Source organism: Actinopolyspora lacussalsi, from assembly GCA_030803735.1.
Classification (GTDB): domain Bacteria; phylum Actinomycetota; class Actinomycetes; order Mycobacteriales; family Pseudonocardiaceae; genus Actinopolyspora; species Actinopolyspora lacussalsi.
This window is the reverse complement of record JAURUC010000001.1, coordinates 3,796,740-3,854,410: the sequence shown is the minus strand read 5'-3', so window position 1 is coordinate 3,854,410 and position 57,671 is coordinate 3,796,740. Positions and strand designations below refer to the sequence as shown.

At 68.2% G+C, this 57,671-nt stretch carries 53 protein-coding genes, 2 tRNA genes and 1 other RNA gene (2 of these 56 cut by a window edge); 23 read left to right on the top strand and 33 right to left on the bottom strand.

Annotated elements, in window-relative coordinates; genetic code table 11:
* The 5 genes from J2S53_RS17330 to J2S53_RS17310 form a co-directional block, all read left to right on the top strand.
* Positions 1-345 carry the end of an oxidoreductase gene (locus tag J2S53_RS17330; RefSeq protein ID WP_456241841.1) on the top strand. The gene continues 414 nt to the left of window position 1, outside the view, so the window shows 345 of its 759 coding nt (coding positions 415-759); its start codon lies beyond the left edge, outside the window; the stop codon is at positions 343-345.
* A 43-nt stretch (positions 346-388) separates the two neighbouring features.
* Positions 389-1,315, top strand: a complete 927-nt coding sequence (locus J2S53_RS17325; protein WP_456241840.1) for a nucleoside hydrolase — start codon at positions 389-391, stop codon at positions 1,313-1,315.
* Between the two features lie 118 nt (positions 1,316-1,433).
* Positions 1,434-2,495 carry an NADH:flavin oxidoreductase/NADH oxidase gene (locus J2S53_RS17320; RefSeq protein ID WP_456241839.1) on the top strand — a complete coding sequence of 354 codons (1,062 nt, stop codon included), beginning with the start codon at positions 1,434-1,436 and terminating at the stop codon, positions 2,493-2,495.
* Positions 2,496-2,717: 222 nt separating this feature from the next.
* Positions 2,718-4,457: an ATP-binding cassette domain-containing protein gene (locus tag J2S53_RS17315; RefSeq protein ID WP_456242821.1), complete on the top strand. Its 1,740-nt coding sequence runs from the start codon at positions 2,718-2,720 to the stop codon at positions 4,455-4,457.
* The gene (locus J2S53_RS17310; RefSeq protein WP_456241838.1) at positions 4,433-5,089 is read left to right on the top strand and encodes a hypothetical protein; all 657 of its coding nucleotides are present in this window, start codon (positions 4,433-4,435) and stop codon (positions 5,087-5,089) included. The genes J2S53_RS17315 and J2S53_RS17310 overlap by 25 nt, the downstream gene beginning before the upstream one ends.
* Before the next feature lie 189 nt (positions 5,090-5,278).
* Here J2S53_RS17310 and J2S53_RS17305 read toward each other — a convergent pair whose 3' ends face one another.
* The 3 genes from J2S53_RS17305 to J2S53_RS17295 form a co-directional block, all read right to left on the bottom strand.
* The gene (locus J2S53_RS17305) at positions 5,279-5,476 is read right to left on the bottom strand and encodes a DUF1059 domain-containing protein (RefSeq protein ID WP_092980363.1); all 198 of its coding nucleotides are present in this window, start codon (positions 5,474-5,476) and stop codon (positions 5,279-5,281) included.
* Between the two features lie 36 nt (positions 5,477-5,512).
* Complete coding sequence (locus tag J2S53_RS17300) at positions 5,513-5,998, bottom strand: Dps family protein (protein ID WP_456241837.1); 486 nt, start codon at positions 5,996-5,998, stop codon at positions 5,513-5,515.
* A 149-nt stretch (positions 5,999-6,147) separates the two neighbouring features.
* The gene (locus J2S53_RS17295) at positions 6,148-6,702 is read right to left on the bottom strand and encodes an NADPH-dependent FMN reductase (RefSeq protein WP_092980368.1); all 555 of its coding nucleotides are present in this window, start codon (positions 6,700-6,702) and stop codon (positions 6,148-6,150) included.
* A gap of 256 nt (positions 6,703-6,958) precedes the next feature.
* On the opposite strand from J2S53_RS17295, the gene J2S53_RS17290 reads away from it, so the two are divergent.
* A complete protein-coding gene (locus J2S53_RS17290; protein WP_456241836.1) occupies positions 6,959-8,041 on the top strand; it encodes an alpha/beta hydrolase in 1,083 nt (360 codons plus the stop codon).
* Between the two features lie 564 nt (positions 8,042-8,605).
* On the opposite strand, the gene J2S53_RS17285 is transcribed toward J2S53_RS17290, so the two are convergent.
* Both J2S53_RS17285 and J2S53_RS17280 read right to left on the bottom strand, forming a co-directional pair.
* Positions 8,606-11,194, bottom strand: a complete 2,589-nt coding sequence (locus tag J2S53_RS17285; protein ID WP_456241835.1) for a LuxR C-terminal-related transcriptional regulator — start codon at positions 11,192-11,194, stop codon at positions 8,606-8,608.
* Between the two features lie 78 nt (positions 11,195-11,272).
* Entirely contained in the window at positions 11,273-12,745 is a 1,473-nt protein-coding gene (locus J2S53_RS17280; RefSeq protein ID WP_456241834.1) for an Hsp70 family protein, read from the bottom strand.
* 302 nt (positions 12,746-13,047) lie between these two features.
* Between J2S53_RS17280 and J2S53_RS17275 the strand changes: the two genes are divergently transcribed.
* The 3 genes from J2S53_RS17275 (at position 13,048) to J2S53_RS17265 (ending at position 17,539) form a co-directional block, all read left to right on the top strand.
* Entirely contained in the window at positions 13,048-14,019 is a 972-nt protein-coding gene (locus J2S53_RS17275) for an IniB N-terminal domain-containing protein (RefSeq protein WP_456241833.1), read from the top strand.
* Between the two features lie 227 nt (positions 14,020-14,246).
* Positions 14,247-16,058, top strand: coding sequence for a dynamin family protein (locus J2S53_RS17270; protein WP_456241832.1), 1,812 nt, complete (start codon positions 14,247-14,249; stop codon positions 16,056-16,058).
* Complete coding sequence (locus tag J2S53_RS17265; protein ID WP_456241831.1) at positions 16,055-17,539, top strand: dynamin family protein; 1,485 nt, start codon at positions 16,055-16,057, stop codon at positions 17,537-17,539. The genes J2S53_RS17270 and J2S53_RS17265 overlap by 4 nt, the downstream gene beginning before the upstream one ends.
* Before the next feature lie 48 nt (positions 17,540-17,587).
* Here J2S53_RS17265 and J2S53_RS17260 read toward each other — a convergent pair whose 3' ends face one another.
* From J2S53_RS17260 to J2S53_RS17250, 3 genes are all read right to left on the bottom strand, one after another.
* Positions 17,588-18,805, bottom strand: a complete 1,218-nt coding sequence (locus J2S53_RS17260; RefSeq protein ID WP_456241830.1) for a glycosyltransferase family 87 protein — start codon at positions 18,803-18,805, stop codon at positions 17,588-17,590.
* A 294-nt stretch (positions 18,806-19,099) separates the two neighbouring features.
* On the bottom strand, positions 19,100-20,545 hold the full coding sequence (locus J2S53_RS17255) for a catalase (protein WP_130468824.1): 1,446 nt from the start codon (positions 20,543-20,545) through the stop codon (positions 19,100-19,102).
* Between the two features lie 39 nt (positions 20,546-20,584).
* Positions 20,585-21,037, bottom strand: coding sequence for a Fur family transcriptional regulator (locus J2S53_RS17250; protein WP_092925462.1), 453 nt, complete (start codon positions 21,035-21,037; stop codon positions 20,585-20,587).
* A 371-nt stretch (positions 21,038-21,408) separates the two neighbouring features.
* Between J2S53_RS17250 and J2S53_RS17245 the strand changes: the two genes are divergently transcribed.
* Both J2S53_RS17245 and J2S53_RS17240 read left to right on the top strand, forming a co-directional pair.
* Positions 21,409-21,939, top strand: a complete 531-nt coding sequence (locus J2S53_RS17245; protein WP_456241829.1) for a hypothetical protein — start codon at positions 21,409-21,411, stop codon at positions 21,937-21,939.
* Entirely contained in the window at positions 21,932-22,516 is a 585-nt protein-coding gene (locus tag J2S53_RS17240) for a DUF3558 family protein (protein WP_175530172.1), read from the top strand. The genes J2S53_RS17245 and J2S53_RS17240 overlap by 8 nt, the downstream gene beginning before the upstream one ends.
* 87 nt (positions 22,517-22,603) lie before the next feature.
* Here J2S53_RS17240 and J2S53_RS17235 read toward each other — a convergent pair whose 3' ends face one another.
* The gene (locus J2S53_RS17235) at positions 22,604-22,783 is read right to left on the bottom strand and encodes a DUF397 domain-containing protein (RefSeq protein ID WP_092980490.1); all 180 of its coding nucleotides are present in this window, start codon (positions 22,781-22,783) and stop codon (positions 22,604-22,606) included.
* A gap of 10 nt (positions 22,784-22,793) precedes the next feature.
* Positions 22,794-23,651, bottom strand: a complete 858-nt coding sequence (locus J2S53_RS17230; protein ID WP_456241828.1) for a helix-turn-helix domain-containing protein — start codon at positions 23,649-23,651, stop codon at positions 22,794-22,796.
* 182 nt (positions 23,652-23,833) lie between these two features.
* Between J2S53_RS17230 and J2S53_RS17225 the strand changes: the two genes are divergently transcribed.
* Positions 23,834-24,175, top strand: coding sequence for a zinc finger protein (locus tag J2S53_RS17225; RefSeq protein ID WP_456241827.1), 342 nt, complete (start codon positions 23,834-23,836; stop codon positions 24,173-24,175).
* 174 nt (positions 24,176-24,349) lie between these two features.
* On the opposite strand, the gene J2S53_RS17220 is transcribed toward J2S53_RS17225, so the two are convergent.
* The 5 genes from J2S53_RS17220 to J2S53_RS17200 all read right to left on the bottom strand — a co-directional run bounded on the left by J2S53_RS17220 (position 24,350) and on the right by J2S53_RS17200 (position 30,838).
* Positions 24,350-25,759 carry a GntP family permease gene (locus J2S53_RS17220; protein ID WP_092980385.1) on the bottom strand — a complete coding sequence of 470 codons (1,410 nt, stop codon included), beginning with the start codon at positions 25,757-25,759 and terminating at the stop codon, positions 24,350-24,352.
* A 361-nt stretch (positions 25,760-26,120) separates the two neighbouring features.
* Positions 26,121-27,614, bottom strand: coding sequence for a gluconokinase (locus J2S53_RS17215; protein ID WP_456241826.1), 1,494 nt, complete (start codon positions 27,612-27,614; stop codon positions 26,121-26,123).
* 181 nt (positions 27,615-27,795) lie between these two features.
* On the bottom strand, positions 27,796-28,371 hold the full coding sequence (locus tag J2S53_RS17210; RefSeq protein WP_092980389.1) for a Uma2 family endonuclease: 576 nt from the start codon (positions 28,369-28,371) through the stop codon (positions 27,796-27,798).
* 124 nt (positions 28,372-28,495) lie between these two features.
* On the bottom strand, positions 28,496-29,572 hold the full coding sequence (locus J2S53_RS17205; RefSeq protein ID WP_456241825.1) for an aspartate-semialdehyde dehydrogenase: 1,077 nt from the start codon (positions 29,570-29,572) through the stop codon (positions 28,496-28,498).
* Entirely contained in the window at positions 29,573-30,838 is a 1,266-nt protein-coding gene (locus tag J2S53_RS17200) for an aspartate kinase (RefSeq protein ID WP_130468820.1), read from the bottom strand.
* Positions 30,839-31,313: 475 nt separating this feature from the next.
* Between J2S53_RS17200 and J2S53_RS17195 the strand changes: the two genes are divergently transcribed.
* From J2S53_RS17195 to J2S53_RS17185, 3 genes are all read left to right on the top strand, one after another.
* Positions 31,314-32,417, top strand: coding sequence for a hypothetical protein (locus J2S53_RS17195; protein WP_456241824.1), 1,104 nt, complete (start codon positions 31,314-31,316; stop codon positions 32,415-32,417).
* 144 nt (positions 32,418-32,561) lie between these two features.
* Entirely contained in the window at positions 32,562-33,149 is a 588-nt protein-coding gene (locus J2S53_RS17190) for a nitroreductase family protein (protein WP_456241823.1), read from the top strand.
* A 198-nt stretch (positions 33,150-33,347) separates the two neighbouring features.
* Entirely contained in the window at positions 33,348-34,313 is a 966-nt protein-coding gene (locus J2S53_RS17185) for a LysR family transcriptional regulator (RefSeq protein WP_456241822.1), read from the top strand.
* 75 nt (positions 34,314-34,388) lie between these two features.
* Here J2S53_RS17185 and J2S53_RS17180 read toward each other — a convergent pair whose 3' ends face one another.
* A complete protein-coding gene (locus J2S53_RS17180; RefSeq protein ID WP_456241821.1) occupies positions 34,389-34,769 on the bottom strand; it encodes a hypothetical protein in 381 nt (126 codons plus the stop codon).
* Between the two features lie 155 nt (positions 34,770-34,924).
* Positions 34,925-35,212 carry a hypothetical protein gene (locus J2S53_RS17175; RefSeq protein ID WP_092980403.1) on the bottom strand — a complete coding sequence of 96 codons (288 nt, stop codon included), beginning with the start codon at positions 35,210-35,212 and terminating at the stop codon, positions 34,925-34,927.
* 352 nt (positions 35,213-35,564) lie between these two features.
* On the opposite strand from J2S53_RS17175, the gene leuA reads away from it, so the two are divergent.
* Positions 35,565-37,394 (top strand): 2-isopropylmalate synthase, encoded by a 1,830-nt coding sequence (gene leuA / locus J2S53_RS17170; protein ID WP_456241820.1) that lies wholly within the window; start codon positions 35,565-35,567, stop codon positions 37,392-37,394.
* 99 nt (positions 37,395-37,493) lie between these two features.
* Here leuA and J2S53_RS17165 read toward each other — a convergent pair whose 3' ends face one another.
* The 11 genes from J2S53_RS17165 to ffs form a co-directional block, all read right to left on the bottom strand.
* Positions 37,494-37,712: a hypothetical protein gene (locus tag J2S53_RS17165; RefSeq protein ID WP_092980492.1), complete on the bottom strand. Its 219-nt coding sequence runs from the start codon at positions 37,710-37,712 to the stop codon at positions 37,494-37,496.
* Between the two features lie 359 nt (positions 37,713-38,071).
* Positions 38,072-39,187 (bottom strand): ABC transporter ATP-binding protein, encoded by a 1,116-nt coding sequence (locus tag J2S53_RS17160; protein ID WP_456241819.1) that lies wholly within the window; start codon positions 39,185-39,187, stop codon positions 38,072-38,074.
* Complete coding sequence (locus J2S53_RS17155; protein ID WP_456241818.1) at positions 39,180-40,175, bottom strand: ABC transporter ATP-binding protein; 996 nt, start codon at positions 40,173-40,175, stop codon at positions 39,180-39,182. The genes J2S53_RS17160 and J2S53_RS17155 overlap by 8 nt, the downstream gene beginning before the upstream one ends.
* 8 nt (positions 40,176-40,183) lie before the next feature.
* The gene (locus J2S53_RS17150; RefSeq protein WP_456241817.1) at positions 40,184-41,119 is read right to left on the bottom strand and encodes an ABC transporter permease; all 936 of its coding nucleotides are present in this window, start codon (positions 41,117-41,119) and stop codon (positions 40,184-40,186) included.
* A gap of 67 nt (positions 41,120-41,186) precedes the next feature.
* On the bottom strand, positions 41,187-42,197 hold the full coding sequence (locus tag J2S53_RS17145) for an ABC transporter permease (protein WP_456241816.1): 1,011 nt from the start codon (positions 42,195-42,197) through the stop codon (positions 41,187-41,189).
* Between the two features lie 49 nt (positions 42,198-42,246).
* Positions 42,247-43,932 (bottom strand): ABC transporter substrate-binding protein, encoded by a 1,686-nt coding sequence (locus J2S53_RS17140; RefSeq protein WP_456241815.1) that lies wholly within the window; start codon positions 43,930-43,932, stop codon positions 42,247-42,249.
* A 227-nt stretch (positions 43,933-44,159) separates the two neighbouring features.
* Entirely contained in the window at positions 44,160-44,741 is a 582-nt protein-coding gene (locus J2S53_RS17135; RefSeq protein WP_456241814.1) for a uridine kinase family protein, read from the bottom strand.
* A 139-nt stretch (positions 44,742-44,880) separates the two neighbouring features.
* Positions 44,881-45,477, bottom strand: coding sequence for a recombination mediator RecR (recR, locus tag J2S53_RS17130; protein WP_456241813.1), 597 nt, complete (start codon positions 45,475-45,477; stop codon positions 44,881-44,883).
* Positions 45,478-45,487: 10 nt separating this feature from the next.
* Entirely contained in the window at positions 45,488-45,820 is a 333-nt protein-coding gene (locus tag J2S53_RS17125; RefSeq protein WP_092925427.1) for a YbaB/EbfC family nucleoid-associated protein, read from the bottom strand.
* Between the two features lie 146 nt (positions 45,821-45,966).
* Positions 45,967-48,552: a DNA polymerase III subunit gamma and tau gene (locus J2S53_RS17120; RefSeq protein WP_456242820.1), complete on the bottom strand. Its 2,586-nt coding sequence runs from the start codon at positions 48,550-48,552 to the stop codon at positions 45,967-45,969.
* 89 nt (positions 48,553-48,641) lie between these two features.
* Positions 48,642-48,735: signal recognition particle sRNA small type (gene ffs, locus J2S53_RS17115), an RNA gene on the bottom strand.
* Between the two features lie 137 nt (positions 48,736-48,872).
* On the opposite strand from ffs, the gene J2S53_RS17110 reads away from it, so the two are divergent.
* From J2S53_RS17110 to J2S53_RS17100, 3 genes are all read left to right on the top strand, one after another.
* Positions 48,873-48,958, top strand: a tRNA-Ser gene (locus tag J2S53_RS17110).
* A 462-nt stretch (positions 48,959-49,420) separates the two neighbouring features.
* The gene (locus tag J2S53_RS17105) at positions 49,421-49,924 is read left to right on the top strand and encodes a hypothetical protein (RefSeq protein ID WP_456241812.1); all 504 of its coding nucleotides are present in this window, start codon (positions 49,421-49,423) and stop codon (positions 49,922-49,924) included.
* 13 nt (positions 49,925-49,937) lie between these two features.
* On the top strand, positions 49,938-50,531 hold the full coding sequence (locus tag J2S53_RS17100; RefSeq protein WP_207227508.1) for a hypothetical protein: 594 nt from the start codon (positions 49,938-49,940) through the stop codon (positions 50,529-50,531).
* A gap of 102 nt (positions 50,532-50,633) precedes the next feature.
* Here the strand turns inward: J2S53_RS17100 and J2S53_RS17095 are convergent.
* From J2S53_RS17095 to J2S53_RS17080, 4 genes are all read right to left on the bottom strand, one after another.
* Positions 50,634-50,718 (bottom strand) — tRNA-Ser (locus J2S53_RS17095).
* 189 nt (positions 50,719-50,907) lie between these two features.
* On the bottom strand, positions 50,908-51,177 hold the full coding sequence (locus J2S53_RS17090; protein ID WP_456241811.1) for a CsbD family protein: 270 nt from the start codon (positions 51,175-51,177) through the stop codon (positions 50,908-50,910).
* A gap of 73 nt (positions 51,178-51,250) precedes the next feature.
* Positions 51,251-51,718, bottom strand: a complete 468-nt coding sequence (locus J2S53_RS17085) for a nucleoside deaminase (RefSeq protein WP_456241810.1) — start codon at positions 51,716-51,718, stop codon at positions 51,251-51,253.
* Between the two features lie 88 nt (positions 51,719-51,806).
* On the bottom strand, positions 51,807-52,289 hold the full coding sequence (locus J2S53_RS17080) for a tRNA adenosine deaminase-associated protein (protein WP_092925421.1): 483 nt from the start codon (positions 52,287-52,289) through the stop codon (positions 51,807-51,809).
* A 141-nt stretch (positions 52,290-52,430) separates the two neighbouring features.
* Here J2S53_RS17080 and J2S53_RS17075 point away from each other — a divergent pair, with 141 nt between their 5' ends.
* From J2S53_RS17075 to J2S53_RS17060, 4 genes are all read left to right on the top strand, one after another.
* Positions 52,431-53,441, top strand: coding sequence for a prephenate dehydrogenase (locus tag J2S53_RS17075; protein WP_456241809.1), 1,011 nt, complete (start codon positions 52,431-52,433; stop codon positions 53,439-53,441).
* An 87-nt stretch (positions 53,442-53,528) separates the two neighbouring features.
* Positions 53,529-54,740, top strand: coding sequence for a thiolase family protein (locus tag J2S53_RS17070; RefSeq protein WP_456241808.1), 1,212 nt, complete (start codon positions 53,529-53,531; stop codon positions 54,738-54,740).
* Between the two features lie 223 nt (positions 54,741-54,963).
* On the top strand, positions 54,964-55,272 hold the full coding sequence (locus J2S53_RS17065; protein ID WP_456241807.1) for a hypothetical protein: 309 nt from the start codon (positions 54,964-54,966) through the stop codon (positions 55,270-55,272).
* Positions 55,273-55,842: 570 nt separating this feature from the next.
* Positions 55,843-57,432 carry a GMC oxidoreductase gene (locus J2S53_RS17060; RefSeq protein WP_456241806.1) on the top strand — a complete coding sequence of 530 codons (1,590 nt, stop codon included), beginning with the start codon at positions 55,843-55,845 and terminating at the stop codon, positions 57,430-57,432.
* A gap of 159 nt (positions 57,433-57,591) precedes the next feature.
* On the opposite strand, the gene J2S53_RS17055 is transcribed toward J2S53_RS17060, so the two are convergent.
* Positions 57,592-57,671 carry the 3' portion of a DUF1540 domain-containing protein gene (locus J2S53_RS17055; protein ID WP_092925690.1) on the bottom strand. 205 nt of this gene lie beyond the right edge of the window, so 80 of the gene's 285 nt are visible here — the last part of the coding sequence; the start codon falls outside the window, past its right edge — the gene reads right to left on this strand; the stop codon is at positions 57,592-57,594.

The window sequence follows — 57,671 nt, the reverse complement described above, 5'->3', positions numbered from 1 at the left end:
AGGATGGTCACCGAGCTCGGCGGGCAGGCGCAGGGCACGGTCCCCGGCCCGGTGCAGGCCGCCGTGGTGCACGGGGAACTGCTGGCGCTGGCCCCCTTCGGAGAGGTCGACGGGGTGATCGCGCGAGCGGCGGCACGCCTGACCGTGATCGGCAGCGGCCTGGACCCCAAGGGACTCGTCGTTCCGGAAGTGTCCCATTTTCGCAGGCAGCAGGAGTACGCTTCGGCCGCGGCCGGATTCGCCTCGGGCGAGAGCGATGGCGTGGCCGCCTGGATCGTGTACTGCTGCCGCTCGTTGGAGACCGGCTCCAAGGAGGCGAAGTCGATCGCCGACTCCGTCGGGTGAGCCGGGGTGGCGAAGTCGTACCAGGAGACGAAGGGTTGAGAGGTTGAAACGGATCCTGCTGGACTGCGATCCCGGCATCGACGACGCGCTGGCGATAGCCCTGGCGCACGGTTCGCCCGAGCTGGAGGTCGTCGGGATAACCACGGTGGCGGGCAACGTGGGGCTGGAGCACACCACGCCGAACGCGCTGAGCCTGACCGAGTTCTACGGCATGGACGTGCCGGTGGCTCGCGGCGCCGACCGACCGCTGCTGCGCGCACCGGACACCGCCTCCACCGTGCACGGCGCCACCGGCCTGGGCGACGTGGTGCTGCCCACGGCGAAGTCCGAGCCTGACACGCGGCACGCGGTGGACTTCATCATCGACACGGTCGCGGCGTCCCCCGGCGAGATCAGCCTGGTGGCCGTGGGGCCGCTGACCAACGTCGCGCTGGCGCTGCGCAAGGAACCCCGGCTGGCCGAGTGGGTGCGCGAGTTCGTCGTCATGGGTGGTTCCTACACGCGTGGCAACCTCACCCCGGCCGCCGAGTTCAACATCGGGGCCGACCCGGAGGCGGCGAGCGTGGTCTTCGACGCGCCGTGGGAGCCGGTGATGTTCGGGCTCGACCTGACGCACCAGGCGAGGGCGACCTCCGAGGTCAGGCAACGCTTCGTCGGGCTGGGGAAGTTGCAGGAGGAACTGCTCTCCCCCTGCCTGGACTTCTACGGCAGCAATCGGCAGTACCGGGACGAGGGGCCGGCCATCCACGACGCGTGCGCGGTGGCGCACGTGATCGCGCCGGAACTGTTCACCACGGTGCGGGCCCGGGTGGACGTGGAGACCTCCGGTCGGTTCACCTCGGGGATGACGGTCACCGACTTCGCCCCGGAAGCCGACCACAACGCGCTGGTGGCCACCGCGCTCGAGCAGCGTGCCTTCTGGGACCTGCTCACCGAGGCGTTCGGACGCGTGGCGAGCTCGATGCCGTGAGCCCGGAAGGGCCGAACGTGACCCGGGAAGGGCCTGGCTCCGGCGGGGTTCCGGAGTGACGAGGGCGACACGGGCGACGTAGCGGAATACTCCGTTCCGCCGTGGTGTCCCAACAGTCGTGAGCATGCTGTTCGAACCGATCAAGTTCCGCGACATCGAAATCAGGAACCGCGCCTGGGTCGCCCCCATGTGCCAGTACTCGGCCACCGAAGGTGTCCCGGACGACTGGCACCTGGTCCATCTGGGGCAGTTCGCCACCGGAGGGGCCGGGCTGGTGCTGAGCGAGGCCACGGCCGTGGTCCCGGAGGGCAGGATCAGCCCCGCCGACACCGGGCTGTACAACGACGAACAGGTCGCCGCGTGGCGCAGGATCACCGACTTCCTGCGTGCGCAGGGCGCCACGCCGGGCGTGCAGCTGGCCCACGCCGGTCGCAAGGCCTCGGCGAACGCTCCCTGGAACGGCGACGACGCCGTCCCCGAAACCGAGGGTGGCTGGCCGACGGTGAGCTCCACCGGCCGGGCGTTCGGGGAGCTGGCCGCGCCGCGCGCGCTGCGCACCGAGGAGGTCGCGGCGTTGCCCGCCGACTTCGCCGCCGCGGCCCGGCGGGCCGACGAGGCGGGCTTCGACGTGGTCGAGCTGCACTTCGCGCACGGCTACCTGGTGCACCAGTTCTGCTCCCCGCTGGCCAACGACCGCACCGACGAGTACGGCGGCGACTTCGAGGGCAGGACGCGACTGGCGCTGGAGATCGCCGAGGCGGTACGCGCGGTGTGGCCCACGGGCAAGCCACTGTTCGTGCGGCTCTCGGCGACCGACTGGGTCGAGGGCGGCTGGACCGGCGACGACTCGGTGCGGCTGGCCGAGCTGCTGGCCCAGCGCGGCGTGGACCTGATCGACGCGTCCTCGGGCGGAATCGAACCCGGGGTGTCCATCCCGGTCGGGCCCGGCTTCCAGGTGCCGTACGCGCGCCGGATACGGCAGGAGGCGGAGATCTCCACCGGGGCCGTGGGAATGATCACTTCCCCGGAGCAGGCCGAGGAGATCGTGGCCTCGGGGTCGGCCGACGCGGTGCTGCTGGCTCGCGAGCTGCTGCGCGACCCGCACTGGCCGCTGCACGCGGCCGACCGGCTGCGCGCCGACTCCCCCTGGCCGAAGCAGTACGAGCGGGCGGCGCGCTGACCGCCACCCCACCTGCCGGACACCGGCACGATCTCGGAGCGGCGCCTCGTACATTTCGCGTGAAATGTACGAGGCGCCGCTCCGAACATCAGCCGGTAGCGGTGGAGCTCCGTTCGTCCTTGAGCGAACCGCGAATCATCTCGCGGAGGTCCTCGCTTCCCTCGTGACACACTCGGACCGCCGGGGTGATCAACAGATTCAAAGGGGCTGTACCGCTTGGACGTGGAGCTGGACCGGGTGACCTTCCGGTACGGACGGCACACCGCGTTGCACGACGTCTCGTGGACCTTCGGGAAGGGAGTCAACGGCCTACTGGGGCCGAACGGCGCCGGCAAGACGACTCTGCTCTCGCTGCTCACCACTGTTTCCCTTCCCTCCGAGGGACGAATACTGCTGAGCGGGAACGACTTGGGCACCTCGCAGGGCCGCACGGCAGCACGAAAACTGCTCGGTTACGTCCCACAGCGGTTCTCGCTCGCCTCCGAGATGCGGACCCGTGACACGGTCGCCTACGCGGGATGGATCAACGGTCTGCCCGACGCGGAATGTCTACCCGCCGCGGAACGCGCTCTGGAATCGGTATCGCTGTCCGAATACGCACGCCTACGGGTGCGAAAGCTCTCCGGTGGCCAACGGCAACGTCTCGGTCTCGCGGCCGCTTTGGTGCACGATCCATCTGTCCTCGTGCTGGACGAACCCACAGTGGGCCTGGATCCGGGGCAGCGACTACGGCTGCGGGAGCTGCTCGGCGAGCTCGGCGAGCAACGAACCGTCCTGCTGTCCAGCCATCTGCTCGAGGACATCGCGCAACTGTGCGGGACCGTCGCCGTTCTCGCCGCGGGACGTCTGACCGGTCCGGACCGGCTCACCAATCTGGCCAGCTCGCTCCGCAGCGGCGCACCGATCGCGATCCGCCAGCTCGGTTTGCTCGGTGGTGTTTTCACCGGCAGCTACGTATTGGGCATGGTCCCGCTGGTGGTGCTGACGACTCTGACAGCTCATGCGGGAGGTCCTGGCCCGCTCCCAGTACTCACCGGCCTGTTGAGCGTGTTCACCGCCACCGCGGTCGGGTACTTCGCCGGTGTGCTGACGACCACAGCGTGGGTCAGCCCGTTGATATTGGTGCTCGGTTTTCTGGCGATCCAGCTCAACATGGCCAGCTCGGGCAATTTCCGCGCGATCGTCCCGGTCACGTACGACGGCGCCGGGGTGGGACAGACCGCCAATCTGTCCGTTGTCGGCTACCGCCTGGCGTTCCTGTTGCTGGTCACGACCGCGACAAGCCTCATGGCCTCCCGCGCACTGGCACGCTCACGCCGATGGAAGATCCCGTCCTGGAGCACCGGGGGACTAATCGTGCTGGTGCTCGGGATGTTGCTGGCGCCGCTCGGCACTGATCCCCGACTCGCCGAAGCGGCTTCCGAACCACCACGAACCTGCCGGACCGAGGCGGGGGTCCGCTACTGCGTACATCAGGCCCACCAGCCGGAGCTCGGCAAATTGATCGCTGCCGCTGAACCGGTCTATCAGGCCTACGGCAACGTGCCCACGCACGGTGAACAAGTCTGGGACAGTGCGCTGCTGGGCGGATCCCGGGCTGACTCGAGACCCGACGGCATCGTCGGTGTCGGAATCCGAGTCCGCACTGATATGGCCGGCTCTAAGAGGAGCCTGCAACGGCAGATCGCTTACGGGCTGGCCGGTTCTCCCGCCTGCGCGGTTCGGTTCCCCGAGCGTGCCCAACCCGACATGGCTCGTACCGTGCTCGAATCCCGACACCCGGCGGACATCGCCACTGAGCTGTCCTACTGGCTGGCGGGCCGTGCCGAACAGACCAGCGGCTTGCGCCCGAGGATCTCCGACATTCCGGCTTTCGGCACTGCCTCGAAGCAGGAGGTCCGAACCTGGCTCGCCGCTCACGAACGGCGAATCACCGAATGCGCGCTGGACAGCAGACCATGACGACATTACGGCTTGTCCTGCTCGCGCGACGGGTACCTATGCTCCTGCTGCTCGTCGTCGCCGTAACAGGCGTGTCGTATGCGTTCTACCGCACTGCCATCAACGTCGATCTCGGTGTGAATCCGTTCGCCCGCCCGCACAAGATCCCCACTCCTGAACTGATCGCCGTGGTCACAGGCGTACTGGCGAGCGCGATACTGCGGCCACGCTGTTGGGAGTGGGAGCGGCTGGGTGGAATCAGGGTCAGACTGCTCGCTGTCGTGCTGGCCGCGACGGCCATCGCGCTGCCGGTGCTACCCGCACTCGTCGGAAAGCACACGATGCCCGCCGGAGTCGACCTCTGGTGGATACTGCCGAACACGCTCACGATGGGCGGGTTCACGCTGCTGCTGTCGGCGTTGCTGGGCCCCCCGCTCGGCGGGGCTGTGAGTATCGCCGGATACTTCGCCCTGGCGCTCACCGACAATCTGCTCACCAACGTCGAACCATATCTTCCCCTGACGATGTACCCGGCGCAGCACGGAAAGTGGGTTCCCGCCCTGTGTCTGGTGCCCACCGCGTTGGCTGTGCACTTCGTAACTCGAGGACTCAGCTCCTGGGCATACCGGCTCGAACGCAACAGCGGAACGTGAGCGGGCATCAGGAACAGCCAACGGGAAGGCACCGGACCGTTTCCTCCGCTCTCGAAATCGAGAACCGGGCGGTGGCGTCGCGGGCGCGGAAGCTCCGCACGGCGACGCCACCGCCCGTCCCCTACCGGATCCGTACGGGATTCCGGCCCCTCCCCAGGGGTGTTCGCGGGCTCGGCGCCGCTCCGGACGTCAGCCGGTAGCGGTGGAGCTCCGTTCGTCCTTGAGCGAACCGCGAATCATCTCGCGAAGATCCTCGGTGTCCTCGTGGCCGTGCACCGAGACCGCGTGCTCGGCCGCGGCCCGCACCACCTCGTTCTCCTCACCGGTGATCGTCAGCGTGCAGTTCACGACGCTGGGGGTTTCCCTGCAATCGGCGATCTTTCGCACCGTTCTCGCCTCCACGCACGATGTGTGACGGAAAAATCAACTACCCGAGAGCTTGGCCTGCCACATCCAGTGGGCCTCCTCCAACTTGGCGGCGATCGAGATCAGCAGATCCTGGGTCACCAGGTCGGTCTTGTCGGTCTCGTCGATCCGCGCGCGCAACCGCCTGATCAACTTTCCGAGGGCCTCGACGATCGCCGCGATCACGTCGTGGTCCTGGCGCCACCCCGAGTCGAACTCCGGCACGCCCGAGCTCTCGGCCACAGTGCCCGCCCGCGCGTCGGGGGAAACACCGATCGTCGCCGCACGTTCGGCGACGCTGTCGGCGAACTCCCTGGCGTTGCTGACCAGCTCGTCCAGCTGCAGGTGAACACTGCGGAAATCGCTGCCCACCACGTTCCAATGCGCCTGTTTGGCAACCAGATGCAGGTCGACGAGGTCAACCAGGGTGGCCTGGAGAGACTTGGCGGTGATGTCGCGCTCGGCTTCGGCCAACGGACTGGTGATCGGACCCTTTTCGGCCATTTCGTCGTACCTCCTCGCAATCCCCGGTGTGACATCGGATACGGGGGACTGCACGAGGCGTACCCGGAGGTTCCCGTTCCGAAACGGCTCGTGGAGCTTTTCGGCGGGATCGACGAACGGGGCGGAACAGTGTGACGGGAAGAGCGGCGTCAGCTTCCGAGGGCGAACTCCGCCACCTGCTCCCCGATGGTGTGCAGTGTCGAGGCGACCTTGGCATCGGCGCACTCGCCGCCGGGCCCGAGCCCGGTCTCGGCCGAGTTCACGGCAGCCCCCAACGGGGTCGGCCATCCCCGCAGCGCGTGGGCCACCGAACGTAACGCCTGCAACGTGGTCACGGTCGCCTGCCAGCCGTACGCGATACCGACGCAGCCGACGGCACGTCCCTGCAGATACGGACGCTCGTCCTCGCGCAGGTCCTCCGCGTAGTCGAGGGCGTTCTTCACCAGTCCGGAAACGGTGCCGTGGTAACCGGGCGAGGCGAGCACCACCCCGTCGGCATCGCGAAGGGCACGCACCAGCGCCCGGGCGTTGGCGGTCCGCTCGGACACCGACGTGTCGAAGAACGGCATGATCAGCTCTTCACCGGTTATGGCCTGCACCTTGGCGCCGCTGTCCCTGGCGCCCGCCAACACGGCCTGCAGGGCCCGTTCGGATTGCGAGTCGGCTCGGACCGAACCACCGATCCCCACTACGGTCACAGCCATCGACACAATCCTTCCTCACCCACACGGGTGCACAGCCCGCCCCGTGAACCACGCGATCGATTACCTGATGTCACCACATCGGCAAGCACCCTTACACGATCGGCCGCCCTCCCGGGAGCGACCAGCCCCGCAACGGTAAAAGTTGAAGCGCGGTCGAGGTCAATTGTCCACCGCGTGTCTCGCACCACGCACTACCCATCGGTAGCCTCCGCGTAGTGCACATCACACAGTAACGGTCCCGTGGAAAGGTCCAGCCGTGTCCAAGGTTCTCGATGCCATCCCCGCCTCGGTACAACAACGTGCCCAGTCAGCCGTACTGCTGAGCCTGCTCCGGCTCCCGCGCCCGCTGCTGCGGCGCGTCGCCGGGCCGCCCACGCGGGTCGACGGCCAGGAGCTGGCCCTGGAAGTACAAGCACTGCTGCGGTTGCAGGCACTGGCAGGTCAGGAACGCATGGCCGCCGACACCCCGGAGAAGGCCCGCGCGAGCATGGCGCAGGGCATCGAGGTCGTCCGCGGTGCGGGAGTTTCCGGGGTCCAGGTCAGCAAACGCACCGTGTCCGCGGGCTCGGGCGAGCTGCCCGCCAGGCTGTACCGCCCGGAAGGCCGCACCGAGCCGAGCACGTTGCTCGTCTTCTACCACGGCGGCGGTTGGGTCGTGGGTGATCTCGACACCCACGACGAGCTGTGCCGGTTCCTCGCCAAACACGCCGACATCAGGGTGCTCTCGGTGGACTATCGGCTGGCGCCCGAACACCCCTTCCCCGCGGCGGCCGAGGACGCGGTCGACGCGTACCAGTACGTGCTGGAGAACGCCGAGGACCTCGGTTCCAGCGCCGACTCGATCGCGGTGGGCGGAGACAGCGCGGGAGGCAACCTGGCGGCCGTGGTCTCGCAGCACGCCACCGCGAACGGGCTCAAGAGCCCCGTGCTGCAGCTGCTGCTGTATCCGGCCACGGACGCGGGCACCCGGCGCCGCTCCCGCGAGCTGTTCGGGAACGGCTTCCTGCTCACCGACGGGGACATGGACTGGTTCATGGACATGTACCAGCCCGAGGTCTCCGCACGGAGTGACCAGCGGCTCTCGGTACTGCGCAACGAGGACCTCACCGGGCTGGCGCCCACGGTGCTGATCACGGCGGGCTTCGATCCGCTGCGGGACGAGGGCGAGGAGTACGGGAGGCGGCTGTCCGAGGCCGGTGTACCGGTCATCTCCCGCAGGTTCCCCGACCTCATCCACGGTTTCGCGAACCTGTTCGGAGCCAGTGCCAGGCTGCGGGAGGCGATGTTCGAGATCGTGGGAGAACTGCGGGCCGGACTTTCCCTCCACTCCGGAGGTTAGAGCTCCCGGGCGCGGCGTGCGTAGCTGGTCGCTCGGCGGAACCTCTCGTACGGCTCTCGCTGCGGGTGCCCCGACCTCGGGTAGCGACCTACACAACGTCGGGGCCGTCCTCGCGAGAGCCGCACGGGAGAACCCGCGGCGGTGCCGACTGCGAGGGTGGTGGGAGTGCGGCCATTCGTCGGCACCGGTGGTTCCGCGATTTCGCGAGAAATTGACGGAGTCGGGGACACACCGCTGCTCGTGGGCCTCAATTTCTCGCGAAATCGTGCCGCTCCGGAACCCTCGTCGGGAAGCGACTATCCGGGTAAGCAGCGCACGAGTCCCGGTGCGTGAGTCGGATGCATTGCGAGGCCGGGCCGCTCGCCGCGTAGGTCGCTACCCAAGAGCCGGCCCAACGCTCCCAAGGCGCCGACTCACGTGACGGCTACGCAACCAGCTACGCAACCAGCTACGCAACCGGCACCGCCCCCTCATGAAGGTGGCTACCCGATGTCGGGCCTCCCCGCAGCGAGAGCCGTGCCGGAGGTTCCGCCAAGCGTCCGACTACGCCACCCGGGAGACCAATCACCTCAACAAGGAGCGGAGTTTCTCCAGGAGTTGCTGCCTGTCGGCGCAGTCCAGCCGCTGCTTGATCCGGCCGATGTGGTGCTCGACCGTCTTGGCCGAGATGAACAGCCGCTGGCCGACCTGCTTGTAGGTCATCCCGCCGAGCACCAGCTCGGCCACCTCCCGTTCCCTGTCGCTCAGCAGCTGCGCCTCACCGCCCGCCGCGCCGATGTCCCCACCGGTTCCGCTCGACTGCCGCTGCGAACGGTTCCCCTTCCCGCTCAGTCCACGCGCACATTCCAGCAGGGCGGGCATCGCGTTCCGGTCGGTGGTGTGGATCGCCGCCTGTCCGGCCAGTCCGGCACCGTCCCAGGCGAGTCCGACCGCGTGCAGCGTCCGTGCCGCGCTTTCCACCGCTGCCGGGTCCACCTCGTTTTCGAGCACGCGCAGCCACACCGCCCCCGCCGCTGCCAGCGCGGCGGCGAGCTGGTTGTGCCGCGCCGTCCGTTCGAGCACGGCGGCGTGCTCGGCCGCCCGGTCGTACTCCTCGACCACGATGGCGGCCTGCATCTCGCGCCAGCGCAGCGGAGCCGCCCACAGCGGGGGGTCGCCGAGCGCCGCCAGCAGTTCGTGTGCCTGCCGCAGCTGCGGCAGCAGCCACTCGTCGTCCCGCAGCCTCGCGGTGGCCACGGCGAGTTCGCCCAGCGGAAGCAACGCGAACAGGTCCACCGGGTGTTCGGCCATCGCCCGACGTGCCCTGGTGCGTGCCTGCCCCAGCGCCGCCATGTCGTTGTCGCGGCTCGCGATACCCGCCTCGATCGCCACCGCGTGCAGTCGATCACGCGGGGCGAGCTCACCGGTGCTGGACAGCAGTGCGCCGAGCTCCCGCTTGGCCACCGTGGTGTCACCCCGCAACAGCGGTAACCAGGTGGCGAGCAACCGGTGCCTGGTGCGAAACAGCGGACCGCCGCTGTCGGCCGTGACGGCCCGTCGCAGCACCGAATCGGCGACGTCGTGCTCCCCGCAGTGCAGCGCGACCGTGGCCGCGACGGCTGCCGGGGTGTCCGGGGTGAGCAGCGCCCCACCGACGGGCTCGGCCAGCGAGGCGGCTCGGACCAGTGTGTTCAGCGCCTCCGAAGCCGTACCGCCGACCGATTCGTGCAGACCGGAGGCGAGCTGGGTGCTCGCCCCGGACACCGAGGTGGGCGCTTCTTCGGCTTCGGTACGCAGCAGTTCGACGGCCTCGCCGAGCCTGCCGGTGCAGATGAGTCCGAGCACGGCGCAGGAACTGTCCCCCGGCCAGCGGACGTGGCGGGCGGACCAGCGGCACAGCTCCGCGGCTCGTTCGGGCAGCCCGCGGTGTGTCAGCACCGCCGCCGCCACCTGGATGGCGGTGGCACGTTCGGAAGCGGTCTCGTCGGCTATCACCCGGTCGGCAAGGCGCAGCGCCTCGTCGAATCGTCCGGTCAGCGCGACCGCCCACGCCTTGCGGGCGGTGACCGAGGACGCGGGCAGACCGGTGGTCACGGCCGCGTCGAACATCCGAACCGCCACTTCCGGGGACTCGCCCACTTCCGAGGACTGGCTCAGTGCCTGGCCGCCCGCGGTGTCGAAGGCGGCTGCCAGCGTTTCGTCGCACGGCAGGACGGACTCGGATCCCAGCAGCGGCCGCAGCAACGGCAGCACGGGGCCACCGCGGTCCAGCCGGACGCGCAGCAGCACGCGCAGCACCGCCAGTCGTTCTTGCCAGTCCGTCAGTTCCAGCACGGCACGGGCGACCATGGGCGGGGGCGTGTCGGTGTCGTCCAGCAGACCGGCGGAGCGCAGTGCCGCCACGGCGGTGGTGATCTCGGGGGATTCCTCGTCGAGCACAGTGGCCAGCAGCGCGGGATGTGGTTCGGCGCCGACTGCGAGCGCGGTGAGGCAACCGCGCGCGGTTCGGTCCAGTGCGGACAGTTCGTGGTCGAACCTGTCCAGTGCGGACCGCGGCAGGCGCTCCGCCCCACCGGCGGCGAGCTCACGTGGCTCCAGCGTTTCGAACGCGCGTCCCACGAGGGCGGGAACTCCGCCGGTGAACTTCCGCAGCCGCTGCGCCGCCTCGGCGTCGCCCGGCGCCCCGGGGACCGCGCGGAGCACTTCGGCGATCTCGGTGACGCCGAGCTCGGGCAGGTCCACGACCGACCTGCCCGTGGCGAAGCGTGCGCAGAGCCGCGCCAGTTCCTCCGGGAACGGCCAGGGACGGCAGGCCAGGATCACGCGTACCGGGCCGGCGGCGGCCAGGGCCTCCACCTCGCACAGTGTGGCGGGGTGCAGCAGGTGGGCGTCGTCGAGCAGCAGCGCGGCAGCGCCGGAGCGGATCTCCGCCGGGTCGAAGTCGGCCGATTCACGCACCGTGGCGCCCATTTCGCGGTAGGTGCGGGCGAGCAGGTTCAGCAGACTCGTCTTGCCGTACCCGCCGGGACCACGCACCACCGCGGTGAGGGGTTTGTTCGGGTTGGCGGCTATTTCCTTCCGCAGGCGCGTGGCCTCGCGGTGTTGTGCGACCTCCCACAGCCGGGCTGCTGAACCCGCGTCCGGCGCGGGCCGTGTGGCGCTGGGGTGATTCACGAGCGGTCCCAATCGGTGAGCGGTGTTCGGTGGGCGCGGCGGAACGGCTTCGCTCTGGAGAGGTCGGATTTCGACCTGTCACAGCAAGCCGGGTAACGCGGGCTGTTGCCCGCCGAATCCCTGTACGAAGGTCATTACCAACCCGAGAATGATCAAAATTGCCGCGAGCGACAATTTGACGATCTTAAACACTTTTCGTTTCGGGGGAGGTTCGATGTGCATCGGTTCGACTTCCACCGGCGGTCGGAGCGGCCGGGCCGAACGGTCCGGGACGGCCTCGGACTCGTCCCCTTCCCGATCGTCCAGCGGGTCGTAGCCGTACTCGACGGCCTCGTTCTCGATGGAGTCCTCCACTCGCAGCAGCACGCTGGTCTCGGCTCGCGCGGCGGCGCGGTCGGTGGCCGCGGCGAGCACCTCGGCCGCACGGCACGCCGCTCCGCGTGCCGCCACCAGCTCGGGGAAGCCGTCGACACGTACCGGTACCGCCTCGGCGTCCCTGCCCGGGAGTTGCTCGCGAAGACGCTGCCGCACCAGCTCGTGCAGCAGCGGTGTGCGTGCCGGACCACCGGCCAGCACCACCGCTTCCAGCTCACCCGGGCTGAGGGAGGCTGACTGCACCGCCTGCGAGAGCTTCTCGGGAAGCAGTTCCAGGTGCGGCCGGGCGAGTTGCTCGTAGCGAACCCGCGCGAGCAGGATCTCCCGGGAGAACCGGGGCAGCACCACGCTCACCCCGGCAGTGTCCCTGGTGGACAGTTCCTCCCTGGCGCGGGTGCATTCCTCCCGTATTCGGGCGACCGTCGCGCGGTTGCGGGGATCGGTGGGGTCCAGTTCGGACAGCGCTCCGCCCAGTTCGTCGCGTAGTTGTCCGACGATCAGGTCGTCGAGATCACGGCCCGCGGGGCGGGGGCCGTGCACCGTGACGCCGCGAAGTTCCAGTTCGGCACCGTGCTCGCCCACTCCCTCGTCCTGCCGGTGCGACTCGCGTCTGCGCAGCACGGTGGCATCGGCACCGCTGCCGCCCACGTTGCCGACGACTATCGACGCGCCCGCGGAGACCGGCTGTCTGGCGATGTAGTCGGTGGCCACCGCGAGCGGTTCCGGCAGCAGGGTCACATCGGTGAGGCCGAGTTCGGCCAGCGCACGCCGCAGCAGGTGGGTCCGGTGCGTTCCCCACGTGGCGCTGTGCGACACGGCGATGTGCTCGGCGGGGCCACCGTGCCTGCTCGCCACTTGGTCGGCCACCCACTCCACCATGCCCGCGGCCAGGCGATGGGCGGCCACGAGCTCACCTCCGAGCGGCAGCGGGGTGTCCTCACCGAGTTCCGCGACGAAATCGGTACTCACCCATTCGGGAGATTCGGCCGCTCTGCTCGCGGCGGCCTCGCCCGCCAGGCGGGAGCCGTCCGGCAACCGACCCAGCGCGGTGGGAACCACCGCACGGGAGTGGCCCAACGGGAAGGGCGCGGCGGGTGCCCACTGCCCACCGTCACGCGCGACGACCGCCGCCGAAGTACTGGTCGCGCCCAGATGAACCCCGAGAACGTAAGGCATGCCATCCCTTCCGGCCTACCTGGTTGGACTTGCTTTGCCACAGGGCGATCGTGCGGGGTTCGTCCGGTAAGCCCGCCGGTCCAACCTAGCGTGGACTCGATTACGCAAAGATGTGACCCGCTCCATTGATCCCCTAACGAGTGACAGATCAAAGTCCCCCTAACAGGTTCATCAATAACTAGGAGTGGCTCCCGATGGGTAGGGGCCGCCAGCCACGTAGCTTCTTCAATCAGGAGCGGGGACACCGATTCCCTCGCCCGGCTTGAGAAGACCTACGGCTTGAGTTCAGGAGAACGCCAGCGATGCCGAACGCACAGCCGGAGCAGGCCGACGGGCGAGACGGTGCCCGGTTATCCACCTCGGAGACGGACACTCGAACAACGGCCACGCCGGAAGAACCGACACTGCAGGAATTCCTGACACGTCTGGTCGGCAATCCGGAAGCGCGTTCGGCTTTCGACGCCGATCCGCGTGGCGCGCTGGAGAGTGCCGGCCTCGGAGAACTGAACGCGACACAGGTGCTGCACGCCTCGTCGCTGGTGCTGGACTACGCACCCGCCGAGCTCGTGACCGACTACGGACGCACGGTGCAACCCGGCATCGACACGTTCGCCGCGAGCACGCAGCACGTCGCGATCAACCAACTCGATCCCGCACAAGTTCCAGAGCCGCAGGAAGCGACGGATACTGACATGAGCCTGTTGGGCAACCTCTCCTCGACACCGAACTACTCCTCCGACGGCGACGCCGACAGGGAGATGGAGCAGAACAACACGACCGAGACCAACGTCGACGTGGACAACCAGGACTCGCAGAACCTGGTCAACGTGCACGACGTCGTCAGCGGCAACGACGTCGCCAGCGGCAACGAGGTCGCGGGCAACGCTGTCGGCGCCGTGGGCAACACCGTCGGCGCGGTCGGCAACACCGTCGGCGGCGTGGACGACACCGTTGACAACACGGTGAACACGGTCGGCGGCACCGCCAACGGCGCGGTCGGCGAAGCCACCGACACAGTGGACGGCACCGTGGACACCGGTGTCGACGTGGCCGTGGGCGCCGCCGACACCGCGCTGGACACCACGGGCGACCTCCCGGTCGACGACGTGACGAGCACGGTCGAGGGCGTGGCCGGTGACGCCACCGGCGGCATGCCCTCCGAGGACGCGGCGGGCACTCTGGACGGCGCCACCGGTGCCGTCGGCGGCACCGTGGGCCAGGCCGAGGACGTCGTCGGGGGCGTTACCTCGGACCTGCCGCTCGACCTGATGTGAGCCGGCGGCGCTGATGTGAGCCGACGGCACTGCCGTCGAACGTGCTCTTACCTGAGCGGGCGGACACGCCGGGGATCCGTATGCCCCTCTCTCCACGGATCCCCGGTGGCTCGATCGCCGCCGCGTCCGCGCTTCGCGGCGGCGATCCGCTCCCGGGTAACGCACGGACCGACACGACTACGTTGTCCGCCTTCACCTCCGATCGTGTGCACGTGCACAATCCCATCGTGATCGAAACGGCACTCGTGGAACTCCTCGACAGCGCGGAAGCGGAATGCGCCGAAGCCGGAAGAACGGATCTGGGAAACCGACTACGACGGATCCGCAACCGGGTGCTCGATCCCGACCAGCTCGTCCTGGTGGTGGGCGAGCCCGACCAAGGCAAGAGCGAACTGATCAACTCACTGGTCAACGCCCCGGTGTGCGGCAGCGGTGAGAACGTCAGCACGAGCGTGCCCAGCCTGGTGAGGTACTCGGACGAACCGACGGCACAGCTCGTCGAGCAGGAGACGACGCGGAGCCCGGTGGGCGGTAACCGCTCCCGAGTACCCATCGAGTCACTGGGCGAGGAGCTGGAACGCGCGCTGGTGGCCGGGCACCGGGTGGGCCGAACCGAGATCGGAGTTCCCCGGGCCCTGCTGGAGAACGGACTCGCGCTGATGGACACGCCCGCCGTGGGCGGAGTCACCAACTCGTTGGGTTCGGTCACCGAGGAAGCGGTCGCCGAAGCGGACGCGCTGCTCATGGTCTCCGACGCCACCCAGGAACTGACCACCAACGAGTTGAACTTCCTGCGACGCGCGACCGCGTTGTGCCCCAACGTGGCACTGGTCCAACCCAAGACCGACGTGGTGCCGGAGTGGCGGCACATCGTCGAGCTCAACCGCAAGCACCTGTCCAACGCGGGCATCGCGGGCAGGATCTTCCCCGTGTCGGCCCGCATCCGCGCGCTGGCCACCCGTGACAAGAGCAAGGACCTCAACACCGAGTCCGGGTTTCCCGCACTGCTGGACTACCTGCGCAAGGAGATGGCCGGGGCGCACGAACAGCTGACCCGCAAGCTGGTCGCCCACAACGTCACGGACTCGATCGACACGATCACCGGCGAGCTGCGGGAGGAACTCGGCAACCAGAGCCCGCGCACCGCCACCGAGACGCTGCTGGAACTGGAAACGGCACAGCGGCGTGCCGAGGACCTCAAACGACTGTCCGGGCGCTGGCAGAAAACCCTGTCCGACGGGGTGCAGGAGCTCTACTCCGACATCGAGTACGACTTCCGGGAACGAAGCTGGGCGGTACTGCACCAGGCGAACGAGACCCTGGACGAGGCCGACCCGAGCACCAACTGGGACGAGTTCGAGGCATGGCTCCGTGACAGCCTGAACACGGCGATCGCCGAGACCTTCGACTGGCTGGACCGGCGGCGGGAGCGGATCACCGAGCAGGTGGCCGACGAACTGCTGCGGGAACAGGTGCGGACGCTGCCGAGCAGCGACCCCGTCCCCGTTCCGGACCCGCTGTCGCGAGTCCCCGCCCCGAAGGCACCGAAGAACGCGGGCTACCCGCGCAGGGACCAGATGCTGACCGGACTGCGCGGTTCCTACGGCGGGGTGCTGATGTTCGGCCTGATGACGAGCATGGCCGGGCTGCCGCTGATGAACGTGATCTCCATCTCCGCGGGACTGCTGCTGGGCAGCAAGAGCCTCAACGAGGAGAAGGACACGCGACTCAAACGCAGGCAGACCGAGGCACGCGCCGCGGTGCAGCGCTATGTCGAGCACGTGGTCTTCCAGGTGAACAAGGAGGCCCGCGACGCCATCCGGAACACGCACCAGACGCTGCACGACCACTGCAACCGGATCACCGAACAGGCACAGATCCGGATCAGCCGCTCTATCCAGGAGACCAAACGGATGGCCGAACAGAGCGCGGTGGATCGCGACGCCCGGGCGAGGGAGATCAAGAAGAAGCTGGAGGAGCTCGGCGCGCTGCGCAAACGGGCGGGATCGCTGACGTCCAACCGGATAGCGGCCGCATGACCACGGCACACGACACCGGTCCGACCACCGCGCTGCTCTCCCAGGCCAGGGAACTGCTGCTGCGGACCATGACCTTCTACCGGGACGACCCCCGCACCGCGGGTTGGCTGCGGACTCGGCTCGAGCGGCTCTCCGAACCACTGCGCATGGCGGTGACCGGGCGAGTGAAGTCCGGCAAGTCCACGCTGATCAACGCGCTGGTCGGGGCCGAACTCGCCCCCACCGACCCGGAGGAACGCACCCAGGTCAACACGGTGTTCCGCTACGGTCCCGAACCCAGGATCACGGTGCACACCCCGCACGGCGCGCAGCGGAACATGCCGGTGGACGAGCTCGATCCCGCCACCATCCGGGATCTGCAACGCTGGCGTCCGGACGAGGTGGCGCGCCTGGTCATCGAGTCCCCGTCCCCCGGGCTGCAGGCGATCACCCTGATCGAGACGCCGGGAGTGGCCTCCACCGCGGTCAAGGAGACCGGCAGGTCGGCACTGGCGCAGATCCTCTCCGAAGCCGACTCGGTGCTCTACCTGACCAGACAACCGCAGCAGATCGACGTGCAGTTCCTCGAATCGGTGCACGAACTGCGGGTGGCCCGGCGCGCGCCGATCAACACGATCCTCGCGTTGTCGCGGGCGGACGAGGTGGCCGGCGGTGACCACGAATCCGTCGAAGCGGCCGGAAGAGTGGCGAACGCGTACCGGGACGACCCCAAGCTCCGCACTTTCGTGCAGTACGTGCTGCCGGTGTCCGGGCTGCTGGCGCAGGGCGGCAGCACTCTCGGACAGTCCGAGTTCGAGGCGCTGTCCCGGCTGGCCGCGCTGCCCCGCGAGCAACTGGACGAACTGCTGCTGTCCGCCGACCGGTTCGCGAGTTCAGCGACCCCGGAGTCCGTCGAGCCCGGCACGCGGCGGGAGCTGCTGCGCCGCTTCGGACTGTTCGGGCTGCACAGCGCGCTGACCGCTCTCGCGGCGGGTGGAATCGACCACGGCAGACTGCGGCGTCAGCTGCTCACCGAGAGCAGGATCGGCGAGCTGCAGGAGGCGGTTCACCTGCAGTTCGTCGAACGCCAGGAGGCGCTGCGGGCGCGCTCGACCCTGCTCGCGGTGGACATGGCGCTGCGGGCCAATCCCCGTTCCGGGGACAGGCAGTTGCAGGGCGAGCTGGATCGTCTGCTGAGCAACGCGCACGAGTGGGACGAGCTGCGGGTGTTGTCCGGACTGTGGTCCGGGCAGTTGTCGCTGCCCGGCAGGTTCCGCGAGGAGGCGGAACGACTGCTCGGCGCGCATGGCGACCAGCCGGTGGCGAGGCTGGGAGCTCCGCCCCAGGCGGGGGCGCGGGATCTGGCCGAACGCGCGGGCGAGGCCGCACGGCGATGGCGGGTGCTGGCCGCCGATCCACTGCGCGACCGGGACCATCGGGAGGCGGTGTGGACGGTGTTGCGCAGTTGTGAGCGGTTGCTGGCGGCGAACATCGGGCAGTAGCCCGGACGTCGCAGGAGTCAAGCGATCCCGGCGTCACCCGATCCGGCGTCAGCCGGATCGTTCTCCGGTACGAACCAGCGAAGCGAGATAACGAGCGCTCGGTTCGCGTTCCGGCACGCCACGGGAGGACCGCAGCAACGAGAACGTCGTCAGCACGACCAACGACACACCCAGGATCACGAACGAGGCGGCGCGGACCTGGTCCACCGGTGAGAGATGCAGCATCAGGTACCGGTTCAGCGGCAGCCACACGAACGGCGCCCAGTGGGTCACGCCGATCGAGACCACCGCCGTGACCAACCAGAGCTTGCTACGGCTGCGCAGCCCGTACAGCACCATGAACAGCAGTGCGGGTGCGAGCCACACCCAGTGGTTGGACCAGGAAGTGGGTGAGACCAACAACGCCACCAGCCCGGTGATCGCCAAGGCCAGTGCGTCGGACGCGTTCCGGACGCAGTAGACGGTCGCCGCCCCCAGCACCGCGCAAATCAGTACCCACAGCGACACCTGCGCGACCCCGGAGAGATCGGTCCGGCTCAGCACCGCCAGTACGGTCTGGTTGCTGCGCAGTGGTGAACCGAAGGCCGCGGCGGCCGGCCCCTGGGTGAACCAGTACTTGACCGAGGCCTCGAAGTCCACCAGGAAACCGAGCAGCGTCGCCAGGAACGCGGTGAGCACCACCGTGCCCGCCGCCCTGAAATTCTTGCGCAGCAGAAAGAATAATAAGAAAGCGCCCGGGACGAGTTTGATCGCGGCGGCGATTCCCACCAGCATTCCCCGCGGCCAACGCGGATTAAGCACGAGACAATCCGCCGCGACAATCCCCATCAGCAGGATATTGATCTGCCCCTGCGCGAAACACCCGAAAACCGGTTCGAGAAGAAGTGAGAGCCTGGCCAGTGCCACGGAGAAGGCGAAGCACAGCAGCGGATCACCGCGGGGCCAGGTCCGCCGGAACACGAGGTAGAAGGTGGTGACCAGGGCGGCCGCGTTCAGCACGTAGAGCAGCGCGATATCGACCTTGAGCGGAAGCACGGCCAGCGGAGTCAGCGGCAACAGCGCGAACGGGGGGTACACCCAGGGCAGGGGGTCCTCGTTGGTCACGGTGGCTCCGGAGGGCATCACGTCCCAGCCGTTGAGCCAGGACTCGACGGCCCAGCGATAGACCCCGTGATCCGGCCAGTAGTCCTGGGCCGAGACCCACGCCCAGATTTCCCAACCGAGGGCGATGACGGACAACGCGATGATCCCGAGCGAGACAATCACTCGAGAATTTTCCCGTTTCGTGTTCGTTCTCACATTTTCCGGAGAAGTCGGGACGCCCCGGGAGCCGCGCTCGACAACCGTACGATCACTCCGCATCGAACGACAATCTACCCCAAACGCGGTCCGTGCCAGGGGCGCATCCGAGAGGACCTGGTGTGAGAACGGTTTCCACGCGAGAACCGGGCCCGGCGACGGTGGTCGCCGGGCCCGGTTCGGTGGTGGTAGCAGCGGTCAGCGGTCGGGGTGGACGCCGCCCCTCGGACGGGCGGCGTCACCGGACTGTCGAGGAGTAGCTCAGCCCTGGACCTTCTCCGCGATCTTGTCGCCGGTGTCCTTGTCGACGTTGCGCCAGTACTGCAGCGCACGCTCGAGGATCGGCTGGCTGACGCCCTTGGACAGGTGGCCCGCGACGTTGTTCACGAAGCGCTGCCGCTCCTCGTCGCTGAAGACCTCGCGGACCATGGTCCCGGCCTGGCCGAAGTCGTCGTCCTCGGAGTGCAGCTGGTACGCCGAGCGGACGACCTCCTGCTCGATTCCGCTGGCGGTGTCCTCGCTGCCGTTGCGGGTGTCGGCGTGCGGGCCGCCGTAGGAGTTCGGCGCGTACACCGGGTCCTGCCCGTAGCCGAACCGCATCGGGCCGTCCTTGGAGTAGGAGTTCACCTCCGAGACCGGACGGTTGACCGGCAGCTCCATGTAGTTCGGGCCGATCCGGTACCGGTGGGCGTCCGGGTAGGCGAACGACCGGCCCTGCAGCATCTTGTCCGGGGAAAGACCGATGCCCGGCACCGTGTTCGCCGGCTCGAAGGCGGACTGCTCGATCTGCGCGAAGTAGTTGTCCGGGTTGCGATCGAGCACGAACCGGCCGACCTTGATCAGCGGGTAGTCGCCGTGCGGCCACACCTTGGTCAGGTCGAACGGGTTGAACCGGTAGTCAGCGGCCTCCTCGTACGGCATGACCTGCACGTACAGCGTCCAGCTCGGGTTGTTGCCCGACTTGATGCTGGTCCACAGGTCACGGATGTGGGCGTCACTGTCCTCACCGGCCAGCCGGTCGGCCTCCTCCTGGGTGAGGAAGTCGTGGCCCTGGTCGGTCTTGAAGTGGTACTTGACCCAGAACTTCTCGCCCTTGGCGTTCTCCCACAGGTAGGTGTGCGAACCGTAGAGGTTCATGTTCCGCCAGGTCTTCGGGATGCCCCGGTCACCCATCAGCCAGGTCACCTGGTGTGCCGACTCGGGGCACTGGCTCCAGAAGTCCCACTGCATGTCGTGGTCACGCAGGTGGTTGTCGGCCCGGCGCTTCTGGGAGTGGATGAAGTCCGGGAACTTGATGGCGTCCCTGATGAAGAACACCGGGGTGTTGTTGCCGACGAGGTCGTAGTTGCCCTCGGAGGTGTAGAACTTGATCGCGGTACCGCGCGGGTCACGCCAGGTGTCGGGGGACCCCAGCTCGCCCGCGACCGAGGAGAACCGGATCAGGGTCTCGGTCTTCACGCCCGGCTGGAACAGCGCGGCCTTGGTGTACTGGCTGACGTCCTCGGTGGTCTCGAAGAAACCGAAGGCGCCGCCGCCCTTGGCGTGCACCACGCGCTCGGGCACCCGCTCACGGTTGAACTGGGCGTTCTTCTCGATCAGGTAGTGGTCCTGCAGCAGCGCGGGACCGTTGGTGCCCGCCGTCAGCGAGTGGTCGTCGCTTGCCACCGGGATACCGGCGTTGGTCGTCGTGGGCCGTGGCGAACTCACGAGCGTCCCTCCTTGTGTGGTGATTTCGGTGTCCGTCGACTAATCGGTCGCGGACGCGCAGTCGGGGCACAGACCCCAGAAGACGATCTCCGCCTCGTCGATGCTGTAACCAGCCGTCGACGACGGGACCAGGCACGGAGCCGAACCGTGGACGCAGTCCACATCCTCGGCACGGCCGCATGCCCGACACACCAGATGATGATGGTTGTCGGCGGTACGGCATTCGAACCTGGCCGGATGCCCGGCGGGTTCGATCCTGCGTAACAGCCCGGCCGAAGTACACGCGTGCAACACGTCGTAGACGGCCTGGGTGGAAACTGATCCGAGAGTCCGCCGTACGGCACCCGCCACCTGGTCCGCGGTGGAATGCGGATTGTCGGACAGCCAACCGAGCACGGCCACACGCGGGCCCGTCGCGCGCAGCCCCGCCGCGCGCAGCCGTTCCCGCGTACTGTCCGCCGCCTGACCGCCGGATGTCGTACTGGATGTCATAGCAACGTCAGTATGCCACGCACAGATTGGAATAAGTCAAGAAAACACTCGGAGAACGACCACCGATCGTGCGAAAACCGTGACGGACGCGACATCCGCCACGGTTCGCGGGGTACTCGGGGCACGGCCGGGGCAGCGTCGATTTCTCGCGAAATCGCCGGGGCGAGTGGGGGCGGCACGGTACCGAGCCCCATCACTCCAGCGGCCGGAACGGGTACGGACGAGTCCCGCACCACCGTGCTTTCGGATCAAGTGTTCCCGACCTCGTGGAGTGATGATCGCGGTAAACTCACCTCGAATGTGATCACACTCGCGAGTGAGCTGAATCCGAGCCGGCAATCCAGCGTCCCGGCAAGGTTCGAGGAGAGACCGTGGCCGAGAACAATGACACACCGACGGATGAAGCCGAGCCCATCGAGATGGACGCCGCGGACCAGGCGGCGATGGAGAGTACCGCCAGCGAGCTACCCGCTTCGTTCCTGACCGGAACCACGGCACAGAAGCTGGTCGAGATCGCACGGATCCAGGAGCGGGCCAACGACAAGGCCCGGCTCGCCGAAGCACGCGGTGACGACACCCGCATGATCGTCGACCCCGAGGAGGTCGACGGCCTCGCGAGCTTCTTCGAGGACAAGGCGGAGGAGCTACAGCAACGAGTTCAGAGAGTGCAAGAGCTCGGCAGTGTTCCCGCGCCGGGTACCGATCCGGTGAGCGCGGGTGCCACCGAGCAGCACAGCCGCGTGGGCGCGGGCGACGATCGGGCCTACCTGGAGAACTACCTCGAACTCATCAAGGTGTTCCAGGACACCGCCGCCAGCCTGCGCTCCAGCGCGAAACAGACCCGCACCGACGACGCCGAGGCCGCCGACAGCCTCGAACGAGGAGGGAACGACCTTGCGTAACACCGCCGCCTGCGGGATCGCCGTGCTGACGAGCCTGCTGCTGGCGGGCTGCGGCGGACCCGCCGCCGAGGAACCCCAGGCATCCGAGACCACCACCAAGACCGGGCAACCCACCTCGGAGAACACGGGCAGCCCCCTCCCCGAGCGCACCGCACCGGCCAAGGACTTCCAACTCGCCGACGTCTGCGACATCGTCCCCGAGAACCGCTGGCGCGCGCTCGGAGCGGATCAGGAACCCGAGCCAAACGACGGGAACGGCAACCATCTGTGCGAGTACCAAAAAGGAAAAGCCGGTGAGACAGGAAGCTGGTCGGTTTCCCTCGGCAAGAACCAAGCACGCGGTTTGCACGAATCCATCCAGGCACACCCGGATGGAGAAGAAGTCAGCGTCGCGGGGTATCCGGCCTACAAGTCCGAGACCAGTGTCGGCTGCCTCTACTACGTCGACGTATCCGACGAGGCTTCGCTACTGGTGAGCGGCGTTTCCAGCATCGGCGAAGACGGAAGCATCCCCACCAAGTGCGACCTGTTCAAGAAGTTCGCCACGGCCGCCGTCGAGAATCTGCCCGACACGTAAAGCGCGCGATGCCCCACCCGGCCGCGCCGCGAACGACGAACACCGCTTCACGTGCGGCGCGGTTGGAAGACTCCGACCACGAGCGGTTCAGCTCCGCCCGAGCATCCCGAGGAAGTCGCTCCACCGCCGAGGATCGAACGTCAGCGCGCCACCCTCGCGGTCCTTGGTGTCCCGCACCCCCACCGACTGGGAGGTCACCGCCACCTCCACACAGGCGTTGGAAGTGGCACTGTAGCTGGATTTGGACCATACGTCCTGCTCACGCATGATTTTCACATTACCCTCCCAGCGCCTCTCTGATGAACCGCAGGGACACCGATCGGTCGTACGCATGTTTGACCACCTCCTCGTAGGTAAGGCTGTACTGATGGACACGGATCGGGTTGTCGATCACATCGGTCGATGTGACCGTTTCCTGCCAAACGAGGTTCGGCAGTTTCGGACTCGGAAAACTGACGATGTGGAACGTGGAGGCTCCGAGTGCGCCGTGAGCACCGGCATCGAATGGCACCACCAGGAGTTTCAGCGACTCGGGAAGCTGCTCGATCACCTCGATGAGGTGCTCGAGCTGCTCCGCGTGCACCTCGGGACCACCTACCTGCTGCCGTAGAGCGGCTTCGCTGATCGCGACGGTCAATCGCAGCGGCTCTTCCCCGAAAAGTCGTTGTTGACGAATCGCCCGAGCTTCCACACGTCTTTCCACTTCGGAAACGGGTATGTTCGGGGTGTCGGAAGAGATGACAGCTCGTGCGTACGAATTCGTCTGGAGCAGTCCGGGGATCAGCAGGCTCTCGTAGGTTCGCACGGCCTCGGCACCGTGTTCGTAACCGAAGTACCGCAGCACATCCTGGTCGAACAAGCCGGAGAACTTGCTCCACCATCCCCTGAGAACGGCGTCGGACCGCAGCTCGACGAGTTCCCGGTACTCCTCGGCATCCAGACCGTACACGTCGATCAGCTCATCGAGCTTGGCTTCCGATATCTTGCGTTTACCTCGCTCGATGTCGCTGAGGTAGTTCTGTGCTATCCCGATCCGTCCCGCTGCTTCCACCGCTGTGAAGTCCAGCGCCTCGCGCTCTTCGCGCAAGCGAAGTCCCAGCTCCCATGCTGCGACCGTCGATGATGGTGGCGCCATGCGGCTCCTTTCGGCATTCCGTTTTTGCAAAGCCTACGGGAGATCGACAATCACTCTAACGTGTTCTATCTGTAGCGATATCGCTACTTATAGAATAAGAACAAGGCGGCTTCGAGTCATCCCCCGACCGAGGACTCGAAGCCGCCGCTCGTCCCGAACGTGAATCAGCCAGGAGGCACGACATGCTCGACAGCTTGGAGTGGCAAGGCCCGGTGGTGTGGTGGAACCCGGTGGACGGGTGGCGGCACGCCTTCACCCCGGACCAACGCCCACGACCCGGACAGGAGCGCGAAACCCTGTGTGAACGGACGGTCACCCTCATCGATCCGTCCGATGCGGACTGGCTGATGCCGACCTGCGACACCTGCATGACCGCTGCGATCCGCAGACGCGACGACCGCAGCGAACGCGACCGGCACACGCACACCGGACCACGGGCGAGCCCTGTGTTCGGCCATCCGAACCCGACCGGACCACGTGGTGCCACAGAGACCGACGACGACTTCCCACCCCGGTCACGCTGAACCAGAGGTCGTTCCGGGGGTGCGGCCCCACAACCGGCGATTTCCCAAGAAATCGCCGGGGCCAGGGGGACGGGCACGGTTCCGGACGGCGTCAATTTCTCGCGAAATCGCCGCGCCGCTTCGACGCGGGCCGAACCCCGACCACCCGAGCAAACCGGGTCGCCACACTAGCCATCACAGGAAGATGGAGAGTATCCAGGAGATCAGGAACCCGACCACGCCGATCAGCGTCTCCATGACGGTCCACGTCTTGAGCGTGGTCGGCACGTCCATGCCGAGCAGCCTGCCGACCAGCCAGAAGCCGGAGTCGTTGACGTGCGAGAGCACGGTCGCGCCCGAGGCGATGGCGATGACGATCAGGCACAGGTCGATGGAGGTCAGCCCGGAAGCGGCCGAGACCGCGGGAGCGATGAAGCCCGCGGAGGTGGTCAGCGCGACGGTCGCGGAGCCCTGCGCCACACGCATCACCACGGCGATGAGGAAGGCGGCGACGATCAGCGGGATCCCCGCGCTGTTGAGTCCTTCGGCCAACGCGTTGCCGACCCCGGCCTCGGCGAGCACCGCACCGAACATGCCGCCGGCGCCCGTGATGAGGATTACCGCGGCGATCGTCGAGAGGCTGGCGGTGAGCTCGTTCTCGATCTCCTTACCGCGCATGCCGCGCTTGAGGCCGAGCACGACCGAGGCCACCAGCACCGCCACGGCCAGGGCTACCGGGCTCTGTCCGATGAGGATGGCGGCCTGCACCACCTGCGACTCGGAGTCGACCACGTCCTCGGAGATCAGTGTGTTCAGGCCGGTGCGCAGGAAGATCAGCACCAGCGGCAGCAGCAGGAGGCCGATGACGGCCCCCATGCTCGGCCTCGGCTTGTCCGGAGCGGTGTCCTGCCCAGAGGCGGTGGAGTTCTCCGGTACGGGCAGGAAGACCCGGCTGCCGTTCCAGAGCCCGAACGCGTAACCGGAGATGAGCCAGGTCGGGATGCCGACCACGAGCCCGATCAGCAACAGCAGGCCGGTGTTGGCCCCGATGAGTCCGGCGGCCGAGACCGGGCCGGGGTGTGGTGGGACGAAGGCGTGCATGACGGCGAAAGCGCCCACCACCGGCAGCGCGTACCGCAGCACCGAGCCGCCGAGCCTGCGGGCGACCGTGAACACGATGGGCAGGAAGATGACCACACCGGCGTCGAGGAAGATCGGGAAACCGAACAGCAGTGCGGCTGTACCGAGCGCGAGCGGTGCCCGGCGCTCACCGAACCGACGTACCAGCGCTTCGGCCAGCACCGAGGCACCGCCGGATATCTCCAGCATCCGCCCGAGCATCGCGCCGAAGCCGACTATCAGGGCCACTTCGGCGAGCGTCCCCCCGAGACCGTCGTTGAGGGTGCTCATCACCTCGTCGAGCGGTATGCCCAACACCAGCGCGGTCGCGATGCTGACGGCCAGCAGCGCGATCATCGGCTGCAACTTGAGGAAGACGATCAGCAACAGCAAAACCGCGACAGCGCCCGCGGCCACGGTCAGCGTGAGCCCCGGCCCCAGTGCGGAGTGGGCGACGGGCTCGGCCGCCGCGATTACTCCTCGCAAGAATCTGCCCCTTTGTCGATACTGGGCATCACCCGAACGGATGCCGAACGGGCAGAATCCTCACAAGGCGAATCCCCTAACCGCTAGTGCTCTGTATCGCTTCAGTCATACTTTTTTTCAATGGCGTTCACATTGTTGACACGAAGCTCTGACAGCTGATAAAAGCATGTGGTCGATCAAGGGATCTGTTCGCTCAGCGACCACTGGAGTGACTCGCCCGACGGAGCACCGAACACGCGAACTCCCCCGCGACGAACAGCGAAACGCTCCGCCGGAACTCCCCGTCTGGGCTCCCGGCGGAGCGCTCGCGAAAAGCTGTTCAAGCTCTACCGAGTGAACAAAGTCCTACGACCCGGTAGTTCTACGACTCGATCGGGGTCAGATCGGCTATCGCACGATGCAACAGCTCCAGCCCGGGACGCTGGGCACGCATCATCCGGGCCGCTTCGGGAGCGGGCGGAACCGTTCGGGCGGGTCGTATCAGATCGGCGGCCTCGTCCAGCGAGTCCAGCTCACCCAACGCGCGCCAGGCCAGCAGCACCGCACCCACCGCCGAACCACCGCTCTCCTCCGCCAACTCCAGCTCGATACCGAGTGCCGCCGCGATCGCGTCGGCCCAGATCCGGCTGCGGAAACCGCCGCCGGTGGCGCGCACGGCGTGCACCCGCGCGCCGGTGTCGACCACGGCGTCCCGAACCAGCGCGAGCTGCTGGGCGACTCCTTCCACCAGGGCGCGGGTCATCTCGGCGCGCCCGTGGATACGCCGCAGCCCGACCAGCGATCCGGTCAGTCCGGGCTCCCACCAGGGAGCCCGTTCACCCATCAGGTAAGGCAACGCGACCAGGCCACGCGCTCCGGTCGGCACCTCGGATGCCTCGTCGAGCAGCCGCGCCACATCCGTGTCGAACGACTCGGCAGCCCACTGGCCGACCACCGCCCCGTTGCTGACGGCACCACCCGCCACCCACAGACCATCGGCCAGGTAGTAGCAGAACGTGCGGCAGCGCTCGTCCACACCGGGTTCGTCGCGCACCACGCGCAACGCCCCGCTGGTGCCGAGTGAGAGCCCGGCGACTCCGGTGTTGATCGCGCCGACCCCCAGATTGCCCAGCGGGCCGTCGCCCGCACCGAGCACCACGGGAAGTCCTTCGGGCAGCCCCGTGTCACGAGCCACCCGCGCTCCCAACGGGAACGCGTCGGTCGGCGCGGCGATGCGGGGAAGCTGATCCGCCTCCACCCCGGCCGTGCGCAGTGCGGAGTCGTGCCAGTCCAGCGTCGCCATGTCCTGCAGCCCGGTTCCCGAGGCCAACGACTGATCGGTGACGAACTCCGCGGTGAACGCGGTGAAGACGAAATCCTTCAGCGCGCACCAGTACGCCACTCCTTCGGTCAGGTCACGGCGCTGCGTGGTCAGCCAGGCCAGTTTGACCATCACCGACTGCGGGTGCACCGGTGTTCCGGTGGCGCGGTGCAACTCGGCCGCCGTGGACCACTCCCCGCGGAACTTCTCCGCGATGTCGGCACAGCGACTGTCGGCCCAGTTGAACGCGGGAGTGACGGGATCACCCGCGGTATCCAGGCCGACCAGGGTGTGCATCGCCGTGCTGAACGAGAGCGCGCGCACCGGGCGTCCCGCCTCGCGCACCCGGGCCACGCACTCGGCCAGTGCCGCGATCGCGGAATCACGTACTGCCGCGGCGTCCTGGACGGCCTCACCCGGCTGCTCGTTGCGCATCTCGTTCGTACGTTCGGCGTGATGCAGCACCGTGCCGCCGCGGTCGGCGGCGACGACCTTGGTGGTCGTCGTACCGAGATCGAGACCGAGGACGACCGCATCCTTCTCGGCTGCGCTCATACCCCCAACCTATCCGCGCGAACGAGTTGGTTCCGACGAGCGAGACACACGGCACAACGACTACGGAGCGGGTTCGATTCCGGCACGTGGCTGTCGGGATGAGCACGCGGCCGGCGGAACGGCCGGTGGTGGCCGTCCCGCGTGAATCTCGCGCGAGATCGCCACCCGCGGGCTCGGTCGGCTACTCGATGCCTCCGCCGCGTCGTACGAGGGACTCCAGCTCCACCTCGAACTCGAACGGCTCCCCGGTTCGGAACACACCACCCTCGGTGAAGTGCGACTTGTAACCACCGTCGTGCAGCCGGTTCTCGGCGATGGTGACCGGCTCGTCGAGATCGAGCACCCAGTAGCCGGGTATACCGGCCTTGGCGTACTCGTGACGCTTGACCACCCGGTCGGTCTGCGACGAGCCGGGGGAGATCACCTCGACGGCGAGCAGTAGGTCCTGGGCGTACAACCGATTCGGATTCTCGTCGATCCGGGCGGCGGTGGCCACGACCACGTCCGGGACCCGAACCACCGGAGGCCAGGAGGAGACGATCACCACTTCCACGTCCGGTATCGCCTCCCACTCCAGAGGTAGCTGCCGATCGAGCACCGAGGTGAGGCGCTTGACCACGCGCTGGTGGATACCGGCGGCCTTGGGAGTCACTTGGAGGACGCCCTCCTGGAGCTCGTAACGACGCGAATCGTCTTCCGGCAACCGCTCGAACTCTTCCAGGCTCAGCAGATGATCGGGCCAGGACATCGCGGTCATGCCTCCAGTGTCGACACCTACCGACCGGCTCCGTAGCCCTGCGCCGGGAGGACCATCCGTTCGGGTGGCGACCTCCGCGTGAATCTCGCGCGAGATCGCCACCGCCCGGCTCAGTGTGCAGCGGTCACGCCGGGGACGCGAGCGTCTCGGCGATCTCGTAGGTGTTCAGGGCCGCGCCCTTGCGCAGGTTGTCCCCGCAGACGAAGAAATCCAGCGTGTTCGGGAAGTCGACGGCCTGGCGCACGCGCCCCACGTAGGTCGGCTCGCTCCCCACGACACCGGCGGGAGTCGGGAAGTCCGGCCCGTCGGGGTCGTCCTGCAGCACCACCGAGGACGCGCGCTCGAAAACCCGGTGCGCGTCCGACACGCCGACCTCCCGATCGAACGTGGCGTGCACCGCAAGCGAGTGGGTGGTCACCACCGGCACCCGGACGCAGGTCGCCGAGACCTTCAGCTCCGGGATCCCGAGGATCTTGCGCGACTCGTTGCGGACCTTGAGCTCCTCCGAGGTCCAGCCGTCCTCCTTGCGGGAGCCGCACCACGGCACGACGTTCAACGCCAGCGGAGCCCTGAACGGCGTCTCCTCCGAGAGACCGGCCGCCACCAGTGCCTCGGCCACGTCACCGGCACGGTCCCCGAGCTGCTTGCCCGCGACGGCGTCGATCTCGGCACGCAGCCGGTCGATGGCGTCCTGACCGGATCCCGAGGCGGCCTGGTACGAGGAGACCACCAGCTCGCGCAGCCCGAACTCGCGGTTCAGCTCCCCGAGGGCGGCCATCATGGACAGGGTCGTGCAGTTGGGGTTGGCGATGATCCCCTTCGGACGCTCGTCAACCTTGTGGGCGTTGACCTCCGGGACCACCAGCGGCACCTCGGGGTCCATCCGAAAGGCTCCCGAGTTGTCGACCGCGACCGCTCCCCGTTCGACGGCCACCGGGGCCCAGGCCGCGGACAACTCGTCGGGCACGTCGAACATCGCGATGTCCACGCCGTCGAACGCCTCCGGGGAGAGCGCGACCACGGTGTGCTCGACACCCCGGACGTCGATCTTCTTACCGGCGGAACGCGGCGAGGCGATCAGCCGCACCTCACCCCACGGCACGGTCTCGCGCGAGTTCATGATCTCGATCATGACCGAACCCACCGCGCCGGTGGCTCCCACGATCGCGACGGTGGGTGCCTGGAAACGTCCGGAACTCATTCAGCGACCACTCCCCGCATAGACAACGGCCTCTTCTTCTCCGCCCAGTTCGAAGGCGGCGTGCAGCGCGCTCACCGCGTCGTCGAGCTGCGCGTCCCGGACCAGCACCGAAATGCGGATCTCGGAAGTATTGATGATCTCGATGTTCACGCCCGCCTCGGCCAGTGCCTCGCAGAAGGAGGCGGTCACCCCGGGGTGCGAACGCATACCCGCACCGACCAGCGATACCTTGCCGACGTCGTCGTCGTAGACGACCTCCTGGAAGCCGAGCTCGCCCTTGATCTTCTCCAGCTCGGCGACGGCCACCGCACCGTTGCTCTTGGCCACGGTGAAGGTGAGGTCGGTGAGGCCGGAAGCCACACCCGAAACGTTCTGCAGCACCATGTCGATGTCGATCTCGGCATCGGCGACGGCACGGAAGATCCTCCCCGCCACGCCGCGAGTGTCCGGAACACCGCGCACGGTGACCTTGGCTTCCGACCGGTCGTGCGCCACGCCGGTGATCATGGCCTGTTCCATGGGGAGGTCCTCCACTGATCCGGACACGATCGTTCCGGGGTTGGCCGAGTAGGACGAGCGGACGTGCAGCGGCACACCGTACCTGCGTGCGTACTCCACCGCGCGCAGATGCAGCACCTTGGCACCGGTGGCCGCGAGTTCGAGCATTTCCTCGTAGGTGACGCGGTCGAGGTGTTCGGCATCGCCCGCGATCCGGGGGTCGGCGGTGTAGACGCCGTCCACGTCGGTGTAGATCTCGCAGACATCGGCGTGCATCGCCGCCGCCACCGCGACGGCCGTGGTGTCCGAACCGCCGCGCCCCAACGTGGTGATGTCCTTGCTGTCCTGGCTGACCCCCTGGAATCCCGCGACCATCACGATCCGGCCCTCGTCCAGGGCCTGCCGAACCCGATCGGGGGTGACGTCCATGATCCGGGCGTTCTGGTGTGCCGAAGTGGTGATGACCCCGGCCTGCGAACCGGAGAACGAACGAGCCTGCTCGCCGAGAGATTCGATCGCCATGGCCACGAGCGCGTTGGAGATGCGCTCACCCGCGGTGAGCAGCATGTCGAGCTCCCGCTCCGGGGGAGCCGGGTTGACCTGGTTGGCCAGATCCAGCAACTCGTCGGTGGTGTCTCCCATCGCGGAGCACACCACGACGACATCGTTGCCCGCCTTACGGGTCTCCACGATGCGCTCGGCGACCCGTTTGATTCGATCGGCACTCTCGAGCGAGGAACCGCCGTACTTCTGGACGACGAGTGCCACCTGAACAAACCTCCTCGAGCCGCGCGGACGCCCCGGGTGCGAGAGGCCCCGCACTGACACCGGGTGGACGGCCGGGCAGCCGGCAGCGTGACGCCGTCCGCGTCCCCGGGCAGTGATCACTCGATCATGCCGTGTGTTAGGGATCCGGACACCTCGCCGCGCCCCGATGTCCGAAGAACTGGTCACGAACCTTCATCGGGTGCCTTCACCAGGCCGTTCCGCTGCCTGCCCAGCCTACAGAACCGGCCCCCTGCGGCCCGATAGCCGTTTGGCGTGACTAGCCTGACTACGACGCGGCACCCGCGACAATCGAGGCTCGACGAAGAAGGTGCACCACTTGTCCGCGACCGACGAAACGATCGGGACAGTGCCGCGGGGAAGCAGTGAAATTTCCGCCGCGCGAAGAGTGAAAGACCTCGTCCGCATTCGGCCACGAGCGCCCGCGGACGACGATGAAGGCCCTTCTCCGGCACGAATGGCCGGACCGGCTGTGGTATATGTCATAGTCCGGCTGGTCGGATTGCTGGTGCTGGACGTGTTGTCCGGGATTCACGACCAGTCGCCGAGCGAGCACCTCTTCTCCTGGGACTCGGACTGGTACCTGCGGATCGCCGAGAGCGGGTACGACCCCACGGGGCAGACGACACTCAACGGCAACGGCGACGCCGACCCCCAATCCGTGCTGGCGTTCTTCCCCGGCTTCCCGATGCTCACCCGCGGAGTGGCGTTCCTGCCCGGTGTCGACCCGCCCACCGCGGCGATGCTGGTGAACCTCGCGGCGGGACTCGCGTGCGCCTACGGGCTGGCCCGGCTGGGGCGAATCGTGAGCGGCTCGCAACGGACCGGTCTGGTGCTGGTCGCGCTGTTCGCGGCGGCCCCGATGTCGATCGTGCTGTCCATGCCCTACAGCGAGTCGCTGTTCTGCGCGCTGGCGGTCTGGACGCTGCTGGGCGTGCTGGAACGGCGGTGGATCCAAGCCGGCGTGGCCTGCGCCCTGGCCGGGACGGTGCGGCACACGGGGGCGGCGCTGATCACGGTGGTGATGCTGGCCGCCGTCGTGGCGCTGCTGCACCGACGGGAGGGCAACCGCCCGCTGGCCGCGTTGCTTGCGGCTCCGTGCGGGCTGCTCGGTTACCTGGGTTGGGTGGGGCTGCGCACCGACGAGTTCGACGGCTACTTCGAAGTGCGGCAGGACGGCTGGTCCTCCTCACTCGACGGCGGGATCGCCACCGCGCGCTTCATAGGAGAAGCCCTGTCCACTGAGGAGTCGACGTTCGTGACCTTCGCCGCGTGGATCCTGCTGGGCGCGGTGGCGCTGCTGATCTGCTGTCTGGATCGGCGGATCGCCTGGCCGTTGGGCTTGTACGCGCTGCTGACCGTGGTGTTCGTGCTGGGGACCGACGGGCTGATGTTCGCCAAACCACGGGCGCTGCTGCCCGCCTTCCCGTTGCTGCTCCCGCTGGCCATGGGGCTCGCGGCGCGACGTCGAGCGGTGATGCTCGCCGGGGTGGGGATCTTCGTGTGCTTCGGGAGTTGGTTCAGTGCCTACGCACTCACCGTCTGGCCCTACGCGTTTTGACGGGTTGGGCGGCTCGGTTGTCGTGCGTGGTTTCGCGGCGGAACCTCCGGCACGGCTCTCGCTGCGGGTCCGGCGACATCGGGTGGCGACGAGTTCGGGAGAATCGAGGGCGGCACGTGAGCGCCGAGAGGCCACGGAGGAACCTTGAAACCCGCCGACTCGTCAGTTCCGCTCCAGCCGCTGCTGGCCGAGCGATGGAGCCCACGCGCACTGGATCCCGAGGTCGAACTGACCGACAAGCAGTTCACCGCGCTGTTCGAAGCCGCACGCTGGGCCCCGTCCTGGGGCAACACGCAACCCGCCCGCTACATCGCGGGCCGTCGAGGGGATTCGACCTTCGACAAACTGCACGGCACGCTCTCCAGGGGCAATCACGGCTGGGCCGGTAACGCGTCGGCCCTCGTGCTCGGCGTGGCCAAGCTGACCAACGACGACGGCGAGTCGCTGCCCTACGGGGAGTACGGTCTCGGACTCGCCACCGAGAACCTGGTGCTGCAGGCGGTCGGCGAAGGACTGGTGGCGCACCAGATGGCCGGTTTCGACCGGGACGCCGCCCGGGAGGCGTTCGGTATCCCCGTCGATTACGAGCCGATGGTCGTGATAGCCGTCGGCGCCCCCGGCGACGCCGAACAGCTGCCCGAGCGACTCCGCGAGAAGGAGTCCGCACCTCGCAGCCGCATCCCGCTCACCGAGTTCGTGTTCAGCGACTCGTGGCAGGAACCAACGTTCTGATCGGTCTCCGATCGGTGCCGCGTACTCGCGGTACCGATCGGTCTGCCGCCGATCGAAACCGCTTTTCCCACCTGACGCGCCGGAGCGCACCGACACCGGGTTTCCACTCCCGAGGCATGACACCGCATCTCAAATCGTGGTACGCCTGTCCCCGAAAGAAGTTAGTAATTCCTCCGAACGCGCAATAGTCTCTGCGCCATGTTCCATCACTCGGGTAGCGATTCGTCCCGGCGGCTCGACGTGGCCCGGAAACCGGGCGATGCGCCACTCGAGCTGTCCCAACTGCGGACGTTCCTGGCCGTCCACCGGGCCGGGTCACTCACGGCGGCGGCCAGGACGCTGGGGCTGTCGCAGTCCACAGTGACCACACGGATCCGGGCGCTGGAGCAGCAGCTCGGCACGTCCCTGTTCGAACGACTGCCACGCGGTGTCGCCTCGACCAACGCGGCAGCGGAGCTGGCCTCGGAAGTGGCCGGTCCGCTCGACGAACTGGCCTCGGTGGCCGAACCGGACCGGAACGAACCGCCCGCACCGATCGAACCGGTGCACCTGGCGGGTCCCGCCGAACTGCTGAGTGTTCGCGTGCTGCCCTCGTTGGCACCGATGCTGGGGAGCGGAGTTCGGATCAGGGCCACCTTCGGCCTGGCCGAGGACCTGTTGGGCGGCCTGCGCAGCGGCAGGTTCGACCTGGTGCTCTCGGTCGCCCGCCCCCGTGGGCGGGTCGTCAACGCGGTTCCCCTCGCGGACGAGGAGCTGGTACTGGTCTGCGCACCGACGACCGCGGCACACGTCGACCGCACGCGACTGCGGGGTGGCGACCCCACGCCACTGCACGGCATTCCCCTGGTCGCCTACGCGGAGGACCTTGCCCTCACGCGGCACTACTGGCGCCACGTCTTCGGCACCCGACCCACCGAGCGGGCCGGGATCGTCGTGCCCGACCTGCGGGCGATGCTCGCCACGGTGGCGGCCGGAACAGGGCTCACGGTGCTGCCCCGATACCTGTGCGAGTCCGAACTCGCCGCCGGGGAGCTGGTGGATCTCCCGGAACCGACGGCTCCTCCCGTCAACACCCTGTTCCTCGCCCAACGGGCGGACGCGACGGAGAATCACCACGTGACGTTGGTAAGGCAGGAACTGCTCCGCGTGGCGGGATCCTGGTGAGCGGCCCGGATTCCGTTCGGAAGCGACTTACTCCCCCGAACGTCGCCGTGGATCTCGCGAGGAATCGCCCGCGGCTCAGCGGGAGGCGCCCAGCGTGCGCAGCAGGCGCACCACCAGTACCGAGACGAGCAACCAGCAGATCGCCGCGAGGCCGTAGTTGAGCAGCACTTCGAGCTTCGGCTGCTCGGGTTTGAGGAACAGGTCGCGGAATCCGAACGCCAGGACCCGCGCCCATTCCGCCACGAAACGCGTCAGCGCGTTCTCCGGATTGGCGCCCCCGACCGCCAGCACCACGTGCGCGGCCAGCAGTGCGGCCGCCAACGAGCAGCCCCAGCGCACCACGGTGGCGAGCGAACCGCACGTGCGAGACCACAACCGTGCGAGATCGAAGGACTTCCGGCGGCGGTGCCCACTGGTCCCGGCGGTGCGCGTCGGATCCGCCACGTCTTCGGACATGACGGCAGTGTGACACGAAACACGATCAGATTACCAGCGGGTAGCGGAACATCGGCGCAGCGGAACGCGGGCGGCCACGCACCCGAACCTGACCCAGAAAAGCCGATTCGCCACCGCTTCTCCAGCGCTTCCCCACGGCTCCCGCACCCGGGTTCTCACCCGAAGATCCGCCCCAGCAGACCTCCCACCAGCATCCAGAACATCGCGGCCAGCCCGTAGTCCAGTAACACCTGCAGTACGTGACTCGGCGCGTCGATCAGTCCCGGGAAGAACAACGCGAGCGGCTCGGCGGCGCGCGCGACCGATTGCGTGAGCTGCCCCTCCGCTTGGAAGTCGAACAACACGAACACGGTGTGGGCGATCAGCACCACGGCGAGCAGGAAACCGACCCCCTGCAGCAGGGTCGCCAGGGCCGACCCGGAACTGTTTTTCTTCGCAGCCATGACACCAGCCTGCCGCATCGGAACAGCCGACCCGCGATCAGTTCAGCGGGATTCCCCGGATCGGCTGCCGTGATCGGCCCGTCGCGACACCGTTCGCGGATCTGGCGAGGCTCCGCCCGGATCGGGCCACGGGAACACGGAGCGACGATTCGGCGGCACGGCAGCGTGGTGTCCAGCATTCGGAACAGGCGGTTGCGTTCTGGACACCGGGTGCGGTTAGGCTGTCCTCGTGACTTTCAGCCTCCTGCTTTGCCGCCGCGACGGGGTCAGTTAGACCGGCCCCTCGTCGCGGAGGTAAAGCGTGCCGGTCGATGAGTTCCCGAACCGAGCACGAGCAGGAGAGTCCAGCAGGATGAGTAACGGCTCCGCTTCCGATTCCCGTTCCAACACGGACGACGTCCCCGCGGCGGGCTCCGGACCACGTCGCCCCTCGCGTCCCGCTCCGCCCGACCAGAAGCCCTGGAATCCGCAGCGCGGCAGCTCGATGGCGTTCCACCGTTACCGACCGTTCGACGAGCTGGTGGAGAACGTGTCGCTGCCGGACCGCACCTGGCCGGACCAGCGCATCACCCGAGCACCGCTGTGGTCCGCGGTCGACCTGCGGGACGGTAACCAGGCGCTGATCGACCCGATGTCACCCGCGCGCAAACGCCGGATGTTCGACCTGCTGATCGGGATGGGCTTCAAGGAGCTCGAAGTCGGTTTCCCCGCCGCCAGCCAGACGGACTTCGACTTCGTACGCGAGATCATCGAGGACGGGGCGATTCCGGAGGACGTACGCATCCAGGTGCTGACCCAGGCGCGCCCGGACCTGATCGAACGCACCTTCAAGGCGCTGGAGGGTGTGCACTCCGCGATCATCCACCTGTACAACTCCACCTCGATCCTGCAGCGGCGCGTGGTCTTCGGCGAGGAGCGCCTGGGAATCAGCAAGATCGCCACGCAGGGTGCGGAGCTGGTGCGTGAGTACGCGGCCAAGTACCCGGACACCGACTTCCGGTTCCAGTACTCCCCCGAATCGTTCACGGGTACCGAACTCTCCTACGCCGCCGAGGTCTGCGACGCGGTCACCGAGATCTGGCAGCCCACACCGGAACGCCCGGTCATCCTCAACCTGCCCGCCACCGTCGAGATGGCGACCCCGAATCTCTACGCCGACTCGATCGAGTGGATGCACCGCAACCTGTCCAGGCGTGATTCGGTGATCCTCTCGCTGCACCCGCACAACGACCGGGGCAGCGCCATCGCGGCCGCCGAGCTCGGATACCAGGCGGGAGCCGACCGCGTCGAGGGCTGCCTGTTCGGCAACGGCGAGCGCACCGGCAACGTGGACCTGGTGGCGCTGGGGATGAACCTGTTCAGCCAGGGGGTCGACCCACAGCTGGATCTGTCCGACATCGACTACATCAAGCGCACTGTGGAGCACTGCAACCAGCTGCCGGTTCCCGAACGGCAGCCGTGGGGCGGTGAGCTGGTCTACACGGCGTTCTCCGGGAGCCACCAGGACGCGATCAACAAGGGGTTGCGGGCGCACCGCGAGGCCGCGGAACGCGCCGGGGTCACCGAGAGCGAGTACCCCTGGGAAGTCCCGTACCTGCCGATCGACCCGAAGGACGTGGGACGCAGCTACGAGGCGGTAATCCGGGTCAACTCGCAGTCCGGCAAGGGCGGCGTGGCCTACGTGATGACGACCGAGTACCAGCTCGACCTGCCCCGCAAGATGCAGATCGAGCTGTCCAAGCTGATCCAGCAGCGCACGGACTCGGACGGCGGCGAGGTGGAGCCGAAAGAGATATGGCGCGTGTTCGCCGACGAGTACCTGGACTCGACCGCACCACTGGAACTGGTACGGCAGCGCCTCAGCGGTGAGGCCGGTGCCGAGACCATCGATGCCACCGTTCGGGTGGAGGGCACCGAACACGAGATCAGCGGTTCCGGCAACGGTCCCATCGCCGCGTTCGTCGACGCGCTGAGCACCGTGGGCTACCACGTGCGCGTGCTCGACTACCACGAGCACGCGATGACGGCGGGGGACGACGCCAAGGCCGCCGCCTACCTGGAGTGCTCGGTGGACGGCGAAACCGACGGTCCGACCGTGCTGTGGGGTGCCGCCATCGACACCTCCACCGTCACCGCGTCGCTGCGCGCGGTGGTGTCGGCGGTGAACCGGGCGAACCGCTGAGCGAACCGTCCCGATCGGGAGGTCGGGGTGCTCGGTCGGCGGGACGTTCCGCCGACTCGCACTCCGGCCGTCCGGCTCGGCGAGCCCGTGGAAGGTGGCTCACTGCCCGGTGGAGGTGCCCAGCAGCTTGGCGAACTCCCCGGCTTCGTCCGGTGTGAACACCAGGGTCTCGCCCGGCGGCAGCACCAGGGCGACCCGGTCACCGAGCACCAGCACCTTCACCTCCCCGGCGGCGTCGTCATCTTCGGAGTCCAGGCACGGCACGCTCCAACTCAACTGCTCCGGATCGAGCCGGTCGCTTTCCGAGAGCTCGGACACCACACACCTCCGTTCGGGTCGATCGGCACCAGCACAGTCAATCCGGTACGAGACGTCCGAGCAACGTACGTCATCCCAACGGGGACATGATCGATACCGTTCCGATCCCGAACCCCGACCACGAAGGGGTGGTCCGGCCCGGGTGGGTGTCAATTTCTCGCGAAATCGCCGCGTCGCTTCGACGCGGGCCGCACTCCGACCACCCTCACGAGCCGAACTCCGACCACCCCCACGGTCGGCACCACCGCGGGTTCTCGCGTGCGGCTCTCGCGAGGAAGGCCCGACGTTGTGTAGGTCGCTACCCGATGTCGGGCCTCCCCGGAGCGAGAGCCGTGCGCGAGGTTCCGCCACGGAACCGGCTACGAAACCCCAGCGGAAGAGTTTCCCTCGACCGAGTTCGGGGTGATGATTCCGTCGCGGATCTCCTCGGCGTAGTGACAGGCCACCCGGTGCCCACCTCCGACGTCGCGCAGCTCGGGACGTTCGGAGTCGCAGCGCGTGGGCTGCCGCCACGGGCACCTGGTGTGGAATCGGCACCCGGTGGGCGGCGAGGCGGGTGACGGCAGGTCCCCGGAAAGCAGTATCCGCTCCCGCTGGTCCTCGACCTCCGGTTCCGGCACGGGCACCGCGGAGAGCAGCGCCCTGGTGTAGGGGTGCAGCGGTTGTTCGTACAGCACGTCCGAATCGGACTCCTCGACCAGACCGCCCAGATACATCACCCCGATACGCCGCGCCACGTGTCGCACCACGGCGAGATCGTGCGCGATCACCAGGTAGGTGAGGCCGAACTCCTCCTGCAGGTCCTCCAGCAGGTTCAGCACCTGGGCCTGCACCGAGACGTCCAGCGCGGAGACCGGCTCGTCCGCGACCACGAGGTCCGGGCGCACGGCCAGCGCCCGGGCGATGCCGATGCGCTGCCGCTGACCGCCCGAGAACTCGTGCGGGTACTTGCGCAGCGCCGAGGCGGGCAGCCCGACGGAGGAGAGCAGCTCGCGCAGTTCGCGCTCGGTGTTCCCCCCTCCCTTGTCGAGTCCGTGCGCCCGCATCCCCTCCACGAGCAGCGATTCGACGGACTGCCTCGGGTCCAGCGAGGACAACGTGTCCTGGAAGACCATCTGCATTCGCCGCCGCATCCGCCGCAGCGGTTCACCCGACATCCGGGCCATGTCCGTACCGTCGAAGCGGATCGAACCGCCGGTGGGCCGTTCCAGCCGGAGCACCGCCTTGCCCAGTGTGGACTTGCCACAGCCGGACTCCCCCACCAGTCCGTAGGTCTCGCCGCGACCGACGCGCAGCGACACCCCGTCCACCGCGTATACGTGGCCCACGGTGCGGTCCAGCACGATTCCCCGCTTGATCGGGAAGTGCACCCGCAGGTCGTCGATCTCCAGCAGGGAGTCCGCCGCCGGGTCCGAAGGGTCCGTACCGACGGGCGAGGTCTCGGAACCCGTGATGGTGCGGCTCGAATCAGTCATGGGCACGCTCCAGTTCCGCGGCACCGATCGGGTTGTGGCAGCGCAGCAGCCTGCCCTGCTCGATGGTTTCGAGTTCGGGCGCGCGTTCGCCGCACACCGCGAGGGCGTTGCCGCAGCGCGGGCTGAAGGCGCATCCTCCCTCCCAGGGAATGTTGTCGGCCACCGACCCCTCGATCGGAGCCAGCCGCTGTCCTCGCGGGGAGTCCAGCCGCGGCACCGAGGCCATCAGCCCGGCGGTGTAGGGATGCCGCGGCCGGGAGAACAGCTCGTGCCGCTGGGCGCGTTCCACGATTCGTCCGGCGTAGAGCACGTTGACCTCGTCGCACATCCCCGCGACCACTCCCAGGTCGTGGGTGATCATGATCAACGCTGTTCCGGTCTCGGCGACGAGTTCCTTGAGCAGGGTCAGGATCTGCGCCTGGATGGTCACGTCGAGGGCGGTGGTGGGCTCGTCGGCTATCAGCAGCCGAGGTTCGCAGGCCAGCGCCATGGCTATCAGGGCGCGCTGCCGCATCCCGCCGGAGAGCTGGTGCGAGTACTCCTTGAGCCTGCGGTCCGGGTCCGGAATGCCGACCCGCTCCAGCAGCTTCGCGGCCTCGCGGGACGCGTCGCGGCGCGAGAGCCCGCGGTGACGTTCGATGACCTCGGAAACCTGCAGCCCGATGGGCACGACGGGGTTGAGGGAGGTCAGCGGATCCTGGAAGACCATGCCGAGGTCCTTGCCCCTGCGCCGGTCGAACTCCCGCTGGGAGAGCCGCAGCAGTTCGCTGCCTTCCAGGTTCACCGAGCCGGACACCTCGGTCCCGCGCTGCGGGAGCAGCCCCATGATCGCGAGCGAGGTGACGGACTTGCCGCATCCGGACTCGCCGACGAGACCCACCGTGCTTCCGGGGTGCACGTCGAACGAGACACCGTCCACCGCCGGGACCGTCGGTTCGCTCTTGCGGACGAACCGCACGGACAGGTCGCGCACTTCCAGCAATGCCATGTCGCCGTTCACCGCCGCTTCTTCGGGTCGAGGGCGTCCCGCATCGACTCACCGACGAGCGTGAAACCGAGCGCGACGACGATGATGCAGCCGGCGGGCCAGAAGGCCAGGTGCGGGTGGGTGTCGAAGAAGTTCTGCGCCGAGCCGAGCATCTGCCCCCATTCGGGTGTCGAGGTGTCGGCCGCTCCCAGGCCGAGGAAGGAGAGCGCCGCGGCGTCGATGATGGCCACCGCGAGCATCAGCGTGGCCTGCACGATCACCGGGCCGAGCGCGTTGGGAAGCATGTGTCGGAAGACGATGGAGCGCTGGCGCACCCCCAGCGCGCGGGCCGCCAGCACGTGATCGCTCGCCCGCTGGGCGAGCATGGTGCCGCGCAGCAGCCTGCCGAATATCGGTATCTGCACCGTCGCGACCGCGATGATCACGGTGAACTGGGACTGCTGCTGGAACAGCGCTCCGATGGAGACGGCCAGCAGCAGCGAGGGCACCGAGAGCATCACGTCGACCACGCGCATCACCAGGGTGTCGACCCAGCCGCCGAAGGCGCCAGCCAGGATGCCCAGGGTCAGCCCGCCGCCCAGACCGATCACCGTGGCCAGCAGCGCGACCAGCAGTGTCTGCTGTGAGCCGAGCAGCACCCGGGACAGCAACGGCCGTCCGTACTGGTCACCACCCAGCGGGAAGCCGGGCTGTGGGGCGGGGATCTCGTTGTCCGCGCGGGAGACCTGCTCCTCCAGCAGCCGCAGGGCGGGATCGTGTTGCGCCAGTATCGGCGACACCAGGGCGAGCAGCACGAAGGCGCAGATGATCCCCGCACCCACGAGAAACGTCGGGCTGCGACGCAACCGTCGCCATGCCGAGGCCGCCAGGCTGACACCCGCGGTGGTGTCCCCACCGGACTCGGCCAGCCCGTCGATGCGCTCCTTGCGTTGTGTACCCAGCACTGTGCGCGACCTCTCACTGATACTTTCCGTCGTGTTGGCAGGCTCGGTGGCGAGCACCCCGCTTCGATCAGCGTGTCCGGAGTCTCGGGTCGATCGCCGCGTAGGCGAGGTCGACGAGCAGGTTGACCAGCACGTAGACCATCGCGGTGGCGAGGATCACCACTTGCAGCACGGCGTAGTCCTGCCGTTGGAAACCCAGCGAGAGTGCCTGTCCGATCCCGGGGATGTTGAAGACCTGCTCGGTCAGCACCGCCCCGGAGAGCAGCGCGCCGGTCTGCAACCCGATGGTGGTGACCACGGGAAGCATCGCGTTGCGCAGGATGTGCCTGCCGCGCACCACCATCGCCCCGAGCCCCTTGGAGCGGGCGGTGCGCACGTAGTCCTCCTCGACCACGTCGAGCACCGATGCCCGGGTGAGCCGGAAGATCACCGCGAACGGGATCGTGGACAGCGCGATCGCGGGCAGCAGCAGGTGGATCAGGGCGTTCCACGCCGCGTCCCACTCCGTGGTGAGCAGCCCGTCGAGGACGAAGAAGCCGGTGGCGTGGGTGGCGTCGATCCCCGCCGCCTGTCTTCCCGAGGCGGGCAGTACGCCGAACTCGATGGCGAAGACGTACTTGAGCAGGAAGGCGAGGAAGAACACCGGAACCGCCACGCCGATCAGCGACCAGGTGATGCTGAGGTTGTCCAGCCAGCCGCCCTGCCTGCGGGCCGCGAAGTAGCCCAGGGGGATGCCCACGGCGACCGCGAGCAGCAGCGCCAGCACCGAGAGTTCGAGCGTGGCCGGCATGCGCTGCAGGAACACCTCCATGGCCGGGGTGCCCGGCTGCACCCCGGTGGAGACGCCGAAATCACCCGTGATCGCCCGCTGCATGAACTTCCAGTACTGCACGTACAGCGGTTGGTCGAGCCCGAGCTGCTGTACCAGTCGGGCTCGGGACTCCTCGGTGGCACGCTCACCGAGGAGTGCGGAGACCGGGCCACCCGGCAGCGCCCGCAGCCATCCGAACAGCAGGACCGACAGCACGACCGTGACGATCAACAGCTGGCCGAGTCGCCGGACCGTGTAACGAAGCAAACCGGGATCCTTACGTTCTCGACGGAAAAACCTGGGCGCTGCCCTGGAACTACTTCTCGATGCTCACCGAGGCGAACTCCTCGGCGGTCAGCGGCGAGGTGACCAGTCCCTTGACGTGCGGGGCGGTCACGATCGCGGGCGGCGAGTGCGAGAGCGGCACGGCGGGCAGGTACTTCGACTTCAGGTCACGGTTGATCTCGGTGTACATCCGCTCCCGCTTGGTCGGATCCGGTTCCTTGTCCGCGGCGTCCAACCGGTTGGCCAGCTCTTCGCCCCAGGGCGCGGGCTTGGTGTAGAACTGGTTCTCCGTCGAGCCGAAGAAGGTGCCGATGAAGTTGTCCGGGGAGTTGTAGTCACCGGTCCAGCCGAGCAGGAAGACCTCGGCGTCGCCCTTGTTCGCGTCGGAGATGTAACCGCCGTTCCAGGGTTTGCTGACCGGTTCGACGTTGATGCCCGCCTTGCGCATGTCCCCGGCAAGCGAGTTGAAGATGCCGCGCGGGTCGGGCATGTAGGGCCGCGTCACCTGGGTGGGCCACCAGAATTCGATGGTGAGGTCGGAGTGTCCCGCCTCGTTCAGGAGTCGCTTGGCCTTCTCCGGGTCGTAGGAGTACTTCGCCACGTCCTCGGTGTACCCATCCACGCTGGACGGATAGAACAGGTTGGCGACCTCGGCGCCGCCCGGTAGGTTGGCGTTGACCAGGTTCTCGCGGTTGATCGCGTAGGCCAGCGCCTTGCGGACCTTCAGCTTGCGCAGCGCCGGGTTGTTCTTCTGCGACATGCCCAGGTACAGCACGTTGAACGGCTCGCGGACCTGCACGTTGAAGTCCTGCTGCCGCAGCGAGTCCAGGTCGGCCGGGTTCGGGAAGTCGTAGCCGTCGATCCCGCCGGAGAGCAGTTCCTGCTTGCGAACCGACTCGTCGGAGATCACCTTGAAGATGAGCCGGTCGAGGTTGGCCTTGTCACCCCAGTAGTCGTCGTTGCGATGCAACACCACGGACTGGTTGTTCTGGTCGTAGGAGTCGAACTGGAACGGGCCCGTACCGGTGGGGTGTTTCCTGGCGTACTCGGAGTACTCGAAACCGGATCCCTTGGCCACGACCTTGTCGGCCTCGTACTCCTTCATCGCCGTGGGCGACTGCATGCTGAACGAGTCCAGCCCGAGCGCGGCGGGGAACTTGGAGGTCGCGCGAGTCAGGTTGATCACCGCGGTGGTGGGGTCCGATGCCTCGCAGGAGGAGAACAGCGAGGGTTCGTCGCCACCGGCGAATCCGCCGAAGGTCTCGATCCAGTAGTACGACAGCGCGGAGCTCTGCCCGGTGCCGGTCTGGTTGTACCAGCGTTCGAAGTTGGCGCAGACGGCCTCGGCGTTGAAGTCGGTGCCGTCGTGGAACTTCACGCCCTCGCGGAGCTGGAAGGTCCACTTCGTACCGTCCTCCGAGGAAGTCCAGTCGGTGGCGAGTTCGGGCTCGACCTCGACTCCGCCCGACTCGAAACCGACGAGTCCCTCCATCATCTGTCGGGTGACCCGGAAGGTCTCGCCGTCGGAGGCGTAGAACGGGTCGAACAGGGCCGGAGCTCCCGGCGCTCCGAAAACCATGGTCTGCCCGCTGTCCTCACCGCGCTGCGACTGCACGCACGCGGACAGGGACGTGGCAAGCACGGCGGTCAGCCCGACCGTCACAAGCCTGCGCCCCACTCTCGATAACCGGAACCCCGGCCCGGCGGCTGCACCCATCACTCACCTCGGTAACTCACGTCTCGCAAAGTGAGAGAGACGGTAACCCGAGGAATGTATCCGGATCAGGTTCACAGGATTACGATTCGGCTACAACGTTCGGCCTAATATTCGGCAAATCTGGGAAAAATTTGTGAAAACCCTGGTCACAGCCGGAAATACTATGCAACACGACTCACTCGAACGAGTGGATTTTCGAAGACCGTCAGGAGTCGCGGGGCGGTTCGTCAGCCCCGCAGCACGAAGTCGGCACGCTGTCCGGTGCGATCCGAGCGGAACCACACCCGTTCGAACCGCTGCCAGCGGAGGAGTTCGGGACGGGTCGCCGCACCGTCCCGCAGCACCGCGCGCTCCAGCCGGGTGGCCGAGTCGGGTGGCTCCATCCAGATCAGTGCCGAAAGGCGGCTCGCGACCGAACGTCTGCCCGCCGAGACCCCTTCGAGCAGCAGCACCTCCGGAACGGGGACGTCGATCAGCGCCCCGGGCACCGGCACTCCGGCGGGCCACTCGGTGCGCCGGTAGCGACCGGCACGTCCCCGCGACAACGGATCCAGCACACCCTCGCGCAACCGGGGCCACCAGCCCACCGGTTCCCGCCAGGTGGCGAAGTCGTCGGTGCCGAGCAGCGCGGCGTCGATCCCCGCCGTGGCCAGGGCGGAGAGCAGCACGCGGGCGAACGTCGACTTCCCGGCGCCGGAAGGACCGTCCACCGCGACCAACCGCACCGGACCGAGCCGGGACGCGCTGCGCCCCACCCGGTGCACCAACGAGGCCGCGGTTTCGGAATCAGCCGCGCGCGGCAGCCGCACGACCGGTGAGCCGGGGGCCACGGGTCGGGAGCGGCCGACAGGACGCCCCCGACCGCCGTGGCCTCGCTCCGGTCGAACGGCGGCTCCCGCCACCGAGCGGCTCACCGGAGGAACACTCCACTCGCAGTGGTCGAACGGCTCAAACGGATCGCCTTCCGGACAACGCCCTGCCGAGGGTGAGCTCGTCCGCGAACTCGAGATCGCCTCCCATCGGCAGACCGGACGCGAGCCGTGTCACGCTCAGCCCCGGAAAGTCCTGCAACAGCCGGACGAGGTAGGTGGCCGTCGCCTCCCCTTCGGTGTTGGGGTCCGTGGCGATGATGATCTCGGCCACCTCGTCGGCCCCGATCCGGCTGACCAGATCGCGGATCCGCAACTGGTCCGGCCCGACCCCGGAGAGCGGATCAAGCGCACCACCGAGCACGTGGTAACGCCCCCGGAACTCGCGGGTGCGTTCGACGGCCAGCACGTCCTTGGGCTCCTCGACCACGCACACCAACCGCGGGTCACGCCTGGTGTCCTGGCAGATCCTGCAGCGCGTCTGCTCGGAGACGTTGCCACAGACCTCGCAGAACACCACGCCTTCCTTCACCCGCTGCAACGCGTCCTGCAGCCGGGTGACGTCGGCGGGCTCGGCGGAGAGCAGGTGAAAGGCGATGCGCTGCGCACCCTTCGGACCGATCCCCGGCAACCTGCCGAGCTCGTCGATCAGATCCTGTACTGGCCCCTCGTACACGCGACTACCGTCACATCCCCGGCAGACCGAGTCCGCCCATGTCCGTGCCGCCCTGGCCACCCAGCGCGTTGGTCAACGGCCCCATCTTGTCCGCCTGCATCTGTTGCGCGGCGCGGTTGGCGTCCCGGACGGCCGCGACGACCATGTCCGACAGCGTCTCGGTGTCCGTGGGATCGACGACCTTGGGGTCGATGCTCATGGACTGCAACTCTCCCGCGCCGGTAACGGTGGCGGTGACCATGCCGCCCCCGGCGGTGCCGGTCACCTCCGTCTCGGCGAGTTCCTGCTGCGCATTCATCAGCTGCTGCTGCATCTCCTGCGCCTGCTTCATGATTTCCTGCATGTCGGGTTGCTGACCGCCTGGTTGCACCGTGGCTCCTCTCCCGGTTCCGGCTGGGCTCACCTGTTCGAGCGAGGCATCTCCTGCCGTCCAGCGTAGTCGTCGATCCGCGACGGTGGCGGGCGCCCGGCCGGGCGGACCGGATCCCACTAGTCGAGTCTGCGCGCGCCGAGCTCGCTGACCAGTAACTCGACCGCCTCGTCGTCGGGATCGCGTTCGACCGAGCCGTCACGCGGTGCGGCTTCGGCAGTGCTCGCGGCGGCCGATCCGGCCGGAGCGGCGTACTTCTCAGCCGGCGACCCCGCCGCTCCCGAACCGGCGATGCCCGGCCGGGAGGTTTCGGAATCCGCCGAACCGGCCCGGCCCCCCGGGGTAGCCGAGGATTCTGGCGCTGGTCGGGAGGACGCGGGCCGGGAATCCGAGGATCCGGCCCCGGGGGGTTCGTTCCCCGCGGACTCGGCCCCTGGTGGTTCGGAACGGGACGAAGCCGCGAAGTCCGGCTCCGGTGGCGGACCGGGTCCGACGTCCTCCCACTCGGGCGGCTCGGGATCCGATTCGGGAGGCGGTTCCGGCGGCAGGGGCGGTTCCGGTGGTTCCGATGACGCGGATGCCTCCGGTCTCTCCGGTGCGGCGGGGGACTCGGCTGCCGTGGGAGGTTCGGCCGCCGCAGGAGGTTCGGCCGCCGCGCTTGGCTCGGCGACGGCCGGGGGCTCGGGCGCTACGGAGGATTCGGAAGTGCCCGGGGAGTCCGACACGGCCGGAGCCGAGGTGGGAGGAGCAGCCGTAGGCGGGGTGACCTCCGGTTCCGCCGGAGGGCTCTCCGGCTCGGGAGTACGTTCCGCGGCAGCGCTCGGGGCGGCCGGTTGTGCGTTCGGGGCGGCGGACCGCTCCGAAGCGGGAGCCGCCTCGGTCGCGGGGGCTCGCGGCGCGGCCGACCGCGGAGCCTCCGCTGCCCCCCGCTCTGTGGCGCCACGCTCGGGCTGCGGCGTGGCGGCCGGTGCGCGGGTGGACCGCTCCTCACCCTCGACGAGGCACTCCAGCTCCCAATCGCCCCCGACGACCGCGCGCATCGCCTCCCGCACGTAGTCGATGCGACGAGCCTGCATGAACTGCTTGCGCAGTCCGTCGGTCGGCATCGACAGCACCAGCGTGTTGTCCCGCAGATCCACCAGCGAGGCGTTCAGCAGCAGCGCCTGGGTCGGCCGGTTGCGCTCCGCCACGGCACGCAGCAGGTCGTTCCACACCTGGCGCAGCTCGGCGGCGGGCCTGCCGCCTCCCGCACGCGAATCGTCCTCCGCCGGTTCGGGGGAACTCGCCCGCTGCTCCCGTTGGACGTGTCCCTCGGGAGGTGTCGCGGCACGATCGCCGCCCGCCGGACGCTCGGGAGGCTTCCCCGCGTCGGCGGCGCCGTCCCGCCCGGCCCCGGCAGCCCGTGCGGGGGGTGTCTCGGCACGGTCCGACTCCGCGACCGGCGAGGGCGAACCGCCGTCCGGTTCACTCGGAGCGGCACTCCGCGCGGCCGGTGCGGGCGTCGCCGGGGCGGCTTCCGCACCTCCCCCGGAAGTCGGCGGGGCCACCGTCATGCGTCGCTCGACCCGCTCGATGCGCTGCAGCACCGCCGCCTCTTCCCCGGAAGCGGCGGGCAGCATCATGCGGGCGCACAACAACTCCAGCAGCAAGCGGGGCGCGGTGGCACCGCGCATCTCGGAGAGCCCGGCGTGCACGATCTCGGCGAACCGGGTCAGCGTGGCCGTCCCGAGCTTCTCGGCCTGCTCGCGCATCCTGCCGATCCCGTCACCGGCGTTCTGGATGAGACCGCGCTCCGCCGCGTCCGGTACCGACTGCAGCAACACGAGGTCGCGCAACCGGTCCAGCAGATCGGAGGCGAACCTGCGGGGATCGTGACCGGCCTCCACGACCCGGTCCACCGTGCCGTAGACGGTGGCCGGATCGTTCGCGGCCAGCGCGTCCACCATCGCGTCTATCAGGGCGACGTCGGTGACCCCGAGCAGCGCCACGGCGCGCTCGTAGGTGATGCCCTCCGCACCGGCACCGGCGACCAGTTGGTCCAGCACGCTCAGCGCGTCACGGGCGGAGCCTCCCCCGGCGCTGATCGCCAGCGGATATACCGCCGGATCCACGCTGACGCCTTCCTCGGCGCAGATCCGTTCCAGCAGCTCGCGGAGTTCACCCGGTGGGATCAGCCGGAACGGGTAGTGGTGGGTGCGGGACCTGATGGTGGTCAGCACCTTGTCCGGCTCGGTGGTGGCGAACACGAAGACGAGGTGGTCGGGCGGCTCCTCCACGATCTTGAGCAGGGCGTTGAACCCCTGCTGGGTGACCATGTGGGCCTCGTCGATGACGAAGATCCGGTAACGCGACTGCGCCGGGGCGAACACCGCCCGATCGCGCAGTTCGCGCGCGTCGTCCACACCACCGTGACTGGCGGCGTCCATCTCGACGACGTCCACGCTGCCCGAACCGTCCGGAGCCAGCGCGACGCAGGAGTCGCATTCGCCGCACGGCTCGTCCGTAGGGCCCTGGGCACAGTTCAGCGAACGCGCGAGGATCCGCGCACTGGAGGTCTTGCCGCACCCACGGGGCCCGGAGAACAGGTAGGCGTGGTTGATCCGCTGTGCGGCCAGCGCGGTTCGCAGCGGTTGCGTAACGTGTGACTGTCCCACGACCTCGCCGAAGGTCGCCGGTCGATACTTGCGATAGAGCGCGAGCGCCACACCGGCAACGATACGTGCCACCACCGACGAGTTCGGCATCGGGAGCGATGACGGCGAGCGGGCTCCCTGAAACGATCGGGGCCCGAGACAAAAGGGGACCCCGCGCACCCGCCAGAGCCCGCTTACCCTTGCTGCCTTCCGGCCCTGGGGGAGTTCACAGGATGACGCCGCGCGGAGTCCTCGTTAAGTGTAACGGCCCGCCGCCACGGTGAACCGACCCCCCGTCATCGCCCGGGAGACAGCGCGGGGCGACCCGCCCGCCGAGCGGTTCCGGAGGGGGGTCGCGAGATCGGCGGAACCCGTCACGTACACTCTTTCGCGGAGGATTGGCCGAGCGGCCTAAGGCGCACGACTGGAATTCGTGTTGGGTTAACAGCCCTCGCGGGTTCGAATCCCGCATCCTCCGCCGGCGACGGGCCGGGCGTGGACTCCACGCCCGGCCCGTTCTCGTTCGCCCACCTCTTCCCGTTCAAGGTCCCACCCGCCGTGCGGTGCCCTGACGCCTCAAGGCTCGTGGTTACCCGTTCGGCGGCCCTTCGCACGTTCGCGGCGAGCTCGCACCCCACCGACAGCGGTCTCGCTCCGCCCGGATCGCGGCGAGCGCCGCTCACTTCCAGAGCTCCGCCGTCTCATCCTCCCCGGGCCCTTCTGGGCCGCCGGGCCGATCGGGGGCGCTTGGTCCCGTCGGGGGGACGACACGGGCACGAAAGCAGTAACGCGTTACTCCCGGTACTTCCGCATTAGTAGGCAATCGCGTCGCGACCCTGGATCTCGCCTTCCGGCTCCCCCGATAGTGCGCGTGCAATCCGCTAAACCGATTCCGCCGAGGCGGCGAACCCGCCCGCCGGAAGAGGAGAGGAGAACGGAATTGGCAAGAGCCAAGACCGGAACCGGACGGCTCCGCACCAGGACCGCCGCGGTGGCTCTGGCGAGCTGCGCGATGGCCGCGGGACTGACGGCGACCACCGCGCAGGCGGCCCAGGAATCCGAAACGGACGAACACTGCGTGCTGGATGTCTCCACCCGGGATCACACCTGCTACGAGACGTTGGCCGAGGCCCGACAGCAGGGGCGGCGAATCGCCGACACCACCGGTGAGCTCATCGGCGCCACCGTCTTCGAGGACGTCGAGTACGGCGGCTCTTCACTGACGATCACTGTACCGGAACCGTGCCCCAAGAACGACGAAGTGGACTTCTGGCTCGATCTGGACGACTACTGGCAGAACCGGATCTCCTCGGTACAGGCCTGGTCCACCTGCTGGGTCTGGCTCTACCCGGACTCGGGTGACCGCGCGGGCCCCTACAAGGAGAACCACCCCGACGTGGGCGGCTACATCAACGATCGAACAGTGACCGTCGGACTGAGCTGAGCGAGGACGAATAATGAAGTCGCGCAATCGACTGGCCGTCGGCCTGAGCGCCGCCGCGCTGGCAATGACCGGACTGGCCGCGCCCGCGAGCGCCACGACCGAGGCCGACCCCACCGTGCGGCAGCTGCTGCAGCAGTGCGAGAACGGCAACACCGATCTCTGCGAGTTCCACCCCTCCGGGCCGCCGGAAACGCACCGCGGCTCCTACGAGCTGGTCGGCGGAGCAACGAACTGCTCCGAGGGAACCTCCACCCGAATCATCGGCTGGCAGTCCTCCAGGGGCACCACCACCAACGTGAGCATGACCATCAGTGCGGGCGTCACGCTGGGCGAGGTGTTCGAGGCGGGCTTCGAGACCAGTTACGAGCGGCAGTGGAGCTGGAGCACCACCAAGTCCGACGAGATCCGTCACGAGCTGGGACCGAACCAGGCCGTGAACATCTACGCCGCGCCGATGCGGCAGAAGGTCACCGGAACCTACGAGCTGCACTTCGGTGATCCGTACTACGGGCACTACTACTGGTACGTGCACGACGTGACGGTCGACGGACCGCAGGACAACCCGGCGTGGCAGACCAGGGTGGAGTCGAAGCCCGCCAACTGCTGATCCGGCCGCGACCGACAGGGGCACCCCGGCACCGACCGGGCCCCGACACGAAAGAGCGGCGCCGGTTCCCCTCGGGGATCCGGCGCCGCTCTCGTCAACGCGCGGTAGCGGTGGGATTCGAACCCACGGAGGCTCTCACCTCACGCGATTTCGAGTCGCGCTCCTTAGGCCGCTCGGACACGCTACCGCGAACAAGCGTAACGAACGGCCCTCACGAATCGAGCACGGGGGTCGAGGGAGTCGATTTTCCCCGCGCAGCGCCACACTCGCGCCCTGCCACGGGAGCACCGGAGCACTCGGGGTGAGCACGGTCCCGCACCCCTCCCGGGTCGCCCCGCTCGACCGAAACCGACGTCCCGACCCGAGGGCGTGCCCCTCAGCGCCGGTCCTCGCCGCCTTCCCGGTTTCCGCCCTGGTCGCCGCGCTGCTCACCGCTCTGGTCGCCGCGCAGCTTGTCCTTGACGTCCTCGGCCGCACCCGCGGCACGGTCCTTCATGTCCTGGCCGGACTCCTTGGCCTCGCCCTCGAGCCGGTCCCGCTTGCCCGCATCCTTCATGTCGCGGTTGCCGGTCGCGCGGCCGGTCGCCTCCTTGGCCCTGCCCGCGAGCTGCTGGGCCTGGTGCTTGACCTTGTCGAACGTACTCATCGCGACCTCCTGTTGCCGATTGCTCCCGCTGCATACCCGACAACTCCACCGAATCACGCGATAGTGACTCAAGTCACACCCGATGCTCGCCGAAGAACTCCGCCAGCAACGCGGCACACTCGCGATCGAGCACACCGCCGACGACCTCGGGCCGATGATTGAGCCTGCCGTCCCGGACGACGTCCCACAGCGAACCGACCGCCCCGGTACGGGGCTCCCAGCTGCCGAAGACCAGCCTGGAGATCCGGGACAGCACCAGTGCACCGGCGCACATCGTGCACGGCTCGACGGTCACGGCCAGGGTGCATCCCCCCAGCCGCCAACCGTCGCCGTAGGCGGCCGCAGCCGCACGCAACACCAGCATCTCGGCATGGGCCGTGGGGTCGGACAGCTCCTCACGGCGGTTGTGCGCCCGTGCCAGTATCCGACCGTCCGGGCCGGCCACCACCGCTCCGATCGGCACGTCCCCCGCCGCCGTGGCGTCCGGTGCCACGGCGAGCGCGGAACGGACCAGTTCCCGATCCCCGGAAGCCTCGATCATGCCGGCCCGTCCGGTCGCCGTCGCTTTCCGACACCGCGTTCGGTACCGGGCACCACGACCGCTCCGAGCCCCACGGCCACTCCGGCCACTACAACCTCTCCAGCACCGCGGTGAACTGCTCACCGAAGCCGCAGCGCTGCGCGATCATCTCGAGCTGCTCGTCCGGGTACAGGTCTACCTCTTCGGTGATCAGCAGCAGTTCCTCCTCCGGCAGTCCCAGGTCGGAGAGCAACGCGAGGTTGCCCTCCGGCCAGATCTCCTCGTCCTCCTCATCGGGTGGCTCCGTACGCAGCAGGTCCAGCACGTCGGCGGCTACGTCGTAGTCCAGCGCGGCCGCCGCGTCGGACAGCGCCAGCTCCACACCGCCGGGCACCGGACGCACCAGCACGAAGAACTCGTCATCCACGTTGCACATGCCGATCGCGGCTCCGCTGGAGCGCAGTTCGCGTAATGCGGTGATGATCGCGTCGAGTCCGGTCAGCACCGAACCGTCCAACATGTCGCATCGCCATCGGCCGTCCTCACGAACGGCGGCAACCGCGAACCCCGCGACCGGCTCCTGGAGCGTCATGACGCCACGGTAAAGCGTGCGAACGCCACCCGAAAGCACGATTGCGAACAGCTCACCGACCGAGTCAATGATTCGCGTTCGGCGTGTTCACCCCGTCACCACTCCGGTACGAGTTGTTGAGGGTAGGGCAGGATGAACCCCATGCGAGCCGTGTGTGTGATCGGGCTGGGACTGATCGGCGGGTCCGTGCTCCGGGCGGCGGTGCTTTCGGGCAGACCGGCTTGGGGAGCGACCACTTCGGCGGAGGACGCCGCCGCCGCTCGCGCGGCGGGTTACGAGGTGCTGTCGAGTACCGAGCGGGCGTTGGAGCGCGCTCGGGAGCGGGACGCGCTGGTGGTGCTCGCGACACCGCTGCCCGCTGTCGGCACGGTACTGCGGGAGGTGAACCGACACGCGCCCACGACCTTGCTGACCGACGTGGTCAGCGTGCAGGAACCGGTGCACGACTCGGTGCGGGAGTCCGCCCCGGCGGCACGTTACGCGGGCGGGCACCCGATGGCGGGAACCGACCGCTCCGGCTGGGAAGCGGGCAGCGCGGAACTGTTCGACGGGGCCCTCTGGGCGGTGACGATCGGCGGTGACACCGGTCTCGACGCCTGGCGGGAAGCGGCACTGCTGGCACTGGACTGCGGCGCGCGGGTGGTGCCCGCCTCCCCCGCCGAGCACGACGCCGCGGTGGCGCGGGTATCGCATCTGCCCCACCTGCTGGCGGCCGTGCTCGCCTCCGTGGGCGGTGACGGTGGACCACTGGCCGAATCGCTGGCGGCGGGCTCGTTCCGGGACGGGACGAGAGTGATCGCCACCGACCCGGATCTGGTGCGGGCCATGACGGAGGGCAACCGTGCGGCCCTGCTGGACGCGTTGGACGACACCCTGGGGCGACTCGGAGCCGCGCGGGGAGCGCTGGCCTCCACGGGCTCCTTGAACGCCACGCTGCGCTCCGGCCACCAGGCACGTGCCGGGTTCTATCCCGCCGAGCCGGCCGAACCGGTGCGGACGACCGTGCGACTCGACGCCGGGCACGCCTTGCGCAGGCTGCGTGAGCTCGGGGAGAGCGGGGCTCGCGTGGTTTCGCTGGCCGAGGACACGGCGGTGGCCGAACATCGCCCGGTGCCCGCCACGAACGAGGAGACAACCCCCTCGGGAGAGTGAGCGAGCGCCCGGCGGTGGCTGCGGATATTCGCCGAACTCACCCGAAAGAACTAAAGTACTCACCCCCGATTGCGGCATCATGGCCCTATGGCCCGTGCGATGCTGCTCGACGCCACCCGAACTCCGTTCGGCAGGTACCGGGGCGAACTCTCCGGGATCCGGGTGGACGACCTCGCCGCCATGCCGTTGGCCGAGCTGGTGCACCGACACGCCGACCGGGACGAGCGTCCGCTGGATCCCGGAACCATCGACGAGGTGATCTACGGCAACACCAACGGCGCTGGCGAGGAGAACCGCGACGTGGCACGCATGGCCGTGCTGCTGGCCGGCCTGCCGGAGAACGTGCCCGGCGTGACCGTCAACCGGTTGTGCGGCTCGGGGTGCGAGGCATTCGTGCAGGCGGGGCGCGCGGTGCGTACCGGGGACGCCGAGCTGGTCGTCGCGGGCGGCGTGGAGGGCATGAGCCGGGCACCGTTCGTCGTCCCCCGCCCGGAACGGGCGCTGCCCGACCGGTTGGAGGCCGTCTCGACGGCGGCCGGTTGGCGACTCATCAATCCGCGCATGGATCCCGAGTGGACGGCTCCGCTGGGGCTGATCGCCGAGCGCATCGCCACTGAACTGGGTGTGGGCCGAAGCGAGATGGACGAGTACACGCTGCGCTCGCACCGCCGCGCGGCGGCGGCCTGGGACGCCGGGATGCACGACGGCTTCGTCTTCCCGGTGCGCGGCGTGGGCGGCATTCCGATGCGCAGCGACGAACCGCTGAGCTCGGAGACCGGCGCGGCCAAACTCGCCGGGTTTCCCCCCGCCTTCTCTACCGAGGGGACCGTGACGGTGGGCAACTCCGCTCCGCTCGGCGACGGATCGGTGGCGGCACTCATCGGCTCCCAGCGACAGGCCGAGCGGTTGGCCGTCACCCCCCTCGGTGAGCTGGTAGGCACGACGACGGTGGCCTGCGCGCCCCAGCGGTTCGTCCTCGCGACCGTGACGGCGATACGCGAGTTGCTGGACAAGCTGGAACTGCAAGCCGAGGAAGTCGACCTGTGGGAGATCAACGAGGCGTTCGCCGCGCTGGTGCTCGCGGTGCTGCGGCAACTTCCGGAAGCTCCACACGATCGAGTGAACGTGCACGGTGGCGCACTGGCCTACGGGCATCCGCTCGGCGCGTCCATGTCGCGAGTGGTCGTCGACCTTTGTCGCCACCTGAACCATCGCGGCGGTGGATTCGGAATCGCGGCCACGGGGGTGGGTGTCGGACAGGCGACCGCTGTCGCCGTGCGAGCGCAACCGGAAACGTGAACAACCATCGACCCGCCGATTTTCGCGGATTTTCCGAAACTTGATTCACAAGAAAACCAAAAACACTCAATACGGTGAATGCCGCGCGTGTCGTCCGGCGCCGGTAAATCCACTGGGGTAAAAACGAGTTGTCGGCGAACCAATGGGATCGAACCCAAGAGGATTGACCCCTGCGGGATCGACCGACGAAAATTCCCATAATCCGAAAGGAAAGGGCGCGAGCATGCGTTCGTTCACGCGGGCAGTAGTTGTCGGTGCCATGGCCCTGCCGCTGGCCATCGGCGGTGCGGGTGTCGCTTCGGCCGACGACATGAAGCCGGAGCACAACCACAACCACAGCCACAAGGACGAGCACAAGGAGAAGGAGAAGGGCAAGCACAAGGGCAAGAAGAAGGACAAGGCCGACACGTGCTTGTACAAGTCCTGCAAGGTCGACGTTGACCAGAAGAAGAAGCTCTGGCTCTGGGGCTGGGACTGGAAGAAGCAGGACATCGAGGTCGAGAAGAGCAACATCAACGTCGGCATCCAGTGAGCTGACCGATGTTCGTTGTCGGGCTCCGTTCCCGGGGGCCCGACACACGAAATCCGACCCGAAAAAATCAATCCGAAATTTCACCGAATTCATGAGATCGCGCCGGGTTCGTCGTACGGATTCGACCACGAAGAACAAGCGGCCGAACAATTAGCCCCGGATCACCCGACGAAAACGGACCGGGCCATCGCTTCCGGCGTACCGGTGAAAGCATCACGAAACGCCCGGAACGTCCCGGGCTTCGTTCTCACCGAGGCTGCGTGACGCGTCTGCGGTTCGTCCAGTAGGAACGGACCTTGCGCAACACCAGCACCGCGATCACGAGCGAAACCAACTCTCCCCCACGCCGAGACTGTTCCCGCCGGCCGCGCCGGAACGAAGGAAGCGACCGACGACAGGACGGTACAGCCACCGCTTCGCACCGCATCCGTCGGGTGTGGACCGAACGGCACGACGAAGCGACGCGCCGGGACGAACTTCACGCCTCCCTCACACGATCGAATGAGTACTACGCCACGAGTTCGAACGAATTCATATGATCACCATTCGGATTCGTGGCGAGGAGAGGGTATGCGTGGTCCACTGGGACGCCGGGAACTGCTCAAGGGCACGGCGGCCACCGCCGCGTTGGGGATGACCGCGGGCGTGGCGGGCTCGGCCACCGCCGCGCCGGTGGAGGAGCACCGCCGGGCGGTGGTGATCGGCTCCGGATTCGGCGGTTCGATCACCGCCTCGCGACTGGCCCGAGCCGGGGTGCCGGTGCTGGTGCTGGAACGCGGCATCCGGTGGCCCACCGGGCCGAACGCGGAAACGTTCCCGCACATGTTCAGCCCCGACCGCCGCGCCTCCTGGTTGACTCCAGGGCCGGTGCTGACCGGATCACCACCGAGCGTTTGGCGGCCCTACACCGGGGTGTTGGAACGGGTGCGCGGTGTCGGCATGGACATCCTGTGCGGTTCCGGGGTGGGCGGTGGCTCACTGGTGTATCACGGGATGACGATCCAACCGAGCGCCGAGCACTTCACGCGCTCGATGCCCGCGGGGCTGGACTACGAACGGTTCGATCGGGACTACTACCGCCGGGTCGAGTCGGTGCTGCGGCCCGACGGCATTCCCGACGACCTGCTGCACGCGCCGGAGTACCGGGCGGTCAAGCAGTTCCACGACCACGTCGCGCGGGCGGGCATGGCGCCCTACCGGGTTCCACTGCCGATCGACTGGGACTTCGCCCGCCGCGAGCTGCGCGGGGAGATGAAACCCTCCTACACCACCGGAGACGTGCTCTACGGCGTCAACAACGGTGGCAAGCGAACCGTGGATGTCACCTATCTCGCCGAGGCGGAAGCGACCGGGCGCGTGGAGGTGGCCACACTGCACCTGGTTCGCGACATCGCGCGCGACTCCTCCGGGCGCTGGGTGGTGCGGGTCGATCACATCACCACCGACGGCACCGTGCGGGAACGCAAGCGGATCGTCACCGACGCGCTGTTCCTCGGTGCCGGATCGGCGGGTACGACACGACTGCTGGTGAAGGCGAGGGAGAAGGAGCTGATCCCGGACCTGCCCGAGGCTGTCGGCTCGAACTGGGGCAACAACGGGGATCGGATCTTCTCCTGGACCCCGCTGGGTGACAGTCCCGGTGCCCTGCAAGGCGGCCCGGCCTGCATGGGCGTGCGGGACTGGGACAACCCGGACGGACCGGTCACCGTCGTGCACGGGCCGGTGCCGTTCCCGGTGGACCTGGGCACCACCAGCGTCATCGGGTTCGGGATCGTGCGGCCGCGCGGCGAGTTCCGCTACGACCCGCATCGCGACGACGCCGTGCTGCACTGGAGCCGGTCGTACGACGCGGAGCTCACCGGTCGGATCCGCGAGCGGATCCGAAGCATCGTCGGCGGGAGCCTGGCGGACCACCTGACGAACATCACGCTGGACACCAGCGCCTTCGACACCACCACGTTCCACCCGCTCGGGGGCGCCACCATCGGTGAGGTGTGCGACACCCACGGCCGGGTGCTCGGGCAGCGCGGGCTCTACGTCACCGACGGTGCGCTCATCCCCGGCTCCACGGGTGCCTGCAACCCGTCCATGACCATCGCGGCACTCGCGGAACGCAACATGGACGAGATCGTGGCCCGGGAGGTGGGGCGTGTCTTCTGAGCCGCTGCCGGCTCTCCGCAATCCACTGTCCCCGCTCTCCCATCCCACTGGTCCGGCCCTCGCGCCCGCCCGTCGGAGCACCGCGATCCCGCGATTTCGCGGGAAATCGCCGCCCCGCCGGGTCCGGTCCCCCGACACTCCGTCAATTTCGCGAGAAATCTACGCGGGTGCGTAGGTCAGGCAGTCGACGATGTTCTCCTGGTAGCCGACCGTGATGCCGGGGGCCTGGCATTCGAGGT

Excerpts from the sequence above, each read along its gene's own strand:
- J2S53_RS17205 (WP_456241825.1), bottom strand. The coding sequence starts at position 29,572 with ATGAGTTCCGGACGTTTCCAGGCACCCACCGTCGCGATCGTGGGAGCC.
- J2S53_RS17215 (WP_456241826.1), bottom strand. The coding sequence starts at position 27,614 with ATGAGCGCAGCCGAGAAGGATGCGGTCGTCCTCGGTCTCGATCTCGGT.
- J2S53_RS17090 (WP_456241811.1), bottom strand. The coding sequence starts at position 51,177 with ATGAGTACGTTCGACAAGGTCAAGCACCAGGCCCAGCAGCTCGCGGGC.
- J2S53_RS17250 (WP_092925462.1), bottom strand. The coding sequence starts at position 21,037 with ATGACATCCAGTACGACATCCGGCGGTCAGGCGGCGGACAGTACGCGG.
- J2S53_RS17300 (WP_456241837.1), bottom strand. The coding sequence starts at position 5,998 with ATGGCCGAAAAGGGTCCGATCACCAGTCCGTTGGCCGAAGCCGAGCGC.
- J2S53_RS17235 (WP_092980490.1), bottom strand. The coding sequence starts at position 22,783 with ATGCGTGAGCAGGACGTATGGTCCAAATCCAGCTACAGTGCCACTTCC.
- J2S53_RS17195 (WP_456241824.1), top strand. The coding sequence starts at position 31,314 with ATGGCCGGACCGGCTGTGGTATATGTCATAGTCCGGCTGGTCGGATTG.
- J2S53_RS17175 (WP_092980403.1), bottom strand. The coding sequence starts at position 35,212 with ATGGCTGCGAAGAAAAACAGTTCCGGGTCGGCCCTGGCGACCCTGCTG.
- J2S53_RS17280 (WP_456241834.1), bottom strand. The coding sequence starts at position 12,745 with ATGCCTTACGTTCTCGGGGTTCATCTGGGCGCGACCAGTACTTCGGCG.
- J2S53_RS17230 (WP_456241828.1), bottom strand. The coding sequence starts at position 23,651 with ATGGCGCCACCATCATCGACGGTCGCAGCATGGGAGCTGGGACTTCGC.
- J2S53_RS17065 (WP_456241807.1), top strand. The coding sequence starts at position 54,964 with ATGCGTTCGTTCACGCGGGCAGTAGTTGTCGGTGCCATGGCCCTGCCG.
- J2S53_RS17295 (WP_092980368.1), bottom strand. The coding sequence starts at position 6,702 with ATGGCTGTGACCGTAGTGGGGATCGGTGGTTCGGTCCGAGCCGACTCG.
- J2S53_RS17225 (WP_456241827.1), top strand. The coding sequence starts at position 23,834 with ATGCTCGACAGCTTGGAGTGGCAAGGCCCGGTGGTGTGGTGGAACCCG.
- J2S53_RS17140 (WP_456241815.1), bottom strand. The coding sequence starts at position 43,932 with ATGGGTGCAGCCGCCGGGCCGGGGTTCCGGTTATCGAGAGTGGGGCGC.
- J2S53_RS17080 (WP_092925421.1), bottom strand. The coding sequence starts at position 52,289 with ATGACGCTCCAGGAGCCGGTCGCGGGGTTCGCGGTTGCCGCCGTTCGT.
- J2S53_RS17060 (WP_456241806.1), top strand. The coding sequence starts at position 55,843 with ATGCGTGGTCCACTGGGACGCCGGGAACTGCTCAAGGGCACGGCGGCC.
- J2S53_RS17100 (WP_207227508.1), top strand. The coding sequence starts at position 49,938 with ATGAAGTCGCGCAATCGACTGGCCGTCGGCCTGAGCGCCGCCGCGCTG.
- J2S53_RS17125 (WP_092925427.1), bottom strand. The coding sequence starts at position 45,820 with ATGCAGGAAATCATGAAGCAGGCGCAGGAGATGCAGCAGCAGCTGATG.
- J2S53_RS17180 (WP_456241821.1), bottom strand. The coding sequence starts at position 34,769 with ATGTCCGAAGACGTGGCGGATCCGACGCGCACCGCCGGGACCAGTGGG.
- J2S53_RS17275 (WP_456241833.1), top strand. The coding sequence starts at position 13,048 with ATGCCGAACGCACAGCCGGAGCAGGCCGACGGGCGAGACGGTGCCCGG.
- J2S53_RS17160 (WP_456241819.1), bottom strand. The coding sequence starts at position 39,187 with ATGACTGATTCGAGCCGCACCATCACGGGTTCCGAGACCTCGCCCGTC.
- J2S53_RS17155 (WP_456241818.1), bottom strand. The coding sequence starts at position 40,175 with ATGGCATTGCTGGAAGTGCGCGACCTGTCCGTGCGGTTCGTCCGCAAG.
- J2S53_RS17070 (WP_456241808.1), top strand. The coding sequence starts at position 53,529 with ATGGCCCGTGCGATGCTGCTCGACGCCACCCGAACTCCGTTCGGCAGG.
- J2S53_RS17265 (WP_456241831.1), top strand. The coding sequence starts at position 16,055 with ATGACCACGGCACACGACACCGGTCCGACCACCGCGCTGCTCTCCCAG.
- J2S53_RS17185 (WP_456241822.1), top strand. The coding sequence starts at position 33,348 with ATGTTCCATCACTCGGGTAGCGATTCGTCCCGGCGGCTCGACGTGGCC.
- J2S53_RS17085 (WP_456241810.1), bottom strand. The coding sequence starts at position 51,718 with ATGATCGAGGCTTCCGGGGATCGGGAACTGGTCCGTTCCGCGCTCGCC.
- J2S53_RS17075 (WP_456241809.1), top strand. The coding sequence starts at position 52,431 with ATGCGAGCCGTGTGTGTGATCGGGCTGGGACTGATCGGCGGGTCCGTG.
- J2S53_RS17310 (WP_456241838.1), top strand. The coding sequence starts at position 4,433 with ATGCGCGCTGGACAGCAGACCATGACGACATTACGGCTTGTCCTGCTC.
- leuA (WP_456241820.1), top strand. The coding sequence starts at position 35,565 with ATGAGTAACGGCTCCGCTTCCGATTCCCGTTCCAACACGGACGACGTC.
- J2S53_RS17210 (WP_092980389.1), bottom strand. The coding sequence starts at position 28,371 with ATGACCGCGATGTCCTGGCCCGATCATCTGCTGAGCCTGGAAGAGTTC.